56 protein-coding genes and 1 riboswitch (1 of these 57 running past the window's edge) are annotated in these 57,671 nt (G+C 36.2%); of the genes, 38 read left to right on the top strand and 18 right to left on the bottom strand.

What is annotated here, in order from left to right:
- On the bottom strand, positions 1-216 hold the 5' end (the start) of the coding sequence (locus C7D53_RS06720) for a chloride channel protein (RefSeq protein ID WP_106915638.1). It extends 1,632 nt beyond the left edge of the window; the window shows 216 of its 1,848 coding nt (coding positions 1-216); it begins with the start codon at positions 214-216; the stop codon falls past the left edge of the window.
- 266 nt (positions 217-482) lie between these two features.
- On the opposite strand from C7D53_RS06720, the gene C7D53_RS06715 reads away from it, so the two are divergent.
- The 5 genes from C7D53_RS06715 to C7D53_RS06695 all read left to right on the top strand — a co-directional run bounded on the left by C7D53_RS06715 (position 483) and on the right by C7D53_RS06695 (position 6,970).
- On the top strand, positions 483-1,157 hold the full coding sequence (locus C7D53_RS06715) for a response regulator transcription factor (RefSeq protein ID WP_106915637.1): 675 nt from the start codon (positions 483-485) through the stop codon (positions 1,155-1,157).
- An 87-nt stretch (positions 1,158-1,244) separates the two neighbouring features.
- A complete protein-coding gene (locus tag C7D53_RS06710; RefSeq protein ID WP_106915636.1) occupies positions 1,245-2,531 on the top strand; it encodes a sensor histidine kinase in 1,287 nt (428 codons plus the stop codon).
- Between the two features lie 102 nt (positions 2,532-2,633).
- On the top strand, positions 2,634-3,668 hold the full coding sequence (locus C7D53_RS06705; RefSeq protein WP_106915635.1) for a sulfite exporter TauE/SafE family protein: 1,035 nt from the start codon (positions 2,634-2,636) through the stop codon (positions 3,666-3,668).
- A 53-nt stretch (positions 3,669-3,721) separates the two neighbouring features.
- Positions 3,722-6,139, top strand: a complete 2,418-nt coding sequence (locus C7D53_RS06700; RefSeq protein WP_106915634.1) for a TonB-dependent receptor domain-containing protein — start codon at positions 3,722-3,724, stop codon at positions 6,137-6,139.
- 27 nt (positions 6,140-6,166) lie between these two features.
- Positions 6,167-6,970, top strand: coding sequence for a phosphatase PAP2 family protein (locus C7D53_RS06695; protein ID WP_106915633.1), 804 nt, complete (start codon positions 6,167-6,169; stop codon positions 6,968-6,970).
- An 81-nt stretch (positions 6,971-7,051) separates the two neighbouring features.
- Here the strand turns inward: C7D53_RS06695 and C7D53_RS06690 are convergent, their stop codons facing one another.
- Positions 7,052-7,855 carry an SDR family oxidoreductase gene (locus C7D53_RS06690; RefSeq protein ID WP_106915632.1) on the bottom strand — a complete coding sequence of 268 codons (804 nt, stop codon included), beginning with the start codon at positions 7,853-7,855 and terminating at the stop codon, positions 7,052-7,054.
- A 26-nt stretch (positions 7,856-7,881) separates the two neighbouring features.
- Positions 7,882-9,543, bottom strand: coding sequence for an FAD-binding dehydrogenase (locus tag C7D53_RS06685; protein ID WP_106915631.1), 1,662 nt, complete (start codon positions 9,541-9,543; stop codon positions 7,882-7,884).
- 158 nt (positions 9,544-9,701) lie between these two features.
- On the opposite strand from C7D53_RS06685, the gene C7D53_RS06680 reads away from it, so the two are divergent.
- The 6 genes from C7D53_RS06680 (at position 9,702) to C7D53_RS06655 (ending at position 13,380) form a co-directional block, all read left to right on the top strand.
- On the top strand, positions 9,702-9,977 hold the full coding sequence (locus tag C7D53_RS06680; RefSeq protein WP_106915630.1) for a hypothetical protein: 276 nt from the start codon (positions 9,702-9,704) through the stop codon (positions 9,975-9,977).
- Between the two features lie 84 nt (positions 9,978-10,061).
- Positions 10,062-10,490, top strand: a complete 429-nt coding sequence (locus tag C7D53_RS06675; RefSeq protein WP_106915629.1) for a rhodanese-like domain-containing protein — start codon at positions 10,062-10,064, stop codon at positions 10,488-10,490.
- 1 nt (position 10,491) lies between these two features.
- Entirely contained in the window at positions 10,492-10,998 is a 507-nt protein-coding gene (locus tag C7D53_RS06670; RefSeq protein ID WP_228422227.1) for a TlpA family protein disulfide reductase, read from the top strand.
- Positions 10,999-11,144: 146 nt separating this feature from the next.
- Positions 11,145-11,543, top strand: a complete 399-nt coding sequence (locus tag C7D53_RS06665; protein WP_106915627.1) for a DoxX family protein — start codon at positions 11,145-11,147, stop codon at positions 11,541-11,543.
- An 81-nt stretch (positions 11,544-11,624) separates the two neighbouring features.
- Positions 11,625-12,698 (top strand): sensor histidine kinase, encoded by a 1,074-nt coding sequence (locus tag C7D53_RS06660; RefSeq protein WP_106915626.1) that lies wholly within the window; start codon positions 11,625-11,627, stop codon positions 12,696-12,698.
- Positions 12,679-13,380, top strand: a complete 702-nt coding sequence (locus C7D53_RS06655; RefSeq protein ID WP_228422225.1) for a LytR/AlgR family response regulator transcription factor — start codon at positions 12,679-12,681, stop codon at positions 13,378-13,380. Before C7D53_RS06660 ends, C7D53_RS06655 begins: the two co-directional genes overlap by 20 nt.
- Before the next feature lie 255 nt (positions 13,381-13,635).
- Here the strand turns inward: C7D53_RS06655 and C7D53_RS06650 are convergent, their stop codons facing one another.
- On the bottom strand, positions 13,636-13,953 hold the full coding sequence (locus tag C7D53_RS06650) for a DMT family transporter (protein ID WP_106915624.1): 318 nt from the start codon (positions 13,951-13,953) through the stop codon (positions 13,636-13,638).
- 300 nt (positions 13,954-14,253) lie between these two features.
- On the opposite strand from C7D53_RS06650, the gene mug reads away from it, so the two are divergent.
- A complete protein-coding gene (mug, locus tag C7D53_RS06645) occupies positions 14,254-14,757 on the top strand; it encodes a G/U mismatch-specific DNA glycosylase (RefSeq protein ID WP_106915623.1) in 504 nt (167 codons plus the stop codon).
- Positions 14,758-14,760: 3 nt separating this feature from the next.
- On the opposite strand, the gene C7D53_RS06640 is transcribed toward mug, so the two are convergent.
- Positions 14,761-15,366, bottom strand: a complete 606-nt coding sequence (locus tag C7D53_RS06640) for a DNA-3-methyladenine glycosylase (protein WP_106915622.1) — start codon at positions 15,364-15,366, stop codon at positions 14,761-14,763.
- Between the two features lie 147 nt (positions 15,367-15,513).
- The gene (locus C7D53_RS06635; RefSeq protein WP_106915621.1) at positions 15,514-16,908 is read right to left on the bottom strand and encodes an aminopeptidase P family protein; all 1,395 of its coding nucleotides are present in this window, start codon (positions 16,906-16,908) and stop codon (positions 15,514-15,516) included.
- Positions 16,909-17,121: 213 nt separating this feature from the next.
- On the opposite strand from C7D53_RS06635, the gene C7D53_RS06630 reads away from it, so the two are divergent.
- The 12 genes from C7D53_RS06630 to C7D53_RS06575 all read left to right on the top strand — a co-directional run bounded on the left by C7D53_RS06630 (position 17,122) and on the right by C7D53_RS06575 (position 32,070).
- The gene (locus tag C7D53_RS06630) at positions 17,122-17,622 is read left to right on the top strand and encodes a GNAT family N-acetyltransferase (protein WP_106915620.1); all 501 of its coding nucleotides are present in this window, start codon (positions 17,122-17,124) and stop codon (positions 17,620-17,622) included.
- Between the two features lie 165 nt (positions 17,623-17,787).
- Positions 17,788-18,204, top strand: coding sequence for an RrF2 family transcriptional regulator (locus tag C7D53_RS06625; RefSeq protein ID WP_106915619.1), 417 nt, complete (start codon positions 17,788-17,790; stop codon positions 18,202-18,204).
- Between the two features lie 81 nt (positions 18,205-18,285).
- The gene (locus C7D53_RS06620; RefSeq protein ID WP_106916690.1) at positions 18,286-18,999 is read left to right on the top strand and encodes a phosphoadenylyl-sulfate reductase; all 714 of its coding nucleotides are present in this window, start codon (positions 18,286-18,288) and stop codon (positions 18,997-18,999) included.
- A gap of 11 nt (positions 19,000-19,010) precedes the next feature.
- Positions 19,011-19,919: a sulfate adenylyltransferase subunit CysD gene (gene cysD, locus C7D53_RS06615; RefSeq protein WP_106915618.1), complete on the top strand. Its 909-nt coding sequence runs from the start codon at positions 19,011-19,013 to the stop codon at positions 19,917-19,919.
- 67 nt (positions 19,920-19,986) lie between these two features.
- Positions 19,987-21,225, top strand: coding sequence for a sulfate adenylyltransferase subunit 1 (locus C7D53_RS06610; RefSeq protein ID WP_106915617.1), 1,239 nt, complete (start codon positions 19,987-19,989; stop codon positions 21,223-21,225).
- 3 nt (positions 21,226-21,228) lie between these two features.
- Positions 21,229-22,059 carry a serine O-acetyltransferase EpsC gene (epsC, locus tag C7D53_RS06605; RefSeq protein WP_106915616.1) on the top strand — a complete coding sequence of 277 codons (831 nt, stop codon included), beginning with the start codon at positions 21,229-21,231 and terminating at the stop codon, positions 22,057-22,059.
- Between the two features lie 30 nt (positions 22,060-22,089).
- Positions 22,090-23,001 (top strand): cysteine synthase A, encoded by a 912-nt coding sequence (cysK, locus tag C7D53_RS06600; RefSeq protein ID WP_106915615.1) that lies wholly within the window; start codon positions 22,090-22,092, stop codon positions 22,999-23,001.
- Positions 23,002-23,025: 24 nt separating this feature from the next.
- On the top strand, positions 23,026-23,871 hold the full coding sequence (gene cobA / locus C7D53_RS06595) for a uroporphyrinogen-III C-methyltransferase (protein WP_106915614.1): 846 nt from the start codon (positions 23,026-23,028) through the stop codon (positions 23,869-23,871).
- Positions 23,861-25,570, top strand: coding sequence for a diflavin oxidoreductase (locus C7D53_RS06590; RefSeq protein WP_106915613.1), 1,710 nt, complete (start codon positions 23,861-23,863; stop codon positions 25,568-25,570). The genes cobA and C7D53_RS06590 overlap by 11 nt, the downstream gene beginning before the upstream one ends.
- A 32-nt stretch (positions 25,571-25,602) precedes the next feature.
- Entirely contained in the window at positions 25,603-27,276 is a 1,674-nt protein-coding gene (locus C7D53_RS06585) for an NADPH-dependent assimilatory sulfite reductase hemoprotein subunit (protein WP_106915612.1), read from the top strand.
- A 397-nt stretch (positions 27,277-27,673) separates the two neighbouring features.
- Entirely contained in the window at positions 27,674-30,547 is a 2,874-nt protein-coding gene (locus C7D53_RS06580; protein ID WP_106915611.1) for a TonB-dependent receptor, read from the top strand.
- A 5-nt stretch (positions 30,548-30,552) separates the two neighbouring features.
- Positions 30,553-32,070 (top strand): TSUP family transporter, encoded by a 1,518-nt coding sequence (locus C7D53_RS06575; protein WP_106915610.1) that lies wholly within the window; start codon positions 30,553-30,555, stop codon positions 32,068-32,070.
- Between the two features lie 119 nt (positions 32,071-32,189).
- Here the strand turns inward: C7D53_RS06575 and C7D53_RS06570 are convergent, their stop codons facing one another.
- The gene (locus C7D53_RS06570; RefSeq protein WP_106915609.1) at positions 32,190-32,687 is read right to left on the bottom strand and encodes a hypothetical protein; all 498 of its coding nucleotides are present in this window, start codon (positions 32,685-32,687) and stop codon (positions 32,190-32,192) included.
- A 73-nt stretch (positions 32,688-32,760) separates the two neighbouring features.
- On the opposite strand from C7D53_RS06570, the gene C7D53_RS06565 reads away from it, so the two are divergent.
- Positions 32,761-33,348, top strand: coding sequence for a GNAT family N-acetyltransferase (locus C7D53_RS06565; protein WP_228422223.1), 588 nt, complete (start codon positions 32,761-32,763; stop codon positions 33,346-33,348).
- Between the two features lie 7 nt (positions 33,349-33,355).
- Here the strand turns inward: C7D53_RS06565 and C7D53_RS06560 are convergent, their stop codons facing one another.
- Together C7D53_RS06560 and C7D53_RS06555 are read right to left on the bottom strand one after the other, a co-directional pair.
- Positions 33,356-34,441 carry an alpha/beta fold hydrolase gene (locus C7D53_RS06560; protein ID WP_106915608.1) on the bottom strand — a complete coding sequence of 362 codons (1,086 nt, stop codon included), beginning with the start codon at positions 34,439-34,441 and terminating at the stop codon, positions 33,356-33,358.
- A 66-nt stretch (positions 34,442-34,507) separates the two neighbouring features.
- A complete protein-coding gene (locus C7D53_RS06555) occupies positions 34,508-35,452 on the bottom strand; it encodes a serine hydrolase domain-containing protein (protein ID WP_162926114.1) in 945 nt (314 codons plus the stop codon).
- 316 nt (positions 35,453-35,768) lie between these two features.
- On the opposite strand from C7D53_RS06555, the gene C7D53_RS06550 reads away from it, so the two are divergent.
- On the top strand, positions 35,769-36,251 hold the full coding sequence (locus C7D53_RS06550; protein ID WP_106915606.1) for a hypothetical protein: 483 nt from the start codon (positions 35,769-35,771) through the stop codon (positions 36,249-36,251).
- 107 nt (positions 36,252-36,358) lie between these two features.
- Here the strand turns inward: C7D53_RS06550 and C7D53_RS06545 are convergent, their stop codons facing one another.
- The gene (locus C7D53_RS06545) at positions 36,359-36,748 is read right to left on the bottom strand and encodes a Fur family transcriptional regulator (protein ID WP_106915605.1); all 390 of its coding nucleotides are present in this window, start codon (positions 36,746-36,748) and stop codon (positions 36,359-36,361) included.
- Between the two features lie 87 nt (positions 36,749-36,835).
- Here C7D53_RS06545 and C7D53_RS06540 point away from each other — a divergent pair, with 87 nt between their 5' ends.
- From C7D53_RS06540 to C7D53_RS06530, 3 genes are all read left to right on the top strand, one after another.
- Complete coding sequence (locus C7D53_RS06540) at positions 36,836-37,174, top strand: MerC domain-containing protein (RefSeq protein ID WP_106915604.1); 339 nt, start codon at positions 36,836-36,838, stop codon at positions 37,172-37,174.
- A gap of 5 nt (positions 37,175-37,179) precedes the next feature.
- Positions 37,180-38,379, top strand: coding sequence for a GTP-binding protein (locus C7D53_RS06535; RefSeq protein WP_106915603.1), 1,200 nt, complete (start codon positions 37,180-37,182; stop codon positions 38,377-38,379).
- 77 nt (positions 38,380-38,456) lie between these two features.
- A complete protein-coding gene (locus C7D53_RS06530) occupies positions 38,457-39,851 on the top strand; it encodes an alkaline phosphatase (RefSeq protein ID WP_106915602.1) in 1,395 nt (464 codons plus the stop codon).
- 114 nt (positions 39,852-39,965) lie between these two features.
- On the opposite strand, the gene C7D53_RS06525 is transcribed toward C7D53_RS06530, so the two are convergent.
- Positions 39,966-40,754: an XRE family transcriptional regulator gene (locus C7D53_RS06525; protein WP_106915601.1), complete on the bottom strand. Its 789-nt coding sequence runs from the start codon at positions 40,752-40,754 to the stop codon at positions 39,966-39,968.
- Between the two features lie 436 nt (positions 40,755-41,190).
- On the opposite strand from C7D53_RS06525, the gene C7D53_RS06520 reads away from it, so the two are divergent.
- On the top strand, positions 41,191-41,475 hold the full coding sequence (locus tag C7D53_RS06520; RefSeq protein ID WP_106915600.1) for a bacteriocin-like protein: 285 nt from the start codon (positions 41,191-41,193) through the stop codon (positions 41,473-41,475).
- Between the two features lie 66 nt (positions 41,476-41,541).
- On the opposite strand, the gene C7D53_RS06515 is transcribed toward C7D53_RS06520, so the two are convergent.
- A complete protein-coding gene (locus tag C7D53_RS06515; RefSeq protein WP_106915599.1) occupies positions 41,542-42,003 on the bottom strand; it encodes an Lrp/AsnC family transcriptional regulator in 462 nt (153 codons plus the stop codon).
- Positions 42,004-42,194: 191 nt separating this feature from the next.
- Positions 42,195-42,380: riboswitch (cobalamin riboswitch) on the top strand.
- Positions 42,381-42,552: 172 nt separating this feature from the next.
- Here C7D53_RS06515 and metE point away from each other — a divergent pair.
- A complete protein-coding gene (gene metE / locus C7D53_RS06510; RefSeq protein WP_106915598.1) occupies positions 42,553-44,856 on the top strand; it encodes a 5-methyltetrahydropteroyltriglutamate--homocysteine S-methyltransferase in 2,304 nt (767 codons plus the stop codon).
- A gap of 97 nt (positions 44,857-44,953) precedes the next feature.
- On the opposite strand, the gene C7D53_RS06505 is transcribed toward metE, so the two are convergent.
- The 3 genes from C7D53_RS06505 to C7D53_RS06495 all read right to left on the bottom strand — a co-directional run bounded on the left by C7D53_RS06505 (position 44,954) and on the right by C7D53_RS06495 (position 47,645).
- Positions 44,954-46,099, bottom strand: a complete 1,146-nt coding sequence (locus C7D53_RS06505; RefSeq protein WP_106915597.1) for a putative phage abortive infection protein — start codon at positions 46,097-46,099, stop codon at positions 44,954-44,956.
- A gap of 120 nt (positions 46,100-46,219) precedes the next feature.
- Positions 46,220-47,032 (bottom strand): anti-sigma factor, encoded by an 813-nt coding sequence (locus C7D53_RS06500; protein ID WP_106915596.1) that lies wholly within the window; start codon positions 47,030-47,032, stop codon positions 46,220-46,222.
- A 1-nt stretch (position 47,033) separates the two neighbouring features.
- On the bottom strand, positions 47,034-47,645 hold the full coding sequence (locus tag C7D53_RS06495) for an RNA polymerase sigma factor (protein WP_228422221.1): 612 nt from the start codon (positions 47,643-47,645) through the stop codon (positions 47,034-47,036).
- Between the two features lie 48 nt (positions 47,646-47,693).
- Here C7D53_RS06495 and msrB point away from each other — a divergent pair, with 48 nt between their 5' ends.
- The 6 genes from msrB (at position 47,694) to C7D53_RS06465 (ending at position 54,527) form a co-directional block, all read left to right on the top strand.
- On the top strand, positions 47,694-48,209 hold the full coding sequence (gene msrB / locus C7D53_RS06490; protein WP_106915595.1) for a peptide-methionine (R)-S-oxide reductase MsrB: 516 nt from the start codon (positions 47,694-47,696) through the stop codon (positions 48,207-48,209).
- A gap of 118 nt (positions 48,210-48,327) precedes the next feature.
- Complete coding sequence (locus C7D53_RS06485; RefSeq protein WP_106916687.1) at positions 48,328-48,897, top strand: fasciclin domain-containing protein; 570 nt, start codon at positions 48,328-48,330, stop codon at positions 48,895-48,897.
- Positions 48,898-48,979: 82 nt separating this feature from the next.
- Positions 48,980-49,690, top strand: coding sequence for a ferritin-like domain-containing protein (locus C7D53_RS06480; RefSeq protein ID WP_106916686.1), 711 nt, complete (start codon positions 48,980-48,982; stop codon positions 49,688-49,690).
- Between the two features lie 24 nt (positions 49,691-49,714).
- On the top strand, positions 49,715-50,527 hold the full coding sequence (locus tag C7D53_RS06475) for a ferritin-like domain-containing protein (RefSeq protein ID WP_106915594.1): 813 nt from the start codon (positions 49,715-49,717) through the stop codon (positions 50,525-50,527).
- Positions 50,528-50,758: 231 nt separating this feature from the next.
- Positions 50,759-53,143: a TonB-dependent receptor gene (locus tag C7D53_RS06470; protein WP_106915593.1), complete on the top strand. Its 2,385-nt coding sequence runs from the start codon at positions 50,759-50,761 to the stop codon at positions 53,141-53,143.
- A gap of 85 nt (positions 53,144-53,228) precedes the next feature.
- Complete coding sequence (locus C7D53_RS06465; protein WP_106915592.1) at positions 53,229-54,527, top strand: glycoside hydrolase family 5 protein; 1,299 nt, start codon at positions 53,229-53,231, stop codon at positions 54,525-54,527.
- Positions 54,528-54,642: 115 nt separating this feature from the next.
- On the opposite strand, the gene C7D53_RS06460 is transcribed toward C7D53_RS06465, so the two are convergent.
- Complete coding sequence (locus tag C7D53_RS06460; protein WP_162926113.1) at positions 54,643-55,236, bottom strand: hypothetical protein; 594 nt, start codon at positions 55,234-55,236, stop codon at positions 54,643-54,645.
- Between the two features lie 19 nt (positions 55,237-55,255).
- Positions 55,256-55,792 (bottom strand): hypothetical protein, encoded by a 537-nt coding sequence (locus C7D53_RS06455; protein ID WP_106915590.1) that lies wholly within the window; start codon positions 55,790-55,792, stop codon positions 55,256-55,258.
- A 153-nt stretch (positions 55,793-55,945) separates the two neighbouring features.
- Here C7D53_RS06455 and C7D53_RS06450 point away from each other — a divergent pair, with 153 nt between their 5' ends.
- Positions 55,946-56,341 (top strand): VOC family protein, encoded by a 396-nt coding sequence (locus C7D53_RS06450; protein WP_106915589.1) that lies wholly within the window; start codon positions 55,946-55,948, stop codon positions 56,339-56,341.
- 182 nt (positions 56,342-56,523) lie between these two features.
- On the opposite strand, the gene C7D53_RS06445 is transcribed toward C7D53_RS06450, so the two are convergent.
- Positions 56,524-57,309 carry a YdcF family protein gene (locus C7D53_RS06445; RefSeq protein ID WP_228422218.1) on the bottom strand — a complete coding sequence of 262 codons (786 nt, stop codon included), beginning with the start codon at positions 57,307-57,309 and terminating at the stop codon, positions 56,524-56,526.
- Positions 57,310-57,671 lie beyond the last annotated feature (362 nt).

Raw genomic sequence — 57,671 nt, 5'->3', positions numbered from 1 at the left:
AATGTTATGAACCAATGTCTTCAGGATAACTCCAGCAAGTCCTGCGGTACAACCAACCAGAATTCCGGAAAGTACAAGAAACTGATTACGGCTCAATCGGTTGTTCAGCCAATGCAGAATAATTTCATAACTGCGTGCTTTTTCCAGTCCGTATTTCTGGAAATCTCTTTTAAATTTTAGAAAGCTTAGGTACTTTTTTTTGTTGTGAATTTTCACCTGGGAAGAATTTTATACTGACCTCAATTGGATACAGTTGTGTAAATTTATGAAATATCTTTAGAAATCTTCTGTTTCTTATTTCCAAAAACCAAAGGAATTCTTTTAAAATACCTTTAAAATGATCTTGAAAAACTCTGTATCAGGCAGAAAACAAACAATTTCAGAGATTTTAAAATTGAGAAATATTTCTCGTACGATTTGGTATATTTATGACAGGATTTAAAATTCAAAATTTCTTCAAAATTTAAATATAGATTTATCGCATGAAAATTCTAATTGTAGAAGATGAGACAGAATTGTCCAAAAGCATTTCAGAATACCTTTCCGGAGAAAACTATCTCTGTGAAGTTGCTGAAACCTACACTGAAGCTATAAACAAAATAGAAATGTTTCATTATGACTGTATTCTGTTAGACATTATGCTTCCTGATGGAAATGGTCTTAAAATTTTGGAGGAACTAAAAAAACAGCAAAAACAGGATGGAGTGATTATCATTTCTGCCAAAAATGCACTGGATGATAAAATCTCCGGTCTCCAGATGGGAGCCGATGATTATCTTACCAAACCATTTCACTTATCTGAACTAATGGCAAGGGTATATTCCATTATCCGAAGAAAACAGTTCAGCAGCTCCAACATGGTGAATCAGAATGAGCTTCAGATTGATCTTCTGGCAAAAACAGTTGTTGTAAATAATGAAACCGTTTCCTTAACTAAAAAGGAGTTTGATCTTCTCATTTATTTTATCGGAAATAAAAACAAAGTGATCTCCAAAAGTACATTGGCAGAGCACCTTTCGGGTGATTTCGCAGATATGCTTGACAATCATGACTTTGTATATGCGCATGTAAAAAATCTTAAGAAAAAACTATACGATGCCGGTTGTAGTCATTATCTTAAAACGGTGTATGGAACGGGATATAAATGGGAAAGCTAGATGAATGAAATGTATAATGGTTATCATTCAAAATCCTAATTTAGATCCTGATCAATTTATCTTCATAACTTATAATTCATCATTCATTTGAAACCTCTATTAAGCAAAACAACGAAGCCTTTTCTTATCTACGTACTCATTGTACTGATGGTAAGTATTCCTGTGTACTACTTTGTGGTGGATACGATCTGGAAAAGTGAACTTGATGAGCATAATCAGATCATTGTAGAAAAGACAGCCTATGAATTCAACCAGTTAAAGCTATCTGACGAGGAATTAGAAAAAAGTCTTCAGCTATGGAATCAAATCCAGCCGGAAACCAATATTGAAAAAATTTCTGCAGATCACATCAAAGGAGATAGCATCTACACCAATGAAAAAAAACTTCCCTTTATATCTGAGCAAAAGAAAGAACGTTACAGATGTCTTAGAAAAGTAATTTATATTCAGAATAAACCCTATCTTTTTACGATTCAGACCAATATTGAGGAATCTCATGAAACCATAGCTGTTATTGCAATGATTACAGTATTTTTCTTTGTAATGATTGTTGTAGGATTATTATATCTGAACAGAAAATTGTCAACCTCAATCTGGAAACCATTTAGAAATACACTAGACAGGCTGAAAAGCTTTAATCTCAACAGCCAGAATACAATAGAATTTTCTAGTTCTGATACAACAGAATTTGAAGAACTTAATCAAGCCCTTCATAAATTAATAGAGCGTAATATTTCTATTTATAAAACCCAAAAGGAGTTTACAGAAAATGCATCCCACGAATTGCAGACTCCACTGGCTATTATTAAAAACAAACTGGATCTTTTGCTTCAGGATCAGGATCTCACAGAAAAACAGTACATCATTGCTGAAGATATGAACAAGGCGCTTGCCCGAAGCTCCCGAATCAACAAAAACCTTTTGCTATTGGCTAAAATTGACAATAATCAGTTTGATAATTCTGAAGTAATTTTATTTGATCATTTGCTTCATCAAAGTATTAATCTTCTACAGGAACATTTTGAACAGAAGAATATTTCCGTAGAAGAGAAAATTACTCCCAAAATACAGGTAAACGGGAACAGCAGTTTAACGGAAATCATGATCAACAACCTGATCATTAATGCGATCCGTCATACTTCTCCGGGGGGCTCCATTTTTATACAATTAACGGATTCTTCTTTTGAGGTTTCCAATTCAGGCACAGAAAAACTGGATACAGATTTATTGTTTAAAAGATTTTCCAAACTGTCTGCAAATAATAATGGAAGTGGTCTAGGGTTATCTATTATTCAGGAGATTTGTAAATTTCATCACTGGACTGTCACTTATAAGTTCGAAAATAGCTACCATATTTTTTCTGTCAATTTATAATTTCTTTAACATCTGAGCTTTTAAAATTCAAAATTAATTCTAAATCGGATTGCACTTTTGTATTGAAAATATATACTACTAAAGTGTACATTTTATTTAGAAATGATTTTAAAAATTGCCCTTTTATTCGCAGGAACTATACTTGCATTCTGGATCAGCGCTATTTGTGGAGGCGGTGCCAGTCTTATTTTGATTCCTATTCTGAATCTATTACTCCCAACTTCTTTGGTTCCTTTTTCTTTAACAATTGGAACCTTTACAAGCTCGGCTTCCCGTATTGCTGTATTCAAACAGCATATCAACTGGAAAATATTCTTGTGGTTTGTTCCGTTTTCCATTCCGGCTGTATTGTTGGGAGCTTATTTGATTAAATATGTGAATCCAAATTATCTGCAACTTCTTGTCGCATTCTTCCTGATTGCTAATCTTCCTCAACTTTTTGTATCAAAAAACAAGTCGGTAGAAACAGACAAAGAATATCCAAAATCAGCATTGGCACTCATTGGTTTTTCTGCAGGTTTCATTTCAGTAATTACGGGTGCCGTAGGGCTTCTTTTCAACCGTTTTTATCTAAAATTTGGTCTTAAAAAAGAGGAAATTGTAGCAACCCGCGCTGCCAATGAAGTGTTTCTTCATCTTATTAAGCTAATTATTTATATCTCATTGGGATTATATTCCAAAACAGCATTGTGGCTTGGGATTGCCATTGCAGTAGCAGCCATTGTCTCTTCTTATACTGTAAAATACATTCTTCCTCATCTTAGTGAAAATCTGTTCAAAAAAATTGGATATGCAGCCATGGTAATATCGGGAATTACTTTATTGACAAGTACTTCAGGGAAAATTATTCAACAAGACCAAATTGTGATTGATGCCTCATCCACAGCAAAGAAAAATGTTTATACAATGACCTGGAAAGATACCCGTCTTGTTCTGGAATATAAAGTTAATGGAGGGGTAGAAATTGAGAAAAGTGTAAAACCAGAGGAATTATCCGGACAGCTCAAAGAGAAATATCACGCTCTGATAGAACATTATGACGAGGTTCATATTGAAAAAGTATATGCATTAGGGAAAAATACAGCACATGAATTTTATTGCTATAAAAATAATGTGCTTACAAAATTTAAAGCCTAAAAAGCATTCATAAATAAAACTGATCGCTGAAAAAAAATAAAGACTACAATATAATGAACAGAAAGAAACTCTTACTTTTTCCGACCGTTGCCATTTCTTCCCTAGTTACAGCACAGATTAATTCTGTAACGGTATCCGGAAGAGTAACTTCTAAGGATAAAGCCCAGCTACCTTACGCTAATATTATTTTAAAAAAGGAAAAAGACACTGCATTTATAGCCGGAACTTTTACCAATGAAGAAGGCCGGTTTTCTCTGACAGGGATAAAACCGGATCATTACCTTTTGGAAACCTCCATGGCAGGTTATGATCTGCAGAAACAGCCTGTTTTTATAGGAAGCCTTTCTGAGTTTTTGGAAATTCCACCTATTGAACTGAGTTCCAAAAAAGAAAATGAAACAAAAATTGAAGAAGTTGTTTTATCTGCTTCCAAAAAGAACGAAATAGGAAATCAGCTTGATAAAAAAACATATTCTGTAGCAGACAATATCAGCCAAAGTGGAGGATCTGTATTGCAAAGTATGCAAAATTTACCCGGAATAACAGTACAGGACGGTAAGGTACAACTTAGAGGAAATGATAAAGTAACTGTTTTGATAGATGGCAGGCAAACTGCACTTACCGGATTTGGAAGCCAGACAGGACTTGATAATATTCCGTCTTCTTCCATTGATAAAATTGAGATCATCAATAATCCTTCAGCAAAATATGATGCAAACGGGAATGCAGGAATCATCAATATTATCATGAAAAAAAATAAGCAAAATGGCTGGAATGGCAAGATAGGCTTTACCACTGGTTTGGGCTCACTCTGGGTAAGAAAAGAGAATCTCCCAACCATAAGATCTCAATATACTTTAACTCCCAAAATCAACCCTTCACTTTCTCTTAATTACAGAAAAAATAAAATTAATGTATTTCTACAGGCTGATAATCTGTACACAGAAACTCTCAATAAAAACGAATTTGTAACCCGTACTTATGATGATGGAACAATCATCAATTCACAGTTGAAAAGAAACAGAAATACGAATTTCTTTACCACAAAAGCAGGAATAGACTGGAATATTGATGCACAAAATACCTTAACAATCTCAGGAATGTATGGGAGTGAAAAAATCATTGATCGTGGAGATCAGCCATTCTTTAATGGAGATCAGTCTCAACGCCTTCGTCTTTGGCAGTTTTTGGAAGATGAATTGAAAACCACGGTGATGGGTACGGCTTCTTATCAACATAAATTCAAGGAGGCCGGTCATTTATTAAATATTGGCTTCAACTATACCTTTCACAGAGAGGATGAAAAGTATTTCTATGATAATTATTTACCTGCTTCTACGGGAACCGATGCCTTCAAGCTATTGTCAGATGAACAAGTTTATGACTTTAATATTGATTATATAAAGCCTTTAAAATATGGTAGAATTGAAACCGGGATTAAATTGAGAAGCAGAAGTATCCCAACCAACATGAATTTTATCCCCGGAGCAAATTCTGTACTGGATGTTGCTGCTGGCGGAAAGGCAGATTATAAAGAGTTTATTCCTGCCGTCTATGGAAACTATATTTTTGAAAATGAAAAATGGGAAGCAGAGCTTGGACTACGGCTGGAGTACGTAAGAATTGAATATGATGTGAATCCTAACCATCCCACTTATAAAAGTGACGGATACAATTATACGCAGCCATTTCCCAATTTCAGACTCGCTTATAAGCTCAACGATCATAATAAGTTATCTATTTTTTATAACAGGAGGGTAGACCGTTCTAATGAGGTGGATATCCGAATTTTCCCAAAATATGATGATGCAGAAATTATTAAGGTAGGAAATCCCGCTCTGAGACCTCAGTTTACCAACTCTATTGAATTGGGATATAAGTATAACTGGGATAACGGATATTTATATTCTGCCTTATATCATCGTTTTGCCAATGGAACCATCACCAGAATTTCAAGTACAGTTCCGGGCAGCAATCTAATCTATGCTATATTTCAAAATGCAGGAAGAAGCTATAATACCGGATTGGAAGCTATATGGAATCAAAAGGTATCGGATGTGTATTCATTCAATATCAACGGAAATGTGTACCGTAACCAGATTAATGCATTTTCTGTACAAAATTTATATCCAAAGGCTAATATTTTCTCCGCGGATAAACAATCTGCCGTTTCCGGAAATGTGAAGCTGAATAACATTTTTCATTTTTCAAAAGGACTAGATGCTCAGATTACCGCTGTTTACCTTGCTCCTGATATTATTCCTCAGGGAAAAATAAAAGCGCGGTTTTCAATGGATATAGGGTTAAAAAAAGCAATCCAGAAAGGAAAAGGAGAGTTGTTTCTAAATGCTTCCGATTTACTGAATACCATGGTTATTAAGAAAAACATTCAGGGAATGGGATTCGCTTATACCAGTAATGATTATTATGAAACCCAGGTAGTAAGGCTGGGGTACAGCTATAAATTTTAATAAAAACAGGAAAAATCTAGTAAAAAAATGAAAATCTGCCATTCAAAAACATTGATTTATCTATTCGTCTTGATTTCTGTTTTCAATAGAGTCAAGGCTCAGGGTAATAATGACACAATTTCTGTTCAGGAGGCTAAACAGGACAGTATTTCAAGCATTAAGGCAAGTAAATTGAATTATAAAAGCCTTATTGTTCCCACTGTTTTAATCTCTTACGGAATAGCAGGCCTAACAATGAACAATGTGAAGCAACTGAATGTTTCTACCCGAACAGAGATCGGCGAACATCAGCCTACACGCATGAAACTAGATAATTATACTCAGTATGCACCTGCTGTAATGGTATATGGGCTTAACGCCATTGGTATAAAAGGAAAACATAATCTACGGGATCGCACCATTATTTACGCTTCTTCACAATTAATTGCAGCCGCGTTTACAATGCCTTTGAAATACCTGGTAAAAGAGGAAAGACCTGATGGGTCAAATACATTGTCTTTTCCATCAGGACATGCAGCTACTGCTTTTTCTTCTGCTCAATTCATGTTCAGAGAATATAAGGATACCAATTTTTGGCTGAGTCTTTCAGGATATCCGTTTGCCATCTTTACCGGAGTATACCGGATGGTAAATGATAAACACTGGCTGGGAGATGTTGTTGCGGGTGCCGGATTTGGAATTCTCTCTACAGAATTGGCATATTGGCTGTTTCCAAGGATTGATCATTTACTACGAGGTAAAGGAAAGAGTAAGAATACATTGTCTTCTTCTATGATAATGCCATTCTACCAGAATAAAACGGTAGGAATAGGATTTGTAAAGAATTTTTAATTCTAAACAATAATTCGGATAAAAAATTATCACTCAACTATTTGAATGGTGATTTTCTTTTGTATTTCAGTTAAAAATAATCTAAACAACCTTTGCTTTACGGATAATTATAGCCAATAGCGCAGGAAAAAATCTCTTTAGATAAACCGCCATCACTTCCTTGCCACCAATGGATTTTTGGTTTTTCTTTTTAGCAATAGAAGATGTCATTTTTTTCGCAAAAACTTCTACAGGCATCCCTTTCATGGTCGCATCATCCATAGTTCCCTGTGCAGAACCATCACCGGTAACCGCATGTAGGGAGATATTAGTTTGTATAAAGCCCGGACAAATGATTGTAACTACAATATTTTTATCATATAATTCTGCTCGCAGGGCATCAAAAAAACCATGTAGCGCATGTTTAGCCGCAGCATATCCACTACGCATAGGAGCACCGAATATTCCCATGAGACTGGAGACTACCGCAATCTGCCCGCTACCATTTTTTATCATATAGGGAAGAATAGCCTTGGTTAAAGCTACTGTTCCAATAAAGTCAACATCCATTAAGTGTTTATCCACTTCAATATCTGTTTCCATAGCAAGAGAGCGCTGGGATAATCCTGCATTATTAATGAGAATATCTATTTTACCAAAGTGCGCAACAGCCTTGGATGCAATATCAGGCATATCCTTATAATTCTTTAAATCTAAAGGAACTACCGCATATTGGTTTACAGTAAGGCCTGCATTTTCTGCAATCTCATACAGCTGTTCTTCATTTCTGGATGAAAGAATGATTTTAGCATTACTGGTTTGGGTAAGTTGCTTTACCAAGGCTTCCCCAATTCCTGAAGATGCTCCTGTAATCCACACTACCTTATTGTTATAATAATTGCTCATGCTTTCATGTTATCATTGAACCTATATTATTTTAATCCGGCAATATATTTTCCGGCCTTCATTCCTGAAAAAATACATCCTCCAAGAAATGTTCCCTCCAAAGCGCGGTACCCATGCATTCCGCCACCGCCAAAACCTGCGGCTTCTCCTGCAGCATAAAGCCCTTCGATAATGCTTTCATCTTCTTTTAATACCTGCCCGTTCAGGTTGGTTTTTATTCCACCTAAGGTTTTTCGGGTTAAAATATTAAGGCGTACTGCAATTAAAGGCCCGTTTTCAGAAGAGAGAATTTTATGCAGGGATGCAACACGTCCGAGTTTATCTCCTAAATAATTTCGGGTATTTCGTATATAATTAACCTGTGTATCCTTGGAAAATTTGTTATCCAATTCTCTATCTCTTGCTTCAATCTGTGATTTTATTTTTTCATACTTCAGGAGATGATCTCCGGAAAGTTCATTCATTTTCTCCACGAGACTTTCAAGATTATCTGATACAATAAAATCTTTCCCGTGTTCCTTAAAGGCTTCTACAGGCCCGGGTGCTTTTTTTCCAAAAATCCTTTTCAAAAAGAGACCATAGTCTTTGTTGGTAATGTCAGGATTTTGCTCTGAACCAGACAGGGCGAATTCTTTTTTAATGATTTTTTGTGTCAGAATAAACCATGAATAAGAATACCCTGTATCTTGTATATATTTCAAGGTTCCTAATGTATCAAATCCCGGTAGGAAAGGGGCAGGAAGACGATTCCCTTTTGCATCAAACCATAAGGAAGACGGTCCCGGAAGTATTCGGATTCCGTGGTTGGGCCAGATTGGATCCCAGTTTTGTAACCCTTCTGTATAGTGCCACATCCTATCACGGTTAATGATGTCTGCCCCCGCATTTTCGGCAATACCAATCATTTTACCATCTACATAGGCAGGAACTCCGCAAACCATATTTTCGGGAGGCTTACCGAGTCTTTCAGGCCAATTCTGTCGTACCAGCTCATGATTGGCACCTATTCCTCCTGAGGCAATGATGATATGGGATGCTGTATATTCAAACTGTGAAATTATGTTTCTATTGGTTTCAACGCCTCTTTCCTTATCGTCATTTTCCAGAATATCTCCTTTAAGGCCTTTTATTTTTCCATTTTCTGTAATCAATTCAGTAACCCTATGCCGGAACTTCATCTGTAACAGTCCTTTTTTTCTGGCTTCATATGCTTTTTCCACAAAGGGTTTTATGACACCTGTACCGGTTCCCCAACTCACATGAAAACGAGGTACAGAATTTCCATGTCCGGTAGCTGATCCGTCACCCCGCTCTGCCCATCCCACCATGAACATCAGCTTGATTCCCAGCTTGGAAATGTATTCATATTTTTCACCTGCGGCAAACTTAAGATAGGCTTCAGCCCAATTGCGAGGCCAATAATCTTCATCACGGTCAAAGCCTGCAGTACCTTTCCAATCCTGTAAGGCAAGTTCATAGGAATCCTTGATTCCCATTCTTCTTTGTTGTGGAGAATTAACCAGAAAAAGACCTCCAAATGACCAAAATGCCTGTCCTCCAATATTCTGTTCAGTTTCCTGATCTAGCAACAGTACTTTTTTTCCTGCATTGGTTATTTCCATAGCAGCGGTGAGTCCTGCTAAGCCGGTTCCTATAATTATAGCATCTGGCTGAAATGTCTCTTCCATTTCAAGGGTATTTTTTAATTAATAATACTTTATATAAATGTATAAAATATTTATACTTAAATGGATAAACCACAAAACTGTTTTAACTAAAAATCAAAATACCAAGAACAGATTCATCTTAAATTTTATCTTTGTTAAAATCATTATCTGAGAAAAAAATGAAAGAACTTAAACAATATGCTGCATTTGCAGTCTCAAAAGATGGAACGCGCCATAGTATTGATGCTTCGTCCATCATCATCCAGCTTGAAGAAGAGGAAATTGAAATATCTTTAATACCTCCACATCCTGTTTTTCAGGGGAAATTGACACTCACGACGGGGTCTGCCATTGAAGGTAGGGAACAGGAAAGGGGATTGGGAACACAGCTCATCATAGAACCCGGGGCTTCCAATGTAGTTCATATCACACCGAAAAAGAATAAAGATATTTAAAATACCCAGTAATAATCAGTAAAATACATAATATGACTATTTAACATCCAACAAATCATTTATATCTTTGTGAAAAATAGAAGTATGAAGTATTTGCTTATTATGGTGTGCTTTGTCTGCTCAATTTTTGGACAGGCACAACAAACACAGAATCCATGGAAAGAGAACCAGTTGATGGATCCTGCATTATTGGCTTCCAGAATTGTAAAGCACAAAACCAAGGATCTGTTAATCATTTCAGTGGGGCCTGAGGCCATCATTAAAGGTTCTGTGGATATCGGACCTACTCATGAGCCTGAAAACCTGGAAAAATTAAGAACTTATCTTAAGGATATTCCTAAAAATAAAGAAGTTGTGATCTACTGTGGATGTTGCCCTTTTGTAAAGTGCCCCAATATTCGACCGGCTTTTAATCTTTTAATAGAAATGGGCTTTAAAAATGCAAAACTCCTGAATCTTCCCAAAAACATCAAAACGGATTGGCTAGATAAGGATTACCCAACAAATGATTAATATGAGAACTCACCTTACAATATTATTTTTCATCGTTTTTTCAGGATATGCACTGGCTCAAAACAGCAAAATAGAAATTGGGAAGAAAGCACCTGAAATTACAATGCTCAAGGCTGATGGAAATTCTTTTTCTCTTTCAACATTAAAGGGAAAATTGGTCCTCATCGATTTTTGGGCAACCTGGTGTGGCCCTTGTGTAGAAGAGCAGCCTGAACTGAAAACGTTGTATAATACCTACGCTGAACAGGTAAAAAGCAATAAGTTTGAAATCCTTGGAGTTTCTTTGGACAAAAATAAAGACAGCTGGAAAAAAGCAATAGACCGATTCAATATCAATTGGTTACAGATAAGTGATCTGAAGTTTTGGAAAAGTCCGGTTGCCAAATCCTATGAAGTTGATGAACTTCCCTTTAATGTCATTATTGACGGTGAGGGAAATATCATTGCTAAAAATCTTCATGGTAAGGAGCTGGAGGACTTTTTAAAGAAAAGCCTGACTCAGAATTAAAGAAAAATATATTATTCAATATTTTTAAGAGCAGTAATGAATTTTACTGCTCTTTTTTAATAGCAAAATAAAACCTTCATATACAATTGCAAGTCGTTGATATATAATGTCTAAAAACTCATTTTCGCGCTATGTACTTTTGTTTTATGAAAAAAAACTATTATCTCAGGCTAGCACTCTCAGTCATTTTACTGATGCATAGTATAATTTCTATTTTTAGCGGAGATGTTAATACCTTTGGTCTTCAATATCTGAATACCATTGGATTCAGTCCGGCAGGGCTTTATCTTGCATGGATTATCAAATTGATACATCTTGTCTCTGTTCCATTGCTTTGGTTTGATCGATATCTTAAACCTGTAGCCATTGGTAATTTGGTGATCTTTATCCTGGGAATTTATTTTGTTCACTGGCAAAATGGATGGTTTGTTGTAGGTGGAGGAAGCAATGGTATTGAATTTAACGTTCTGCTGATATTCTGTTTTTTCAATCTTATATTTCCCGAGGTACCTTTCCCAGGCAGAAAAAATAGTGGTAGTTTGTAGATGAAAGGCTAGATTTGGTAGCTTTTATATTTTTATATTTGACTGAACAATATTACTTTACAATCTAAAACCATCATAAGCTTGAAATCAGACCCAAAATCTAAACTGCAGATTCATTTGCTCTTTTGGATATTGTATTATATACTGGAGGTTTATCTTGACTTTTACTGGTCCAGATATCAGTTTCCAAATTTCCAATGGCAGATAAGGCTTCAGAATACCCTCATTCTGGAATTAGGATATTTCTTGGTTAAAGTTCCTCTTGCTTATTCATTATTATACGTGTATGAGAAAGTAAATGCTCAAATTTTCTTCAAGTCTTTTCTTTCTATTTTTATTGTTGTAATAGCTGTTCTGGGACATCGTTTTCTTACCCATTATGTTATTTATCCTTACATCTATAGTGTTACAGAGATGCTGGATGGCAGGCAGCCATCAGGGTATATGAATGGGTTGGTGGCATTCAATTCATTCATGGATCTTATTTTTATGGTGGGATTGGTATTTGGAATTGAAATTACAAGGCAGAAAAACCTTTTAAAGGACCAGATTTCCCAATTGAAATCTGAAAAACTGGATCAGGAATTGACGATGCTCAAGGCCCAGATCAATCCTCATTTTCTGTTTAATACCTTGAACAATATCTACGGAATGGCCCTTAAAAAGGCAGATGAAACCCCTGATGTCATACTTCAGTTGTCAAAGGTCATGCGATATAATATCTATGAGGCTTCAGAAAAAAACATTTCGATTGAAAAAGATATTGAAAACATGAAAGACTTTATACAGATCCAGAAAATACGACACCATCATCTGAGTATCAATTTACATGAAGATATTGATAACCCTTTTCAGAAAATTTCTCCGCTTATATTAATCCAATTTATAGAAAATGCTTTTAAACATGGTATTTCTGAGAGTCTGGGCAATACATTTATCCATATTGACATTCAGTTGAAAAATGGGATTCTGACTTATTTCATAGAAAATTCAAAGGAAGAAAGACCTCATGAGCATTCCACTAAAATAGGTCTGAAAAATATACGCAGACAGCTTGAATTGCTTTATCCAACGCATATTCTTACTGTAGAAAATAAAAGTGACAGATATAGTGTACAACTAATTATAGATTTCAATGATGAATTCAGCTCCTAAAAAATACAATTGCATTATTGTAGAAGACGAACCCATTGCTGCAGAAATTCTGGAAACCTTTATTTCTCGTGATTCCGAACTGAACCTTATTGGTAAATGTGCTGATGCAGTTTATGCAAATAATCTGCTGAACATTCATGAAGTAGATCTGATGTTTTTGGATCTCCATCTTCCGGTGGTAAAGGGTTTTGATTTTTTACGAAAGCTTAAAAACCCTCCATTTGTGATTGTAATAACCGCCTATCATCAATATGCGGTGGAAGGATATGAACTGGATATTGCAGATTACCTCCTGAAGCCTATTCCGTATGACAGATTTGTTACCGCGATTGGAAAGTTTAAATACTTAATGGAAGCAGAGGATGCTTTATTGGAAATGGCTGAGCGTGATCATATATTCATCAGCAGCGGCAAAAAGAAGGTTAAGATCATTCTGCAGGATATTTTTTATATCGAAAGCTTAAGAGAATACATTAATATTCATACAAAGACAGACACTTTTACTTTCAAAATGCCCATCAGTAAAATAGAGGAGAGCCTGAACCCGAACATGTTTACCCGTATTCACAAATCCTATATTATCTCCAAACCCAAAGTGGAAGAAAAATCGGCAAGCATTGTTCAGATTAAAGGAAAAAAACTACCTATTGGCAGGACTTATAAACCGTTTATTGATCTTTAATATTTCTTTTTTTGCCGATGATAGACAATAGTTTTCCATTGATAGATCGTTTTTTGACATCTCTATCAATTTACCCAAATTTGAAGTATCATCTTAAACACTTTAGTAATAAAATATTCTACAATAGAATTTTCTTGTAATGAGACTCAACAATATAAATATAATGAGGTTGGTTTTATTATTCCAATGTTGAATAATGTTTTGGCTTAAATCAATACTGATTTAAGCCAATTTTTTGAGCAAGTATATTTTAAATTAAAAAAGCTTGAGTCCAACGATTCCAACTACAATCAGTAATGCAGATAAGAGTCTTAAAACACTTACAGAGTCCTGAAAAAACAGAATACCCACCGCTAAAGTTCCTACGGCTCCTATTCCTGTCCAGACTGCATAGGCTGTTCCAATAGGAATACTTTTCTGTGCATACCAAAGAAAACCACCGCTCACCATCATACACGATATCGAAAATATGATCCAGCTCCATTTACTATTTTCCGGTTGCTGAGAGAGTTTAAGACCCAGTGGCCATCCGATTTCAAAAATTCCTGCAATGATTAATGCAATCCAGTTCATATTATTTATTTTAATGACATTCTGAATAAAAATCTAGTGTATTAATGAACATTATTAAGTTTAAAATAGTGATCTACAATAGAATAATTCAACTCCGTTATTATTGCAAAATTATCTTTATCCGCTTATATTCAGTGTGATAAAGTATGTGACACCGCAAAAAGCACTGGTGAAACGTAGTATACATCTCATGAAACGATAGGCTTTTTGAAATCAAATCCAAGTTTGAATATCCATGAATATGAATACCTTTAAGCAGTAAAAAAGTATAGATCTATTTTTTTCTAATTCGTTTAAGCTATGTTAACAGATATCATTACCACTCATCTCACGGTTATTTTTTGTGGAATTAATCCTGGTTTAAAATCATCCAATAATGGTCATCATTTTTCAGGGAAGAGCAATCGTTTTTGGAAAGTCTTTCATCAGTCAGGTTTTACTCCATACGAAATTGAGCCCGTGAATGATGCTTCAATTCTGGATTTTGGGTACGGATTAACAACTGCTGTAGCAAGAGCAACTTCCCGTGCCGACGAACTTTCAAAGGAGGAATTTGATGATGCATTTGAAAGTTTTACCAACAAAATAATGGAGTTTCAACCTCAATATGTAGCTTTTCTTGGTAAAGCTGCCTACAAGGCTTTTTCTAAGAAGAAAGACATCCAATGGGGACAGCAGACGGAAGATTTTTGTGGGGCTAAAGTATGGGTTCTCCCCAATACCAGCGGGTTAAACCGTGGATTTTCTCTTGATGATCTTATTACTTATTACAAAGAGTTCTACCAAACAATTCATGAATCTTGATATTCATATTTTATTGGGTTTACTCACATATTTATTTCCCTTCACGAAAAAGCGCCAAGGTAGCAGAGCATCTTCCTGTGCATAAGCCACCCCTATACGAGGTCCTGCAATGATCTCGTCCGGATGATAAAAAATACCCTGATCTTCAATCCAAATTTCAGTTCCTGTCAGATCTTTTTTGTTAAAAGAACGATCAATTCCCAGGGCTTTAGCCGCAGATCCGGGACCTGATGAAATGACAGCCTTGGATGCCGGCATATTTCTCCTTAGCTCCATGATTTCTTTACCCATAAAGGGTTCAATAGCCCTCACCAATACAGCATGTGGATCATTCTCAACAGAGGTTACAATATTGAACAGGTGATGAATCCCATAGCATAAATACACATAAGAAACTCCACCATGGTGATATAACGTCTCTGTTCGGTCTGTTCGCCTGCCCCCATAGGCATGAGATGCTTTATCCTTTACTCCAAAATAAGCTTCGGTTTCTACAATAACACCTGCGGTGATATGGTTGTCAACTTCTGTAAACAATACTTTGCCCAGCAGATCCTGAGCCAGAAAAAGTACATCCTGATTGGAATAGTAGGAAAGGGATAGTTTCACATGAATGATTTTAGGGATGCTGAATCAAAATTAAGGATAATAATTGTTTTTTTGAATAGGAAATGTACTTGATAATACCATAAAACAAAGCCTCATAATAAAATATGAGGCTTTGTTTTATCTTTCTTCCAAAGGAAAATATTGTATTTAAGCTAAATGTTCTGCTCTGTAATTTTCAATTTCATCAACCGTTTTGATTAATCCATTCCCCAAAAGCCTGTAGCCATCATTGGTAATCAGGAAATCATCTTCTATACGTATTCCTCCAAAATCACGGTATTCATTCACTTTGTCATAATTAATGAAGCCTGCATTCTTATTTTCTGACTGCCAAATATCAATCAGTTCAGGGATCATATAAATACCTGGCTCCACTGTTACTACAAATCCTGAATCCAAAGCTTTTCCTAAACGTAAAGATTTAAGCCCAAACGTTTTGGTATCTTTTGGGTTTTCTTCTGTATAACCCACATATTGTTCACCAAGATCTTCCATATCATGTACATCAAGTCCCATTTGGTGGCCTAATCCACATTGGAAGAATAGGGTATGAGCATGGTTTTTCACCGCTTCCTCAGGATTTCCTTTCATCAACCCTAAATCAATAAGCCCTTCTACCAGATGCTGAGATGCTTTCAGGTGAATATCTTTAAATTGCATTCCGGGTTTTAGAAGCTGTTGTGCCTTATTAAAAGCATTCAGAACCACTTCATACATTTCTTTTTGTTTAGTACTAAAAGAGGTACTTACAGGAAATGTTCGGGTTAGATCTCCTGCGTATCCCATTGCTGTTTCAGCTCCGGAATCATTAAGAAAAAGATCTCCTTCTTTCAAAGTATTGAGACGGTAGTGGTTGTGAAGAATACCTCCGTTTATGGTAACAATCGGAGGATAAGACATCTGGCACTCTTTATTAGCAGCAAGGTATTGAATAGCGTTTGCTATTTCATATTCTTTAATACCTGATTTTGCTACACGCATGGCCAAAAGATGCATTTCATTGGATACATTCACCGCCTGTTCTATCTGTACTATTTCCTGAGTTTCTTTTATAGATCTTTGCTTTACAATGGCCTTAATCATTTCTACAGAAGGCTGAAGCTCTGCTATTTTAATGCCCAAAAGATCCGCCAATATAATTTTATTTGAAGACTGATAGGGTGGAAGATAATGGATCTTTCTTCCCGAAGTCAGTGCTTTTAAAATATATTGAGAAAGTTCTGCATACGGTAAAGTTTCCTGTACTCCGGACTTCAGACATTTTTCTGCCAGAGTTTCCTGTCTGCCCATCCATACAATGTCATCTATACTCAATTCATCTCCGAAAACAATGTGCTTATTTTCATCAATATCAATAATAGCAGCAATTCTTGGCTCCTGAACTCCCCAATAATATAAGTAGGTGCTGTCTTGGCGGAAATAATAAGGATTATGCTCAAAATTTACAGGATTTTCTATATTTCCTAAAAACAATAAAATTCCATTAGCCACATTGCTTTGTAATACGGCTCTTCTGTCTTGATAGGTTTGCGCTGAAAACATATATTGTAAATACTTTTTATTTTAAAAGCTTAAAGTTACAATTTTGTATTGTTTATACACTTCATTATTTCCTATCTTCAAGATAATGATTTTTATATGGATGAAATTAATGATATTTTGTCAATGGTAGAACGTATTATCACGGGGTTTACAGTCAATTTTTAATTTATTTGTGTACCTTTATTCTATCATTATAAAATCACATTCATTTCCATGCATTATAAAGACGACACCATCATCATCCGCGAATTTACCCCTCAAGAGTTTTCCTTGTTTCTTGCTCTTTTTGATAATGTCAATGTTACCCGATACCTGCCTTATAAAACATCCGAAGAATATAGGGAGATGTTTGAAAAAGCATTAGCAGATTATAAAGAAGGGGAATTAAGCAGATGGGGAATATTTGATGCTCAGAATAATGATTTTGTTGGAATGTGTCTGGCCAGAGTTTTTCTTGATAACCCTGATCAAACAGAAATAGGATATACCTTAGATGAAAATTACTGGGGCAAAGGAATTGGAACTAAGGTTTGCAAAGCACTCACCCAACATTCCCTTTCTTTAAATGAAAAGAAAGACGTTGTTGCTGTAACAGATCTTGATAATATTGGTTCCCAAAAAGTTCTGATGAAGAGCGGATTTAACAGAATTGAAAACCTGGTAAGGGAAAACTCAGAATTAGCATATTTTTTATTTTCAAAAAATGAAATTTAAAACAATAAATAAAGGGTGCTGAAAAAGCAAGAATAACAATTCGGCTTTCTCAGTACTCTTTCTATAGTTACTTCCTAATCTATGGAAAAATATTATTCGTAATTCTTCTGGGTAGAATCTAAAACATTTCATTAATAAGATAATTTGTTATAACTTGCGTACATTATGATGTCCAAACGTTGCAAATATGCGCTAAAAGCAATGGTCAGGTTAGCAAGAAATTACAATCAAGGCTTTCTGCCCACTTCTATTATTGCACAGGATGAAAACATCCCCAAAAAATTTTTAGAGCAAATTCTTCTGGAACTTAAAAGAGCCAAACTGGTAAACAGCAAGCAAGGTAAGGTAGGAGGATATTATCTGCTAAAATCTCCGGATGACGTTTCATTAGCGGATATTTACCGCATTTTCGACGGACCTATCGCCTTAACTCCCTGCGTATCCTTAAACTTCTATGAAGCGTGTGATGATTGTGTAGATGAAGCAACATGTTATCTTAGAAATGAACTTATTATTGTCCGTGAAAAAACCAGACAAAGCATGATGGAGGCCACTCTGACTACGTTTATAAACAAAAAATAATTTTTTTTCATTTAAATTCTACTAATTTGATAGGAGTTATAGAATTTTATATATATTTGCAAGAACAAATTTCAAATGGACATGGAAAATAGTCTGAAAAATGAATTCGAAAAACTTCAGGAAGAACTTACAGAGGGATCTTTTCAAAGCAACTTTTTACAAGTACTGGCAGAAAAATTTCCGAATGAATTAGTTTTTTCTACCAGCTTCAGCTATGAAGACCAAGTGGTTACTCATCTGATAAAAAATCTGAACATAGATATTTTCACATTGGATACCGGAAGACTTTTTGAACAAACCTATGAAACATGGGCCTCTACAAAAGCATTCTTTAAAAAGGATATTAAAGCTTATTATCCGGACACTGAAGAACTGAAAAAGTTTGTGTCAGAAAATGGCCCCAATTCCTTTTATCAATCCGTAGAACAGAGGAAAGCATGCTGCACTATTCGCAAGGTACATCCCTTGAAATCTGCGTTAAAAGGATATAAGGTATGGATAACGGGATTAAGATCAGAGCATTCTTCAAACCGGCAGAATATGCCCTCATTAGAATGGGATGAAGATAACCGGATCATTAAGTATCATCCAATTCTTCACTGGAGTACAGAGCAGGTAACGGACTATGTTAAAGACAATCATCTGCCTTACAATTATCTGCACAAAAAAGGATTTGTAAGCATTGGATGTGAACCTTGTACAAGAGCCATTAAAGAAGGAGAAGATTTCAGAGCTGGCCGATGGTGGTGGGAAGATGCCAATAAAAAAGAATGCGGTCTGCATATTCATCAATAAAAAAATAAAATATGTCAACATATCATTTAAACTATCTGGATCAGTTGGAAGCTGAATCTATTTACATTTTAAGGGAAGTTGCAGGACAGTTTGAACGTCCGGCACTTTTATTCAGTGGAGGAAAAGACAGTATTGTGCTTGCTCATCTAGCTTCGAAGGCATTTCGATACGGGAAAATACCGTTCACCTTTGTTCATGTAGATACAGGGCATAATTTCCCCGAAGTATTAAATTTCCGGGATCAGCTTGTCAATCAGTTAGATGTTAATCTTGTTGTTCGTAAAGTTGAAGATACAATAGAAAAGAAAGGCTTAACAGAGCCTAAGGGTAAATTCCCAAGCAGAAACTGGCTACAGACCTATACATTATTAGATACCATAGAAGAATTTGAGTTTGATGCCTGCATTGGGGGAGCTCGTAGAGATGAAGAAAAAGCCCGTGCCAAGGAAAGAATTTTCTCAGTAAGAGATGAATTTGGACAATGGGATCCCAAACTTCAACGTCCTGAATTGTGGAGTATTTTCAATGGAAAAATCCAGAAAGGCGAAAATGTACGGGTCTTCCCAATCAGTAACTGGACAGAGCTAGACATCTGGAACTACATTCGAAGAGAAAAAATTGATCTGCCTTCTATTTATTTTTCGCACGACAGAGAAGTGGTAGACCTTAACGGACAATGGATCGCCAATTCTCATCATGCTTCCCTGGAAACTGATGATGTAATAGCAGTAAAAAAGATAAGATACCGTACCGTGGGAGACATGACGTGTACTGCGGCAGTAGAATCCAGAGCAACAACAATAGATGCCGTTATCGAAGAAATTGTGGCAACCCGAATTTCTGAACGTGGAGAAACCCGAATTGATGACCGCGTCACAGAAGCAGCCATGGAAGATCGCAAAAAAGGAGGTTACTTCTAAACAAGAAATCAGTATAACCTTTGTTCACTAAACTCACTTATTACTCATTACCCATAAATTAAAACGGATGGATATTTTAAGATTTATAACAGCAGGCAGCGTAGATGATGGTAAAAGTACCCTTATCGGAAGACTGCTCTACGATAGCAAAAGTATTTTACAGGATCAGTTGGAAGTCCTTGAAAAGCACTCTAAAAACAAAAATGATGACGGGGTAGATCTTGCTCTTTTAACGGACGGACTTCGTGCTGAAAGGGAACAGGGGATCACTATAGATGTTGCGTACAGATATTTTTCAACTTCAAAAAGAAAATTTATTATTGCTGATGCTCCCGGTCATGTACAATATACCCGTAATATGATTACTGGTGCCTCAAACTCCGACCTAATGGTTATCCTGATTGACGCCAGAAAGGGAGTTATTGAACAGACAAGAAGACACTCCATAATAGCATCATTACTGAAGCTGAAGAAAGTAGCCGTAGCCATTAATAAAATGGACATGGTAGATTATTCCCAGGAAGTATTTGAAACCATAAAAGAAGAATATTCAAAAATTGCGGAAAACCTTGGTTTGCATGACGTGAGCTATTTTCCGATTTCTGCCCTTAAAGGTGATAATATTGTTTCCATATCCTCTAAAACAGACTGGTATCAGGGAAATTCTCTTTTGGAATATCTGGAAGAAGTGACATTGAATGAAGAATTAAATAATGGCAGCCGCTTTCAGGTTCAGTATGTAATTCGTCCCCAAACTGAAGAACTGCATGACTACAGAGGGTATGCAGGTCAAATACTGAGTGGAAGATTCCAAAAAGGAGATAAAATTCATATTCTTCCGGCAGGGATTACAAGCGAAATAGCCAGGATTGAGATCAATGGAACCGAAACAGAAGAAGCATTTGAGGGACAACCTGTTGTTATTCATATAACCAATGATCTGGACATCAGCAGAGGTGATATTTTTGCCACCGAAGAACAGCTTCCTGTTGTAGAAAAAGATCTGGAAGTTCTGCTATGCTGGCTTGACCAAAAATCATTGCAGCCAGGAAACAAGTATTTGCTCCAGCAAAACAGCAGACTGGTAAAGGCTGTGGTAAAGGAAGTAGATTACAAGATTGATGTCAACACCCTTACACAGGAAAAAGCCAATGGGGATATCCGACTCAATGAAGTGGTGAAAGTAACCATAAGAACCGCACAACCACTGGTGTACGATAGTTTTATCAATAACAAAAGAACAGGTTCTGCAATTTTAGTAGATGAAACCTCTCATTCCACTGTTGCAGCCTGTATAATACAGTAAAAAATGTCAGTTTCAAATTATTTAATTGAAAGAATTCATCAAAGCAAACAGGATAAGACTCATGGATTCTTTGACAGAGCAAGGGTAAAGGTTTTTGTAACAGATTTGTATAAAGTATTGTTTCTTCCTCAGCAAGACAATACAAAGGATCAATTGAAGCAGGATTTTGCAGAACTACAGGATCATCTCTTCAACCTGATCTATACAATAACAAATGATAAAGACCTTACCGAAGTACAGGTAACAGCTTTTTTTGAAGCCCTGCCCCAAATATATGATCATCTTAATCAGGATGCACAAGCCATATTGGAATTTGATCCGGCAGCAGGCTCTTTAGAAGAAATCCACCTTGCTTATCCCGGGTATTTTGCGACCTACGTATATCGTATTTCGCATCAGATTTGGAATCAGGAGGTTCCGGTTTTACCCCGCGTAATTTCAGAATATGCACACAGCAAAACAGGAATAGATATACATCCGGGAGCAGTAATTGGAGAATATTTTTTCATCGATCACGGAACCGGAATTGTCATTGGAGAAACAACAGTCATTGGCAATCATGTCAAAATATATCAGGGAGTCACTTTAGGAGCCTTGAATGTTTCTAAAGAAAAAGCCAATCAAAAAAGGCACCCCAATATTGAAGACCATGTCATTATTTATTCCGGAGCTACCATTTTGGGCGGGGATACAACAATAGGCACCGAAAGCATTATCGGAGGAAATGTATGGATAACACAGGATGTTCCTCCTCATTCTCTGGTCTATCATAAAAGCGAAATAAAAATAAAGGATAACAGTTCATTGCCAGAATCTTTAACCTTTGTCATATAAAAACAAAAAAAAACAAAAAATTGTATTGGTATGAAATTTCAGAATACACTAGAAACGATTGGAAATACACCAGTCGTAAAGATCAATAAAATATTCAATTCAGATCATGAAATCTGGATTAAACTGGAAAAAAGCAATCCGGGCGGAAGCATTAAAGACAGAATTGCCCTGGCAATGATTGAAAATGCAGAAGCTAAAGGATTGCTTAATAAAGATAGCATCATTATAGAACCTACCAGTGGAAACACAGGGATAGGACTGGCATTGGTAGCTGCTGTAAAAGGATATAAGCTGATTCTCGTAATGCCGGACAGCATGAGTATAGAACGACGCAAAATCATGGAAGCCTATGGTGCTGAATTTGTGCTTACTCCAAGAGAAAAAGGAATGAAGGGAGCTATTGAAAAAGCCAATGAACTAGCACAGGAAACACCCAACTCATGGATCCCGAGACAGTTTGACAATCCCGCCAATGTTCAGGTACATGCCCAAACCACAGCACAGGAAATTCTACAGGACTTTCCGGACGGTCTGGATTACATCATTACAGGTGTAGGAACAGGCGGTCATATCACCGGGATTGCACAGGTAGTAAAGGAAAAATATCCCAACACTAAAGTAATTGCTGTAGAACCGGAACTATCTCCCGTATTAAGTGGCGGAAGTCCTGCACCACATCCATTACAAGGTCTTGGAGCCGGATTTGTGCCCTCAATTTTAGATATTACTCTTCTGGATGGTGTCATCACAATAGGAAAAGAGGAGGCTTATGAATTTGCCCTGAACGCAGCAAAAAAAGAAGGTCTTTTTGTAGGGATTTCTACAGGAGCGGCTCTGGCTGCCATCGCAAAACATTTGCCGGAAATAGAATCCGGAGCTAAAATTCTCACCATCAATTACGATACCGGAGAAAGGTATCTTTCCATTGAGGGACTATTCTAAATCCTTTAATTAACACCGACTTCAATGAATACAAATATAAAATCACCTAAGGTTTACCTTATCGGTGCAGGGCCCGGCAACCCTGATTTGATCACAGTAAAAGCCGTAAAAGCCATCGCCAAGGCAGATGTTGTTTTATCTGACCGTTTGGTAAGTCCTGAAATCTTAGAGACCTATGTCAATAAACATACAGAAATCATCTACGTAGGTAAAGAATGCAGCAAAAATGCATCAACTCCTCAATCCCTTATCAATACTTTAATGGTGGATTATGCCCTTCAGAATAAAACAGTGGTAAGGCTTAAGGGCGGAGATGTTTCTATATTTTCCAATGTCTTGGATGAATTACAGGCGCTGAAGCAAAACCATATTCCATACGAGATTATTCCCGGAATTACAGCTGCATTGGGTGCCGCTGCCTATGCCGGAATGCCTTTAACAGCCAGAGGATATGCTACCTCAGTACGCTTTCTCACTTACTATAAATCTGAGATCCTTACCGATGAATATTGGAAAGAACTGGCTATAACCAATGATACCCTTGTATTTTATATGTCTAAAGGAAACCTTACGGAACTCGTAGAGAAATTTACCTCTTTAAATGTATCAAAAGAGAAAAAAATTGCTGTTATCGAACAAGCTACAACCCCTTTTCAAAAGGTTTATACAGCTTCTTTTGATGATTTCAATAAAACTCTGGGTGATAAAAACTTTGCCTCACCCTCGCTGGTCATCATTGGTAAAGTAGTGAACCTGCACGAAGAGTTCTCCTGGCTGGAAAATGCAGAACAGGAAGGCCTTTATTTTAAATCGGTGGAAAACGGAAGTCTCATCCCAAAAACTCAAAATTTCTTCGAATATGCTGTCTGAAACGAAACTAAACATACTGAAACAAATATCCGGTGATTTTTCCAGAGACGAATCGATCTGGGCTAGCGGATATCTGGCAGGTCTTGCCGGAGCGCCACTTACTGCCGTACAGCCACCATTGCAGGCAGCTTTCACAGAACAAAATACGGTTAGGAAAATTACACTTGCCTACGGAACAGAAACAGGAAACAGCAAAAAACTGGCAACAGCACTGGCAGGAATCATTAAGAAAAAAGGAATTCAGGTTAAATTATTAGATCTTTCCCAATACAAACCCAAGGATCTTACAAAGGAAGAATTTTTCTTTGTCGTGATCAGTACACAGGGCGAAGGAGATCCGCCAATTCTTGCCAAAAAATTCTATGATTATATCTATGAAAACGAGATCAATCTCAGCCTCCTTAAGTTCGGAATTTTGGCCTTGGGAGACAGCAGCTATCCTCAGTTTTGTAAAACAGGAGAAGAGGTAGATTCCCGTTTTGAAATTCTTGGTGCACAGCGTATTGTCCCATTAAAAAGATGTGATATTGATTATGAAGAAGATGCAAAAAACTGGATAGAGCATGTCTTTGAAGCTGTTAACCAAACATCAGCAGGCAGTATCAAAAATACACCGGTTCAAAAAGTTTCAGCCGGAAGAAAAAAGTATCAGGGAAAAATAGCAACCATTATTAACCTCAATGATATTACCTCTGAAAAAGAAACATACCATATAGAAATAGAGACAGAAGAGAGCTTAGCTTACCAGCCCGGTGCAGCTCTGGGAATTATCCCATTCAATTCTAAAACAGTAGTGGATAAAATTATTGCATTAACGGGAATTGATTCCAATAAGAAAATTGAAACTCCAAAAGTAACAGATACCGTAGAAGAGCTTTTGCATAAACACCTTAATATTAGTTATTTATTAAAAACTGTGGTAATTCAATATGCGAAAATTACAGGGCATTCCATTCCGGAGGTCCGTTTAAGTCTTCTTGATCTGCTTAGAATTTATCCTGTGAAGAATGCAGAAGAATTTGAAGAAGTTATTCAGATCCTTACAGCTCAGGCGCCTCGTTTGTATTCTATATCATCTTCTCTGGAGGCACATGGTGAAAATGAAATACATATTACAGTAGCAAAATCAGAATTCTACATAGACCATCAGAAGCATAATGGCCTATGTAGTGGATTTCTCAGCGAATTTCGTGAGGGAGAAGATATTGAGTTCTACATTCAGGATGCGGGGCATTTCAGATTGCCGGAACCGGATAAGGATATCATCATGATTGGGCCGGGAACAGGAATTGCACCTTTCAGATCTTTTCTTTGGGAGCGGGATGCCATTGGAGCAGAGGGGAAAAACTGGCTCTTTTTTGGGGACAGAAATTTTGTATCAGACTTCATTTATCAGTCTGAGCTTCAGGATTTTCTTAAAACCGGAAGTCTAACTCATTTAGATCTGGCTTTTTCAAGAGATACCGCCGAAAAAGTATATGTTCAGCACAAATTGGAACAAAAAGCACAAGAAGTCTTTTATTGGCTTGAGGGCGGGGCATCCGTGTATGTATGCGGTGCCAGAGAACCTATGAGTAAGGATGTTGAAGACACTCTTTTAAATATTATTCAACACCAAGGAAAACGAAGTAAGGAAGAGGCCCTTCATTACTTAGAAGAAATGGAGCTTAGCGGCCGATACGCCAAAGATGTTTATTAAAAAAAGCCGGTAATACCATTAAAAAAACAATTATGAGCAATAAAGATAATCTTTCTCCTGTAGAAAGGATTAAAACCCAAAGTAACGGGCTCAGGGGAACATTAAAAGAAAGTCTATCGGACGACTTCACAGGAGCCATACGAGAAGATGATCAAACCGTGATTAAGTTCCACGGAATGTACCAACAGGATGACAGAGATAGAAGAGAAGAACGTGTTGCCAAAAAACTGGAATGGTTGTATTCTTATATGATCAGGCTAAGGCTTCCCGGAGGTTTTTTAACCTCAGATCAATGGATTGGAGTGAATGAAATTGCCCAAGACCATTCCACAGGAACTATAAAAATAACAACAAGACAAACTCTTCAGCTGCATGGTATTTTAAAGTCTCATTTAAAGCCAACCATTCAGAACTTTAATCTCAATCATCTGGACTCTATTGCAGCCTGTGGTGATGTGAACAGAAATGTTACCTGTACAGCAAATCCATCAGAATCTCCACTGCATCAGCAAACCTACGAACTGGCAGGCAAAATAAGTGAAATGTGTCTGCCTAAAACACAATCTTATTATGATATTTGGATTGATGATGAATTGATTGTTGACAGAAAAGCAGAAGAAGACCCTTTATACCAGGACAGATATCTTCCAAGAAAACTGAAAATAGGTATTGCGGTTCCTCCTAATAATGATGTAGATGTATTCATCAATGATATTGCGCTGATTGCCATCATCGAAAACAATCAGATTGCAGGATACAATATTGCTGCCGGAGGAGGGCTGGGAGCTACCCACGGAAATGAAGTCACCTATGCACGTCTTGCCTCTGTGCTTGGATTTGTAGATTCTGAAGAAAAGGCCTTACAGGCAGTGTATGAGATCATAACGGTACAACGCGACTTCGGAAACAGAAGTGATAGAAAGCTTTCAAGATTAAAATATACCATTGATAAGCTTGGAATAGATCAGTACAGAAATGAAGTAGAGAAAAGAACAGGATTCAGCTTTGAGCCTGCAAGAGAATTTAAGTTTGAACAAAGAAAAGACCGCTATGGCTGGACTCAAAATCATGAAGGAAAATGGTTTTATACATTGTTTGTAGAGCATGGGAGGGTTCTTGATATTGAAGAATATCCTTTAAAATCAGGATTATTAAAGATAGCCCAAACCGTTGAACTCAACTTTAGATTTACCTGTAACCAAAATCTGATTCTTGCAGATATCAATGAAGAAGATAAAGCAAAAGTTGAAAACCTATTGCAGGAATATGGCATTTCAGAATATACTGACAAAGCAAGTGCCCTTCGTAAAAATTCTGTTGCCTGTGTTGCGTTAAATACGTGTTCTTTGGCTTTAGCAGAAGCACAGCGCTATTTACCTTCGTTGGTAACCAAAATAGAACCCATTCTTGAAAAACATGGCCTTTTACAAGATGATATTACCATTAGAATGACCGGATGCCCCAATGGATGCGGCCGATCTCCCAATGCTGAAATTGGATTTGTAGGAACAGCCTATGGTAAATACAACCTCCATATCGGGGGAGACAGACTGGGAATGCGATTGAATACAAAATTCAGGGAAAATATCGGTGAAGAGGAAATTCTGACTACTCTTGACGAACTTTTCGGGATTTATATACAGAAAAGACTTACAGAAGAAACATTTGGTGATTTTTCAAACCGCTACTTAAAAACTTTAAACTGAATATATGACAAGCCTTTTTTATGATCTGAAAAAACTAAAAAAACATCAACCTCTTCTTTTAAGTGAACGAATGTGTATGTGTTGTTGATTCTCAAATAACAATACAATCAAAGCTGTTTCAACTTTTCAATCAAACCACAAAAGTCACAAAAGTTTCAAACACATAATTTTTTAAGAACTAAACTTTGTACATCATAAGTACACCCATGTTTTGTAAAAATCTTTGATTTTGAGCTAATGTGAGCTTTTCTGCGGCATCAAAACGTACTTAAGCGAACTAAAGTGTTTTAAAATGAAAACTTTTGTGCCTTTTATGGTTAAAAATAAACGATGTCATCATTCTTCAAAGACATCAATGTTCAAACAGTTTCATTCTTAACTTAAAAAATGAAGAAAAATGAAAAACAAAAAACAGGGATATCTTCTGCCCAAAACAGGGCTTATATTAATTACATTTTTATTTTGCAATCTGGCAGAGGCACAGCAGCTTATAGAAGTAAGCGGAATTATTAAAAATACAGAAACCCAGAAAGGCATAGATGCAGTAAAGGTACAGATTGAAAATACACAGGACACCGTTTCCACAGATCAACTTGGAAACTTTAAGATAAGAACAAGGGTTACCATTCCGTTCCGATTGGTTATCAATAAAGATGGGTTTTCCCATCAGACAGTGGAAATCCTTTCCCTTTCCAACAAACTAACCATTGGACTTAATCCTCAAAACACTATTATTGATGATGTGGTTATCTCTGCATCACGTGTTCCTGAAAAAGTCTTAAGATCTCCGATTGCTATTGAAAAAATTGATATCAAAACAATCAGAGAAAGCCCGGCAGCTACTTTTTATGAAACCTTGGAAAATGTAAAAGGATTACAGCTACTCACCTCAAGCCTTACCCTGAAAATCCCTAACTCCAGAGGATTTAACTCACCCAATAACTTTCGGTTTATGCAGCTGGTGGATGGGGTAGATGTACAATCTGCAACGCTAGGAGTTCCGTTGGGTAATGCAATTGGTCCTACAGAGTTGGATATTCAGTCTATGGAGGTTACTCCCGGTGCGGCTTCCGCATTGTATGGGATGAATGCCATCAATGGGCTGGCAAGTCTCCAGACGAAAGATCCTTTTACCTCTCAGGGATTAAGCGTCTATTTTCGGGGCGGGGTTAATCATGTGGACAATTTCAACCATAAAATAAGTTCTCTGGGAGAAAGCGCCATCCGATTTGCAAAAGCTTTTAATAAAAATTTCGCCATCAAGGTAAACGCATCTTACTTTGCCGGAACAGATTGGATATCAAACAATCAGACAGATCAGAACCCTAATTCGTTCATCACCGCCAATCCCAATTTTTCATTAGCCAATAATCCAGCCGAGGATCTTTGGAACAAATACGGTGACGAAAGAAATAACCGCGTTGCCGTAAAAGTAGATTATAACGGAAAACCTACAACATTCAATGTGTCAAGGACCGGATATTTTGAAAAAGACCTTGTAAGCCCGGAAGTAAAGAATATAAAATTTGATGCCGGATTATACTATCGTTTTGGCGACCAGTGGAAGGCTTCCTATGTATACCGATATGGTTTGCTGGACGGAACTTTTCAAAGAGGTAATAAGATTCGTTTACAAAACGCTACCGTTCAGAACCATAAGGTAGAACTTACCGGTAAAGAGCTTACTTTCAGGGCCTATGTTTCCATAGAAAATACAGGAGATTCTTATAATCTGAAACCCCTGGCCGATAATCTTGATCTTACTAACCTGTCTAACAACAGCTGGAAAAATATTTTCCAGACAACATTACAAAATAACATCAATGCCGGAAGAGGCCTTAACGAAGCTTTTATTCTGGCCCGACAGGAAGCTGACAAAAATAGAGCTGTACCTGGAACTACCGCTTTTGAACAATTAAAAAATACCATTATTGGAATTAATAACTGGGACTCTGCCAATGCAGGAATTGCAGGAGCTCCAGCAACAGGAGGTGCCAAGCTTGAACAGAAATCCCGTTTTTATCAGGGAGAACTTACCTATGATCTCAGCAGATTTGTCAAAATATTCAATCTACTTGCCGGTATAGACTATCGTTTATATAGCATAACACCTGACGGAAATAATTTTGTAGATTTCAACAGGCCTGTTACTGAAAGAAATATCCCTTTATCTGACGGAACATTCGGGAAAGATGTTATCTATCAAAAATATGGAGCCTTTGCTCAGATTACTAAGCTTTTTTTTGATGATAAATTAAAGCTTAATGCAGCCTTACGTATCGATAGAAATCCGGAATTTGAAGCTAAGCTTAATCCAAGGATCAGTATTGTATATTCTCCTGTTAATCAGCACAATTTTAGGGCATCTTTTCAAAACGGATACCGCTTTCCATCATTATTTGAAGCCCTTTCCTTTGTCAATAACGGAAATGTAAGAAGAGTAGGAGGACTTTCTAAAGTGAATGATGGGCTAGGTTATCTGGAAAATTCCTACACGCTGGCCTCTATAGATCGGTTTACTTCCGCAGTAAATGCCGATGTAGATGGAGGTAAAAACCAAAGTCAGGCCGCTCAGGACAATAAACAACTTTTAACTGTTGCCAATCTCCAAAAATTGAAACCTGAAAAAATAAATTCCTTTGAAATAGGCTATAAATCTGTTTTCTTTAATAATAAACTGGTATTGGATTGGGATTTTTACTACAATATCTATGAAGGATTTCTGGGACAGGTAGAAGTAGCAGTTCCCAAAAACAGTCAGGTGGGAAGCAACGCCGCCATTCTTGCCATGCTTGACCGAAGCAAGCAGGACCGATACAGGGTATATACCAATAGTAACAATACCTACAAAAGCTACGGGACTTCACTCGGCATTCGGTATAATGTAGTTCGAAATTATAACGTTAATGCTAATGTATCTTATAATGATCTGGCCTCCAACAACACTTCAGATCTGTTTATTACAGCATTCAATACCCCGAAATGGATGGTGAATATAAGTGTAGGCAACAGGGAAATCATTAGAAATATAGGGTTTACAATTGTAGCAAGATGGCAGAATAGTTTTGCGTGGGAGAGTCCTTTAGCTTCAGGAGATATTCCCGCATACTATACCATTGATGCACAGGCAACCTGGAAGCTTCCTGAAATACACGCCAATATAAAAATTGGGGCAACCAATTTACTGAACAGACGTTACTTTCAATATGCAGCAGGACCTGAAATCGGAGGTTTATATTATCTCGCTTTTACCTATGATTTAAAACTGTAATCAAGATGAGTAATTCTTTATATCCCGTATTTTTAAAGCTTGAAAAATTATCATTACTGATTATTGGAGGTGGCAATATAGCCCTCGAAAAGCTAGAATCAGTACTTGGAAATTCTCCTGAAACATCCATCAGGCTGGTAGCCCGTGAAATTATCCCTGAGGTAAAATCCCTACAGCAGCGGTTTACCAATATAACATTCCATGAAAGAGCATATAATGATGATGACTTTAATGATACAGATCTGGCGATTATAGCTGTAAATGACATTGTACTGGCTGAACAGATCCGCAATGATGCCCATCAAAAAAATGTTTTGGTTAATATTGCCGATAAACCTGATCTCTGCGATTTTTATCTGGGTTCAATTGTTAAAAAAGGAAGCCTTAAAATTGCCATTTCAACCAATGGAAAATCTCCAACCATAGCAAAAAGATTAAGGGAAATATTCACAGAAACAATTCCTGATGAAATGGATCTGGTACTGGACAATATGCAGAGTATACGCAATCAGTTAAAGGGTGATTTCAACCATAAAGTAACGGAACTCAACAAAATAACAACCCAATATTTATCTGACGGAGCAGTTTCTTCCCCAAAATCAAATCTGGAAATTGAAAAACTGATCAATATTACCAAAATAGCTCAGAGAAAAGCCAATATCTATCTGGCCATTATAGGAGTTATGCTTCTTTTCGGAATACTTGGTCTTGTGGTATATCAGTTTAATCTTTCCGGGGATATTCAGGATTTCCTTAATCAGGATAACCATATCTTTTATTGGATGCTTTTTGCCGGTTTTATGGCAGAAATTGTTGCCGGATCAATGGGAATGGGGTATGGCGTAATATGTACAACCATACTGCTTTTATTGAATGTTCCGCCACCTGTAGTAAGTGCCAGCATTCATTCTGCAGAGTCTTTTACAACAGCCGCAGGTGGGTTTAGCCATTATAAATTGGGAAATGTCAATAAGAAAATGGTTTGGGTATTATTTCCTTTGGCCATCGTGGGATCTGTCATTGGTGCATTAACTTTATCTCACTATGGAGAACATTATGCCCATATTGTAAAACCCATTATTGCATGTTACACCCTATATTTGGGTGCCAATATCCTGAAAAATGCTTTTAAGGATAATAAGAAAAACCGTATCCAACCAAAGCGAAGAACCAATCTCAGAATGCTGGGACTTGTTGGTGGCTTTATAGATTCTTTTGCCGGAGGTGGCTGGGGACCATTAGTAACAGGAACATTGATTAAGGAAGGAAGAATTCCCCACTATGTGGTAGGAAGCTCAACTGTCGCTAAGTTCTTGCTGACCATTACCAGTGCCATTACTTTTATTTTTACCATTGGTATCCATCATTGGAATATTGTTTTGGGACTTCTTTTGGGTGGAGTTTTTACAGCTCCGTTTTCTGCCATGCTTACTTCAAAACTTCCCACAAAGAAAATGTTTGTTGTAGTAGGAGTAGTAGTTATTATCATGAGCCTGGTAACTATAGTAAAATCATTATTCTAACAGACAATACATTTACAATATATCTGCCAGATTATCAACACATTAAACACGTTCAAGCACTTAAAAAGCCCCTTATCAGATTTTGATAAGGGGCTTTTCTATTACTGAATTGTCAAAAATTATGACTTATTTTTTATTCCAATTAATCTTAAAGCGTTGGAGGTTAAAAAGATATCATCAAAAACAGTCAATGATTCCACATCATTAAAACCTGTTGGTAATAGATCATTTTTATTGAAAGAAAGTTCTATGGATTCATCATAGGAGGCAATAATTCTAACCTTTGAATATCCGTTATAGCCCACCTTAAAGCCTTCAAACATACATTTTTTTTCTGCTTTCAGATACTCGCCGTATTCTTCAAAACCAACAATATCTGTTCTTTCTTCCTCATTATGCTCAAGTGATTTCCATGAAGTATAGTTTTTAGGTTCTTTTAGGACATTACCTTGTGGATCTACAGGAACAAACATTCCCAAGGTGAGGGATTGTTTCAGGAAATTGGCATAATTATTCATCAAATTTAAAATTTGAAGATCAGCATATCCTTCGTTCGCATAATACTCAAGCACGAAGGTTGTCATCGGAATCAGCTTGTGGGAAGCATCAGTCGGCATAATTGTTTTTTCTTTATCGGGCGATAAAAATAGTATTTTTATTTACTCTACCCAACGAAACAATGAGAACTACATGGAATTTATACCCATTCTGAATAACGATATCAGGAAGAATATCCACTCTTTTTCAGTATTTTTGGGAACAAGAACGGTAATAATGACAATGAATACTTCTCCACAGGATATTGATGAGATCCTTGACTTATATAAAATGGCTTCTGACTTTAAGAAAAAAGTATCCGGTGTACAATGGCCGGAGTTTGAACGAAGCATGATAGAAACAGAAATTCAGGAAAATCGCCTTTTTAAAATCACTGTAGATCAGAAAGTTGCCTGTGTATGGAGCATTACTTTTGATGATCATCAGGTTTGGGAAGAAAAAAATACAGATCCAGCTATATATATTCACAGAATTGCCACTAACCCTAACTTTAGGGGACAAAAATTTGTAGAGCAAATCGTGGAATGGTCCAAGCAATTTGCCAAAGAACACCAAAAATTATATGTAAGAATGGATACTACGGCAGGAAATCAAAGACTTACAGATTATTACGTGAAATGCGGGTTTTCTTATTTGGGCGACAAAAAGATTGCTGATACTGAGGGACGCCCTGCGCATTACCATAATGCCATCATGGGACTTTTCCAACTGGAAGCTTAGCATTTTATTATTTACAGACAGGCTGAACATCATTTAATATTGTTACCAGCATTTTACCAGGCTCTTCAATAGGAATTAAGTGTGCTGAATTTTCAAACCATATTCCTTTTTTAAACGGAGCCTTTACATTCTGAAGCCATTGAGCAGTGGGCTCTGATGGTGTGGTATAGTCATGTCTGCCCATAAACATAAAAACCGGTATCGGAAATGTTTTAACGCTCTTAAAATCCGTATTAAGAAACTCCGAAAGAACCTTTGAAAGAGTAAATAAACTTCCTTTACCAATGGCTTCCGCGTCCTGATAGGAATATTCCGGAGACAATAACGGAGCCTGAAAGAAATATCTGGAATTGTTTCTGTAGGCCGTTAAACCACCATAATATTGAGGCCATTTCCTTGCAATAATGATTCTTTGTCTTGTAATGGGTGTATTTCCCGGATAAGGAGCAATGGATGCCAATTCCTTTAATGCAACATCATTTTTGAGCCTTGTAGCCTCTTTTACAGCAAAATCAACACTTAGACGTTCATTATCTTTGGTATTGATAATTTGCCCGATTCCTACATAGGCATAAAACAAATCTGGCCTTTTCAGAGCGGCTTTCATGGAAATTATAGTTCCCCAGCTGTGCCCTATGAGAATCACTTTTTTCTTTTTATACTTTTCCTTTACCAGCTCTGCCATTTGTATAGCATCATCCACGTATTGATTGATATTGATCGTATTCTTTAGCCTTAATGTATCATTTGCATTATACGTTTTTCCGGATGCCCTCTGATCATAATTAACCACTGTAAAATATTCCTCAATCGGTCTTTGAAACATCCACATCACCGGAGCAATAGGAGAGGCAGGACCTCCATGTACAAATAATATTACCGGATTTTCCTTGTTCTGTCCCCGTACATATACCCATTGCTGAACTCCTCCCACAGTTGCCTTGTATCTTTCCTGAATTCCATTGGGGCTGACAATAGAATCTAAATCCTTTATAATTTCTCTGGCTGGTCCATATTCATCACAGGGCTTACCTTGCCCGGATACTACAAGTGAGAATAATAGAACAATGATGAGCAGTATGTTATTTTTCATTATTTTTTGTATAAAATCTGATTCATAGAATCAAGTTAAACAGATATTTTGAATAAAAGAACTCCTTTATTTATTATTTTTCAGGGCCTTTTTTTCGGCATCCAGAAATTCATATACCGGAAAAGCATCTCCCTGATTGGTTAAAGCAATAATGCAGGTATTGCTCCTCAAATCCCTCCAGATCAAACTTCTGAAACCATCCACACCGCCTGTATGCATTGCAGCATGATCAGAAACAAACCAGCCAAAACCGTATTCACTGCGTTTTTTATCTTTTAAAACGGGTAATTCATACATTAGTTTAGAATTTTCTTCATTCAGTAACTGATGTTTTCTTAAAGCCTGATCAAATTTGTACAAATCCCATGCAGTAGAATAGATGCTGCCATCTCCGGTAGTAAGCAATGAATAATCGTCCGGTTTCTTATGAAGATCATAAGCTTTAATCATGTCAGGGGTTGAAATGGTCTCAACATCATAAACAAATGAATGAGTCATCTTCAAAGGAGTAAACACTCTGCTATTCATAAATTCTCTGTATGTTTGACCTGATAAAGCCTCTATAATCTGACCCAAAACAATATAACCGCTATTACTATATTCAAACCGGCTTCCAGACGGAAACCTAAGTCCCGTTTGATTTTTCAGAAAATTCATAACATCCCTATTGGTAATCTTTTCCTGATCTGAAACCAAAACGTTTTCATAATCTGCCAGTCCTGAAGTATGAGTAAGCAATTGCCGTATACTCACATTTTGAGCATATACAGGAAGATTCGGAACATAACGGCTTGCCTTATCATCATATGACAACAGATGCTCCTGCTGTAATAACATAATTCCCACAGCAGTAAAGGGTTTCGTGAGAGAAGCAATACAAAATGGAGTATCCCTCGTTAAAAGACTGTTTTCTTCAAGATTTTTATAACCCAAAGCGGTATCACAAATCACTTTTCCCTCTTTAATAATGAGAACAGTGCCGTTAAAATTCCCTTTTTCATGCAACTCCATAAGAACCTCTTTTTCTGATTTTCCTTTGCAGGAAAAAAAGGTTAACAGAATAATGCTTAAAATAAAAGATATTCGAATCATAGCCTGAAATATAATATTCAATATGTCAATCACATCCATCAAAAAGTTACAAAACAGTTGAATGATATCAAAGTAACTTCAAAGAAAGACTTTGTGGCAATTTTGTAGAGAAAATATTAAAAATATACTGCCTTATTTTTATCACCGAACATAGTAAACAATTGATTTTCAATTCAAAATATCGATTAATTTTAAAAAAGCTATCTTTACAAGAACCAAACAAAATATTCACAATATGTCAGTTACACCAGAAGGAGCCAGGAAGGCTCAGTTATCCTTATCTGAAAGGGCACCGGTTGCCCATGCCGTTCTTTCGGGAGCAGAAAATATTTCAAAGTACAGCAGTGGTGTTTGCCATGATGTTGTTGCTTATGCTCTTTACATGAGAGGAGCCAGTATTAATCCTGATGAACTATCTGGATCATCAGGTCAAAAATGGTTAAGCAAATTCAACTATCCTGCAGGAGAAAAATGGGACGGATATTCTCCAATTCCTAAAGGAAAAGCCATTGGTTTCTATAGATTAATAGATAAAACATGGTTTCACTCTGCCATTACAACAGGAAACGGAAATGAAATCAGATCTGTGAACGGATTTTCCTTGGGATCAGCATGGTCTGTTCCTGTAGATATGAAATGGGTTTTAGGAAAAATGAATTCTGACGGAACCTTTAATTATGACGGAACCAAAATAGAAGTGTATATCTCTTCTTTATAACAAGATTTTCAAAACCATCATAAAAAACCTCTCTAAGCATAAGTTTAGAGAGGTTTTTTTTATATCACCATTTACCTTTTCAATTATTAAATTAAACAGTAAAAGAGTTATGTATTTGTACATTTAGGGCAAATTCCGCTAATCACAAAGTTGTATTCCTCAGCCACAAAATGATCCGGAAGACTAATTTCAGGAATAGCATTCTCAATGCAGGTCACAGAATGACATTTTTTACAGTTAAAGTGAACATGATTATGAAAATGCTGTTCATGCGTGCATTTGCCACTGCATTTTGCAAAATTCACAACACCGTCAACGTTAACAATCTTATGAATAGATCCCTCATTTTCAAGCCTTTCCAACACCCTGTATATCGTAACTCTGTTGCAAAGATCTCCAAGCTTTTTCTGAATATCAGAATGAGTTAAAGCTATGTCAGAATGATTTATAAGGTTTAAAATTTCAGTTTTTGCGTGTGTATTTCTTACCTGTTTCATATTTTAATGCAACAAAGTTGCGTTATTTGGGTTTTTATATTTACATTTGCAACAAAGTTACGATAAGAAATTTAAATCCTATGTTTTATGAAATCAAAAATTCTTGATGCTGTTGGAATTTCAGCTGCCGTTTTATGTCTTATTCATTGTATTGTTTTCCCATTATTGCTAATCATTCCTTTGGGAATATCACATAACCCCTATATTGATTTGGCTTTCCTTGTGATTGGGGCATTGGTTGTTTTTAGAATAACAAGGCACATGACCAATTTCTGGTTGAAATTTTTGTTTTGGGCATCTATTCTTCTCATCTCAGTTTCGGTTTTAACAGATTTATTGTTTGAAATCCATCTTCCATTGATTTATGCTGGAGCTATTGGTTTAATAACAGGGCATATCATCAATTTTAAAAATCATAAACATTAGAATACATGACGAAAAAACTCCCTGTAACGGTACTCAGCGGCTTTCTTGGAGCCGGAAAGACAACTTTACTGAACCACGTTCTGCATAACAAGCAAGGATTAAAAGTCGCAGTGATTGTTAACGACATGAGTGAAGTTAATATTGATGCACGATTGGTTGAAAATCAAAATACCCTTTCCAGAACAGAAGAGAAGCTGGTAGAAATGAGTAACGGATGCATCTGCTGTACGCTCAGAGAAGATCTGATGGTAGAAGTAGAACGCTTAGCCCATGAAAATCGTTTTGATTATCTTCTGATTGAAAGTACCGGAATTAGTGAACCCATTCCCGTAGCCCAGACTTTTACCTATATTGATGAAGAAAGTGGTATTGATCTTTCGCGTTTCAGCTATATTGATACTATGGTGACTGTTGTAGATGCATTCAATTTCATGAAAGACTTTGCGTCCAATGAACGGCTGCTGGATCGTGATCTTACGGATATGGAGGGTGACTATCGTACTATTGTAAATCTTCTTACTGATCAGATTGAATTTGCCAATATCATCATTTTAAATAAAACAGATCTTGTGGATCCGGAAACACTTGGATTTCTAAAATCAGCCATAAAAAAACTGAATCCGGAAGCTACAATTCTTCAGTCAGAATTTAGTAAAGTAGATCCGCAATACATTTTAAATACACAACTTTTCAATTTTGATAAAGCACAGGCTTCTGCAGGATGGCAAAAAGAACTTCAATCCGATCACCACACTCCGGAAACTGAAGAATATGGAATCAGTTCTTTCGTATTCAGAGATAAAAGACCGTTTCATCCTATGAGACTTTGGGAGTATCTCAACAATTATCCTGAGGGAATACTAAGGGCAAAAGGTTTATTCTGGATGGCTTCCAGACCTGATGATGCCCTCAATTTTTCTCAGGCGGGAGGTTCATTTCGGTTGGAAAAAGCAGGAGTATGGTGGGGAAGTATGCCCATGAATCAAAGAATACGATATGCCGCATTTATAGAGAATCAGGAGTTTATAGAAAGCAGATGGGATAAGAACTGGGGTGACAGAATCAATGAACTTGTTTTTATCGGACAAAATATCAATCAAGATCAAATGTCACAGGACCTTAAGAATTGTCTCATCAATGATCAGGATAAAAAACGAATGGATCAAAAGCAGGATTTTGAAGACCCTTTTCCGCAAAACATTTAGAATTAACCATTTATTAACGCAACTAAGTTACGATAGATTAATATATGCAATACCTTAGAGCATTATTTTTTTAAGCTATGGACAGAAGAAAATTTTTAAAAGGTTCAGTATTACTTTCAGGATTGTTATCACTCTCACCTTTGGAACTTTGGGGCTCCGGGAGAAATACAGACCTACCTAAAATTGGGAAAGCAAAAAACATCATATTTATGGTCAGTGACGGAATGAGTCTTGGAACTCTATCAATGGCTGATCTTTATTCAAGAAATATTCTGGGAAAAGGGAGCAATTGGCTCAACCTGTATCATGAGAAAAAAGTTTCACGGGCTTTAATGGACACTGCTTCGGCCAGCTCAATTGTAACGGATTCTGCAGCTGCAAGTTCTGCATTCGGAGGAGGAATAAGAGTAAAGAATGGAGTTTTGAATATGGGGGCAAATGGTGAAAAGCATATTCCTATATGGCAAAAATTTAAAAAGGCAGGTAAGAAAGCAGGCTGTGTAACTACAGTTACTGCTACCCATGCCACTCCTGCAGGTTTTTGTGTAAACTCTGCGAAAAGAAATGCAGAACCTCAGATCGCTGAGATGTATGTAGATCTGGGAATAGATGTTTTAATGGGAGGTGGAGATGAATTTTTCAACCCCGATAAAAGGGAGGATAAAAAAGACCTTTATTCCGTATACAAGGAAAAGAAATATCAAATTTTCAAGAATCGTAATGACCTTAAATCCATTAAGAAGGGAGAAAAAGTTTTAGGAATTTTCAGTACGGGAGCATTGCCTTATACCATCGATAAAAACAACCTCGCTGAGTTTAAAAATACACCAACCTTGGCAGAAATGGCGAGCGTTGCCATTGATCAGATGAAGGAACATCCGGAAGGCTTTGTTCTCCAGATAGAGGGAGGAAAAGTAGACTGGGCAGCTCATGCTAACGATGTAGCCGCGCTCATTCATGATCAGCTTGCTTTTGATGAAGCCGTGAAGACAGTAATGGATTTTGCCGAAAAAGATGGAAATACATTGGTCATCATCACTACAGATCACGGAAATGCCAATCCTGGTACTATTTACGGTTCAGACGCGACCACTAATTTCAACAGTATCTCAGCGTATCAGTACACCAATGAATATATTCTGAATAAAATCCACAAGGACTTTTCCATTAAGGATATTAAAGACTGGATATATGAGGGCAACAAGATTATTTTGAATGATGATGAAGCCAAACATTTATTGAGCTTTTACAATGGACTTGAAAAGGAAGAAGGACTTTATAATTACAAGAAATTACCGTTTAAACTTTATTCTGAAATTCAGAAAAGCAGAAATTCGGTAGGGTGGATCAGTATGGACCATTCAGGGGATTATGTAGAAGTAGCGGCCTATGGTCCCGGAAGTGAACTTTTGCAGCCCTTCATTAAAAATACAGATCTGCATTATTTAATGTTGAAAGCTTCTTCCCTATAAAAAGAAAACATTTTTAAACACATATTTTACATTTTTAACAGGTTTTTAAAAACAGGCTATCCAAAATATTGAATAGCCTGTTTATTTTTCAGATTAAATATTGTTTTTTATAATCTATGAAGACTTTTTACGACGTCCGGAAACCTTTTTATCAAGATCTTTAATGTCTTGTCTCAATTCACGGAACATCTCCTTAAAGTTATAGCTCTCATAATCTCCGGGTTCAAAATCTTCAGGGAAAATACCCGAAGCATACTGCCAGATTTCTACAACATCTTCAAACGGAATATCATATGGCTCATAAAAAGAATTATCAGCACTTACGCTTATAGAATTTCCTTTCTTCTCCTTAAAGCGTTTATAAGTAATCCCATCATTCAGGGTAATGAAAACATAAGTTTTTCCTGGCTTTAGCTCATCAATTCCTTCTACATATTTCCCTACAATAAAAGAACCGCTTCTAAATGGAGGCATAGAATCTCCATCTGCAGGGAAAGCCCTGTACTTCCCATTGGTTAAAAAGGGTAGTGCAATTCTTTGAAGGCTCTCTATATATTCCACGTCACTATATCCCTCCAGATATCCCATAGATGCTTTCTGTGGAATAATTTCTATCGTATCATTTCCAAGATCGTCAACAGCCACCGGAAGAACAATTCTGTTATCAGGAAGCTTCAGCATTTCATCCATTGGATATTTCTGAATATCTACAGACAACATAAGATCAATACTGACATGAAAATATTTTGATATTTTGATCAGAAGCTCAATTGGAGGTTCTGAAATTCCGTTTTCATATTTGGAATATCTCACTCTGGAGATCAGAAGCTCGTCGGCAACATTTTGTTGAGAGAGCTTTCTCTTGGCTCTTAAAAAGCGTATATTATTTGAAAAAATTGACATTGATACAAGTATGTAGGCAAAAATACAAATTTTGACTCCGTTATCAATGGCCAGAATCGGTTTTACCCTAAAAAGTAAAGAATTTCAACTTCTGTCCGATTAATATTGCTAAAAATAGACTGCAAAAATCTTCTTTTAGTCTTCTAAATCACTGACTTCCGGATCAAAACATGTCTTTTGGGACACTAAGGTTATTAATCCTAATAAAACATCAATTGTGTTAAAAAAATTAACTCTAAAATTACCAAGTTGAAATATGTTTTTTAACATTTAGAAAATCAAACAGATATATTAAAAAACGGAATATTCATAAAATAACAATTATATTAACGAAATATTAAATTATAAAATTATTTAATTATTTTATTCAAAAAAATATCTACATATGCTTATTTGTCATATATTTGTGATGTATTAATCATATAAAATTTTAATCATGAAAAATTTCAAAAAACTAGACAGAAACGAACTAAAAACTATTTCAGGAAACGGATTACTTGATCCAATCGGAGGACTAATTGGTGGTATTGGAGGTGTAATTGGTGGCGTTGTCGGCGGCCTAGGTGGTGTAGTAGGAGGAGTTGTAGGTGGCGTAGGCGGTGTAGTTGGTGGCGTTGTTGGTGGTGTAGGTACCGTTGTAGGTAATGCATTATGTCAAACTCAATGCGTTGTTAACGGTGTAATTCACATCAAGTTACTTGAATGTGGATCTACTTGCTAAGAAAAACGAAACAAGCACTTAAAAAGTATACCGCTCTTTCCAGAGCGGTTTTTTTATGGAAAATATTTATATTGTCAGACCATGGTTATTTTTAACTTCAGCCATTACAAATGTACTATGGGTACTTCCAATAGAATCTACAGAGCCAAGTTTGTTGAATACAAAATCCTGATAATGTTTCATATCCCGAACCTGCACTTTCAAAAGAAAATCGAAATCTCCGGAGATATTGTAGCATTCTGCCACTTCTTCAATTTCCAGAATTTCCTTTACAAAATCATATCCTACAGACCGGTCATGAATCTTTAATTTGATCTGGCAAAAAACCGTAAATCCACGATTGAGTTTTTCGGCATCCAAAACAGCAGCATATCTTTTAATATAGCCTTCCTGTTCAAGTCTTTTCACCCTTTCAAAGACAGGTGATGGAGAAAGGTTTATTTCCTTAGCCAGCTCTTTAACGGTCAATTTTGAATTGTTCTGAAGCAGTCTCAGTAAATTCAGGTCCTTATCATCAAGTTGTTCCACAGAATATTATTCTTTTAATTTAAAAATCAACCAAAATTACAGAATTATATTCTTTTAAATGTAATTTATAAAGTTTTATTTGCTTAATAAATACTAAACAATTGTAAATATATTCTGTATCACTAATTTTACACAAAATTAAAATCTTTTACCATTACTCATTTGAGGCTGGTAAAAACAGTTCTTTATATACTTCATCAAACAGGAAAGGTTTTACTTAAGGTAGATTAATAGGGAATCGTGTGAGAATCACGAGCTGTCGCGCAACTGTAAGTAACACCCCAAAAGTTTCTGTCCTTGGATATCCACTGCCAAAAGCGGGAAGGATGACGGAAACTGTTACAAGTCAGGAGACCTGCCTTTACTGAATGACAATGCTTTCGCGGGCTGAAGCTTTTGAGTCATACAGATGATGTAGAATAGTGCATTTTTCCAAGGATTAATGGCACATGCTACCTATATCATAGTATATCAAAACTTTCTTATCCGTAAAACATTACGAAGCATTTCAAAGGACTTTTAACAAAAAGTTTAATTAAAAGTTTAAAAATGCAAACACACATTCTAGGCTATCCGCGTATTGGTAGCAAAAGAGAACTCAAAAAAGCCTGCGAGCAATATTGGTCGGGCAAAATCGTTTTAGAAGAACTTCTTACTGTGGGAAGAAATATCTGCAACCAGAACTGGAATATTCAGAAAGAAGCAGGGGTAGACTTAATTCCCTGTAATGATTTTTCCTACTATGATCAGGTATTGGATATGAGCCTTATTGTAGGAGCGATTCCTACGCGCTATCATGAAGTTGCACTGAAAAGGAACAACTCGGAGTTGGATCTTTACTTCGCAATGGCAAGAGGATATCAAAAAGACGGACTGGATATTACCGCCATGGAAATGACCAAGTGGTTTGATACCAATTACCATTATATTGTGCCTGAATTCTATAAAAATCAACAATTTAAGCTTACCTCAAGTAAAATATTCAATGAATTTGCAGGAGCTAAACAGGCTGGAATTAATGCAAAACCAGTGATTATCGGGTTGGTTTCTTATTTACTTTTAGGAAAAGAAAAAGAAGAGGGATTTGACAAACTGGATCTTGCCCCCAATATTCTTCCTGTTTACACTGAGATTTTATCAAAACTTCAGGAACAAGGCGCAGAGTGGATTCAATTTGATGAACCATTTCTTTCCCTGGATATTACAGAAAAAGCAAAGGAAACTTATATTGCTGTTTACTCCGAACTTAGAAAGCAGTTTCCAAAATTGAAATTCATAGTGACCACTTATTTTGACGGATTAAAGGACAATCTTTCTCTCGCTGTTTCACTTCCAGTAAATGTTCTACATATTGATTTGGTAAGAAATCCTGAGCAATTAGAAGAGGCCATCAATTCTATTCCTGAAGACCTAATCTTATCGCTGGGACTTGTAGATGGAAGAAACATCTGGAAAAATGACTATGAAAATTCCTTGGCCTTTATCAATAAAACCATTGAAAAATTAGGTTCAGAAAGAGTATTTGTTGCTCCATCATGCTCATTGCTTCATTCTCCATGCGATTTAGACTTTGAAACCAATCTCAACTCTGAAATTAAAAACTGGCTGGCCTTTGCCAAACAGAAGGTAAAAGAAGTTGTTACCCTTAAGGAATTGGCCTCAGGAACAGAAAATCAGGATATTATTAATGATTTTGAGGAAAATAAAAAAGCGGTTTCCAGCAGGAAAACGTCTTCTCTTATCCATAATGAGATTGTAAAACAAAGATCTAAAGCAGTTACTGAAAAGGAAGCACAGAGAAAAAATCCATTCCAAGCCCGTAGAGAAGAGCAGCAGCAGGCATTACAATTGCCATTATTTCCTACCACAACCATTGGATCATTTCCTCAAACTACCGAAGTAAGAAGCTGGAGGGCCAAGTTCAAAAAAGGAGAATTAACTGCAGAGCAGTATGATACCTTGTTGAAGGAAGAAACCCAGAGAACCATCCGCTGGCAGGAAGAAATTGGAATTGACGTTCTGGTTCACGGAGAATTTGAACGTAATGATATGGTAGAATACTTCGGTGAGCAACTTGAGGGATTTGTATTTACCAAAAACGGTTGGGTACAAAGCTATGGAAGCCGATGTGTAAAACCTCCAATCATTTTCGGGGATGTTTCCCGCCCTGCACCTATGACGGTTTACTGGTCTCAATATGCGCAGTCACAAACCAATCAGTGGGTAAAAGGGATGTTAACAGGTCCTGTTACCATTCTACAGTGGTCTTTTGTACGTGATGACCAACCCCGCTTCGAAACCTGTAAGCAGATTGCCTTGGCCATTCGGGATGAAGTGGTAGATCTTGAAAAAGCAGGAATCAGAATTATTCAAATTGATGAACCTGCTATACGAGAGGGTCTTCCTTTAAGAAAAACGGAATGGCAGAATTATCTGAAATGGGCTGTAGAAGCCTTTAGAATATCGGCAAGTGGAGTGGAAGACGCTACTCAGATTCATACTCATATGTGCTATTCGGAGTTCAATGATATTATTAAAAATATCGCTGATATGGATGCAGACGTTATTACCATAGAATGTTCCCGTTCCCAAATGGAACTTTTAAATGCTTTTGCAGATTTTAAATACCCTAATGAAATAGGTCCTGGAGTCTATGATATTCACTCACCAAGAGTTCCGTCAAAAACAGAAATGATAGAACTTCTGAAAAAAGCTCAGGATGTAATTCCTGCTCATCAGCTTTGGGTAAACCCTGACTGTGGATTAAAAACCAGACATTGGGAAGAAACTGAAAAAGCTTTAATTGCAATGGTTGCCGCTGCCAAGGAGGCTGCTGTTGAATATTCAATTTAAAACTTAACTTTCCAATTGTATATCAATAAAAAAAGCATCCTGATGGATGCTTTTTTATTATAATTTAAAATCAAAAAAATCATAATCCTGTAGAGGATCAATCTTTATCACCCCATTCAAACATTGGATCTGATTTAGATATTTTATTTATTTCGATAATTTTTTGTTTGAAATGCTTTCTAGGAGCTTCCACATGCTTTACTCTATCAATTGGCAAATTATGTAACATACGATATTTAGATAGAAAAAAATTTGCTTTACCTTCCCAGTCTACGCCCACTCCAGAAATATAATTATGATAAAGCAAGATTTGTTCATCATTAGACATTTGAGCACGTAAAATTTTCAAATAATCTCTTGCTTGTTTATAAGTAAAAAGATTTTCTTTTTCTTTTTGAACAACAAACTTAACTGTACTAAATAAGTGTCTATAATAATGCGCTAAACGGGATTCATGACCAGTAAAAGGCGCATACTTAATATGTAAGTCAACCTTATTATTATTAATTTCAAAATCTTTCTTTCCTCCAAAAGTTTCTTTATGTATAGTACGTACTTCCTTTAGTTTTTCCCTACAAGCTACAATAAAATCATCATATTCTTTATAATCAATCAAAGAGGAAAACGAACCAAAAAAGAAAATTCTATAAGCAATAATAAGAATTTTATCTTTTGGTACTCCTAACCGATTTCCAATATCTTCACAGAAAGAAAAACAAGCATTTAATTCTTTTACCATAGATACAAACGTTTTTCTTCCATCAATAGTCCTTTCAATTTGGGTCTTTGTTATCGTCTTATTTTCTTCGGGGTTCTTTGTTTCATAAGATGTAGACATTAAATAACTATATCCAGTTATTTTCATTTCATTTATATTTTCCTTATGAAGGCGAATCATCTCAAAATACTGTGACTCAAACTGTTGTATTTTAAATTGGTTTTGAACCTCAATATTAGCTTTAAATTGAACCCAAAAAGCAATAAAGGTTAGAAAACCAGCAAAAAGAGCGATAAATGGTGCAGTAGTCCCCCCAATAGTATCTCCAATTTGACCGGTAGTAGAAACATCAAATACTCTAGGTTGGCTAATAAATTGATAATATTGAGAAATTGCCCATGATGAAAGTTTTATAATAAAAATAGCAGCAATACCAAATAATAAAATAAAAGCCCCCAAAAGAGACCAACCCGAAGTAATTAATCTTTTAAATTTCACAATTATTAAGTTTTTTTTGTCTCTCACAGTAGAAATTTTGCCAAATATAAATTATTCTCAAAAAATTGTAAACTTCTATAAAATAATAATATTATTCAGCAAGACTGTGTGTTCTTATGCTATACTAAATTTAATACACCATAATTTTTATACTCCTCCCATCACGTACATATTTTCCATAGTAGGAACGGGGCTTCCCCCTTCTTTTTCAAGAGTAATGGCAAAAGCCTGCGCATTTAAAATATTAGCCAACGCAATCAAACTGTCTTTATCTTGGGTATACATTCCTGCACTTACAGGTTTCCCGTCTGCAATTGCCCAAAGTTGATACTGCATTCCTTCCGGTGCCTTGGGAAGATTTTCAGCATTCAGATAAACTTCTTTTGTTTTTTTATCCCAAAAAACCATTGCTTTAGCATCCTGATGTTTCTCTACTCCTTTTAGCATCACCATTTGCATATCAGGATTGGAAAACATCGCCAATTTTTGATTCATTTTCTGCATGGTAACCTCCTGAGACTGTTTGTCAGTCTTCATTTTTGCAATTTCTTTCTGACTTTCAGATTGTTTGTTAACCCAAAAAAGATTGCCAGCAATACTTCCTAAAAATAAAACAGAAGCAGCAATACCTAAGGTTTTCCAATTGTTATTGCTTTGAACTCTGATATTTTCTTCCAAAGGCTTACCAACAGGAGAAGGAATAGGAAGGGATGGTTTTTCCTCTTCAACAATCTGTTCCTGTTGAATTTTATTCCAAATTTTAGATTTCAAATCACTTGGAGGTGTTACAGCCTGAGCCGTAGCAAGATTTTCCAAAGTTTTTTGCGCTTCTTCAAAAGCAGCTTTTACTTCAGCATTATTCTTCATCACACACTCCAAAATACCTGCTTCCTCGGGAGAAGCATGGCCTAGAATATAAGATTCTATAATTCCGGATGATATGTATTCTTTAGTGTTCAATTTATTGATAGTCTTTTAACAAATCTTTTAATTTCATCAGTGCATTCCGCATTTTCGTTTTCACGGTTCCCAGCGGTATCTTCAGTTTTTCGGATATTTCATGTTGGGTATATCCCTGATAATAAGCCATATTGATAAGTTCCTGCTTATCAACCTCCAGGCCTTCAAGCACGTTATTAAACCCGATATAATCGGATGAATCATTGACTGTTGAAAGCTCTGCAGTATTATATACGAAATCCGGAAGTGATTGGTTTTTAAGTTCATTCTGAAATCCTTTCGACTTTAAATAATCTATAGCCGTATTTCGGGCAATGTTGATCATCCAAGTGTAAAACCGTCCTTTAGAAGCATCGTATTGATGGATAGAATTCCATATTTTAACAAAAACATCCTGAATTATTTCTTCTGTATATTCTTTAGACTGAACAATTCGAAGAATTATCCCGTACAACGCACCAGAATAGTGGTCATACAGATAATGAAAACCGTTTTCGTTTTTTTCTTTTAATAAAACGATAAGTTCTTCTTCAGAATAGGTTGTTTTAATAGCTTTTATTTTTCCATCCAAATGTAACAAAATAAAACATATTGACAATAAAATCCAGATCATCTTTTATTTCGTACATGATTATTAGGAAATAGTTAAAAAATATAAAATATGAAAAATATAATTTCAAAAGCAATATTTATCTTCTGTATTGCTTTATCTACCGGAATATATAAGGCACAAAGCTCTCTTTTTAAAATTACAAATCCCTATTATTCACATACAGCACAAAACTTATTGAAAGTAAGCAATTCTGAATGGAAGAAAGTTTTAAAGCCTGAACTCTATCAGGTTGCCAGAGAAGGAGCCACAGAAACGGCTTTTACCGGAAAATATAATGAATTCGATGAAAAAGGAATGTACTATTGTGCTGTTTGCGGCAATGCTCTTTTCCTTTCTACGTCCAAATTTGCAACAACCTGCGGCTGGCCTTCTTTTTATCAGCCTATCCGAAAAAACAATGTCAGATACAGAAAAGATACTTCTCATCATATGGAACGTACAGAAGTTCTATGTGGAAGATGTGACTCTCATCTTGGACATATGTTTGATGATGGTCCCAAACCAACGGGAAAACGATTCTGCATGAACTCTATCTGCCTTGAATTCGTACCTGATAAAAAATAAAAACACACGTAATCAATTAGTTATATAAAATTTCATTTTTTTTCAATCTAAAATAGAATCCACCTCGTAAATGACATTAAAAGCACAATTAAGTATAATAAATAAAAAAATCAACACAATGAACACACAATCAAAACTCACAGTTTTAGCAATGGTAGTTTTATCATTTGCTTTTAGCGGGAAGGTAACAGCACAAACGATGAAAGAAACAACAGTAATGGTAGGGGGGGCTCCTATGTATCCGTCCAAAAACATTATTGAAAACGCTGTAAATTCTAAAGATCACAAAACTCTTGTAGCAGCAGTAAAAGCTGCCGGTCTTGTAGAAACATTACAGGGTGCAGGACCTTTTACTGTACTGGCTCCTACAGATGCAGCGTTTGCAAAACTTCCGAAAGGAACGGTAGAAAACCTTGTAAAGCCTGAAAATAAGGCAACATTAACCACCATACTAACGTATCATGTTCTGCCAGGAAGATACAGTGCTAAAGAAATATGGGCTGCCGTAAAAGCAGGAAACGGAAAAAGTATGATGAAAACAGTACAAGGTGAAGAACTTACGTTTTGGACAAAGGGTAAAGACCTATATGTGAAAGACGCTAAAGGAAACAGTGCAAAAGTAACCATCGCAGATGTGAACCAGTCTAATGGAGTGATTCATGTAATAGATACAGTTTTGATGCCTTAATATCCCTGAGATTTAAAAAACAGCATATCACAATATGCTGTTTTCTCTTCTTAACATTAACCTAACACTAAAAATTAATATTATGAAAAAAACGATTCATGTTTCTAATCAAGGAGTAACTCTTGATACAAGCAGAAGAAACTTTTTAAAATTAAGTGGAGTAGGATTGGCTATTGCAGGCCTTACCTTGGTAGGATGTGATAACAACGATGATTTTCAGATTATAAATGATGAAATCTATGATTTGGGAACCGGCGACGTAGGCATACTAAACTATGCATACGCTCTTGAACAGCTAGAAGCAGATTTTTATACCAAAGTGGTCAATAATTTCTATACCGGCATTTCCAGTATAGAAAAAGAAGTATTTACAGATCTTTACCATCATGAAGTCATCCACCGTGACTTTTTCAAGGCGGCTATTACCGGTGCCACAAACCATGTGCTGCCTAAGCTTGAATTTCAGTATCCTAATGTAAATTTTAATGACAGAAACTCTGTACTGGCTACAGCCAAAGCGTTGGAAGATACAGGGGTAGCGGCATACAATGGTGCCGGAAAATACATTTCAAACCCAGCTTACCTTGTTATCGCCGGTAAAATAGTTTCAGTAGAGGCCAGACATGCTTCAGCCATTAGAAATTTAATCAATCCCGGATCTGCTGATTTTTCAGGAGATGATGTTATAGATGCTAACGGGCTGGATCTTGCTAAAGAACCAAAAGATATCGTTATGGCAGCCGGCGGGTTTATAAAAACACGCTTTACCTGGAAAGAAAGAGGCATAAACTAATCATTCACCCTTAAAAATTACATTATGAACATTCTTAGATTACTAGATAAGCTTTCTCACGATAAATTCTTTACCACAGAAGCTTCAAGACTGGAAACGATTACGGATATATCATTATTCGGAAAAAAAGCAGCAATAGCAGCTGTACCGCTTGGATTAGGAAGTCTAATGGCTACTACAAAAGCCGAAACAACAAAGACAAATGTAACAGGATTTGCTTTAAAAAGTACCTTAACTGATGCCTTGCAACTAGCTCTGGTACTGGAATATCTTGAAAATGAATATTACAGCATAGGATTATCTACAGCAGGACTGATCCCTAATGCGGACAGAGCAGTATTTATGCAGATTTCAAAACATGAATCAGCCCATGTCGGTTTTCTAAAAAGTACCCTTACTTCTTTGGGAACAACACCTGGAGCCAAGCCTACTTTCGATTTTACCGCCGGTGGGAATTTTTCTCCTTTTACAGATTACAGTCAGTTTCTTGTATTGGCTCAGGCTTTTGAAGATACAGGTGTAAGGGCCTATAAAGGACAAGCAGGAAATGTAATGTCAAACAAAGTTGTTCTTCAGGCAGCTTTACAAATTCACTCTGTAGAAGCAAGACACGCTTCACAGGTGAGAAGAATGAGGGCCAATAAAGGTTGGATTGAGCTTGCCAACGGAGGAAATATGCCATCAGCAACCAATCCTGTCTATGCCGGAGAAGATAATATTAACCAGGCAGGTTACAATACAAGTACCTTATTTGGAGCAGCGGCAGGTTCTGCTGCATATGACGAAATATTAAGTGGCAGCGATGCGCAGACGATAGCCTCTCTGTTTATTGTATAGTTCATTATGTTTAATGGAGATTTTACGCAAAGTCTCATGATCAAGTTTTCCACCGCTCTGAAAAGAGCGGTTTTTTTATTTTCAAAAAGACACTTATACAGTGTTAAAAATCAATTAATTATACAAGAATACAGTTCTACAAATGAATTAATATTAAAAACCAATAAAGCAACAAGGTTGCATTAAAGAATTTAATTATATAGCTTTGCCGGATTATTAAAGTATATGCACATGAAAAAAACCATGTTTTTTTTGATGGGGAGCTCTCTTATTTATTGCCCTTCCATTTTAAAAGCCCAAAAAAATGATCCGGAAAAAAAAGTAATAAAAGACATTGAGTCTGTTCAGGTACAGGGAAAATTGAATCGAAATTCGGTAAATATTTCCAGAAAGACACTGGATTTTATTCAGTCAAATACCCTTGGAGAAACATTAAGCAAAATCCCGGGTATTCAAAATTCAGGGTATGGGCCCAATTCAGGAGCTCCCATCATTCGAAGTCTAAGTGGAAACAGGGTGAGAATACTGGAAAATGGAACTGCAGTCAATGACCTTTCAGGAATAAGCCCCGACTTCAATACAGATGTAGCAATGAGTAATGTACAGAGTATCAACATTTATAAAAACTCTGCCTCCGTATTATATGGTGGAAAAGCGATTGGAGGAGCTATTGATATTGAAACGGATTATGTAGCCCGACAATTACCTTCAAAAAAACTAAACTTCCGCGCGCTTCTTGAAGGAGGAAGCAATAGCGGGCAGAAACAGGCATTTTCAGCTAGAGGAACAATTGCTAAAAACTGGGTATGGACGGTAGGAGCTGCCAATCAGAAGCAGGAAATCGTCAGGATTCCAGGAAAATCAAAAGACAGCAGATGCTACGATCCGGGTCTTATGGGCTTCAACAGTATTTTGCAGTCGTTGTGCCAGGTAGATGTTGATTCAAGAAGGGTCTTGAACAAAAGTCTTTTCCCTTACATCAGTCAGTTTGCCAAAGACCATATGATAGAATATGAATTGTCTGAAGATGATCTTTATACCTTCAGCCCAACTTATTACAATCCCTCAGATGGAAAAAATTATCCTAATCCCAAAAATGATCAATACGTTTCCGGACAAGACCCTGTAAAAGACCGTTACAGAAGCGAGGTCAATGGTATCAGAGATTATGTACAGACAAAAGACGGCGTCATTCCCAACAGCCATTCAGAGAGCAATTCATTTTATGTAGGTACAAGTTATATAGGTAAATCATTTTATGCAGGAGGAGCTTATCAAAATTCATACTCATACTTCGGCGTCCCTGGCTATGCAATTGCTAAAATGCCGGAACATTCTCATGGCAAGCCTCAGCAAAAAATAGAGTATCTACCGATTAATGTAAGAAGTTTATCTCATAAAGCTATGCTGGAATCTGTATATAGATTCAACCATTTTCCAATTTCCAGTATCAAACTTAACTATATGGGGGTCTTTTCAAAAAATGCAGAGCTTCTGGACCGTTACCGTGCCAATCAATTTACTGTAAGCCAACATAATGGCCGACTGGAACTTGCACAAAAGAAATTAAAGTTTTTAACCGGAACCACAGGACTTGAAGTACAATACAGAGACATGGAAGGCACTGGAACCCAGAGATACTTACCTAATAATATCAGCCGTGAAATTGGAATTTTTACCCTGCAGCATCTTGATTTTAATAGTATTGAATTTGATCTGGGCTATAGAAATGATCATGTACAAAGAAGGGCCGATGCAGATCAAAAATACGTTCGAAGTCGAGGGCTTTCCGGTGGTAAACTTTCTGACCGAAACTTTACCCTTCATCAGTTCCATATTGGATCTCAGTGGAATATCTTTAAAAAGGCTTACTTAAAGGTACAATATAATCACTCGGAAAGGGCTCCGGAAATAAATGAGCTCTATGCAGGAAACAATCATTTTGCAATTCTGACGGAAGAAAACGGTGATGACAGCCTGGATAAAGAAACGGCAAAAACATTTGAAATAGGAGGTGGGCTTAATTTAAAAAATATCCGATTATCTGCCAATTGGTATCATACCACATATAAAAACTATATCTACCTTGCGCATACCGGCATTTCCAGAGAAGTTTTCTTGGTAAAAGAATGGCGTTCTGACGATACTGAAGTGAACGGAATTGAAGCCGAAGCAGCCTACAAAGCAGATCTTCAAAAATTTGGAAAGTGGGAGATAGGAGGGTATTATGATCTGGTAAGAAACATCAGCACTGCAGACAGCTCAATAAGAAAATGGAGTGACGGAGATTATATGCCCAATATGCCAACCAGCCGTTTTGGCTTCAGTCTTACCGGAACTTTACAGAAACTAAATATTAATGTTTCATTAGATCATTATTTAAAGCAAAAATATCTGGGAAAAAATATCAATCCGGAACTTCCAATGCCTGCATTTTCACTTTTAAATGCTCGTATTGCCTATAAAGACAACAGTTTGAATATAGGTGAAATAGAGTATTATATTATAGGAAATAATCTGCTAAACTCAGAAGCAAGGCTTCAGAATTCACAATTAAAATTTATTAGTCCGCTTCCTGGAATTAATATTTCGGTTGGTGTGAAAGTTACTATATAAATAATCCGCTGATATAGAAATTATATCAGCGGATTATGATTTATTATCTTTGTCTATATATTTTAAACAAAAACGACCTTAGGATATGCTTAAAGTAGTAATTTTCTTCCTCTTAATATTTTCATATAAACTATCTGCACAACCCGTACAGTATAATAAGCCAATAGACTTTTGGGAAAGTCAAAAGAAAGGGACTAATTTTTTTAATGAAGTAGAAAAGCAGGAGCGTTTTAAGTCAGCTAAAGAAATCAACATCTCTTTTGTAAGAATGGCTCCTAATAAATGGCAAATAGGAGTCCCAAAAAATAAGAAAGGTAATTTTTTGATCGGAACCCAAGACAATCCTTCTAAAACTGCCATTGAGGCTGATACTAAATATTTAAAAAGTATATTAGATATTGCCTATAAAGAAGACGTACCTGTAATACTTACTATGCTTAGTCTGCCACATTCAAGATGGTCACAACATGCTAAAGGAGAAAAAGAAGAAAGAAAAATTTGGGAAGATTTTAAAGCACAGGATGATGCCATTGCTTTTTGGAAAGAATTAGCACAAGAATTAAAAGGTCATAAAGGAATAGTTGCTATAAATATTAGAAACGAGCCTTCACCAGAAAGGGCAAAAGGAATTCCGTTTAACGATTGGTTTACTGAAAATTATGAACAATGGAATGAAAAAATCAAGGGAACGCCTCAAGATTTAAATCTTTTCTACAAGAAAGTAGTTTCTGCAATAAGAGAAGTAGATAAGGATATTCCTATCGTTTTAGATTCAGGATTCTTTGCTACACCTTGGGCATTTAAAATTTTAGAGGCTATAAAAGATGAAAATGGTAATAATGACCCAAATATCCTTTACTCATTTCATTCATATGAACCTTATAATTATGCCAGTCGTCCTAATTGCAATAAAATTGATGGTACCAAAACAGGAGAAACGTCTAAGGCCGGTATTGCAGAAAAATGTAAATATAATTATCCCGGAATGATCCCTACAGGAGAGCTACAAGATGCTAAGAGCATTGAGTGGAATAAAGAAACTATGATAAAGTTTTTAAGTCCTGTTAATGATTTCCAAAAAAGAAATAATATACCATCCAACCGTATTTTAGTGGGTGAATTTGGAGTGTACAGAACTAACCCAGATGCTGAAAAATATCTAAAAGATATGATAGAAATTTTTGATGAAAATAAATGGCATTGGGCTTTTTATAGCTTCAGGGAGGACAATTGGGATAAAATGGATTATGAATTAGGGGATAAAAATGTGCATTGGACTTATTGGGACATAGTTAAGGAGGGTAAATTTCCTGTCAAGCTTTACGAAGAGAATAAAAATAATCGTCTTTGGAAAGTAATTACTAATAGCTTAAAAAATAAATAATAGATTCAACTTTAAGTTTCTCATTTTGAATGAGAAATATATTCTATTTAACATAATATAAATTATAGGATTAATATAATATGTCGAAAAAGGGGTATAATCCTACCCAAAATCCTTATTTGCTTTGTTTTCCTCCCAGATATTCCTTTACAACGTCTAGAAACTCTTCCTTGGTCATAAATCTATCCAGAAATTCCTGCAGGCTGCCCTCATTTTCAATTTCATCAAAATATACTTCATGGTCTGTGCTGTAAACTGTCGGATTAGATTGCTCAGGATCTTCTGTACAAATAAAAAAATGATCCGGATATCCATATGAGTAAAATATGCAGATAAAATCCGGCTTAGAAATTTTTACATTTTCTTGTATAATATCTTCATCAATAAGTCCGTCAAATTCTTCCTGATCGTTCGTACCTTCCTTAAAAGGCGTAAAAAACCAATCTCTGAAAAAATATTGCCCGTATGGCAGCTCATGATCTGAAAAATAATCCTTCAGTAGATTTTCATAAAACTTTTCAGGTTGACTTGTATACAGATCCTTATGTTCATTGTAAAAATCATCAATTCCGTAAACGTCCCAGTCTTTATCATAAAGATGATGAGGAAATCTGATATTCTGCCAATTTTCAGCAAAATTTTTGTCTGTGTTTACTGCACCTGTATTTCCACCTAAATTATTGATTTTATGTATAATATTCCCGTTCATTGTCTTGTTTTTTCTATAATTATTCTTTCCCAACCATGCCGCCATTCCAAAGATGATCCGTTATTTCCTCCTTGCTGTACTCAGAATAATTCCCATTTTTATCTTTATGAGACTGAAATAACCTGACATTATATCCTTTACAGTTTAGCTTCAAAAACGCTGAATAATAACCATTTCCAAAGCATATATAGCTGTAAAACTGTGCCTTAAATGACTTATCGTCCGGATCAGGAATTTCAAAAGAATGTATTCTTCTTACAATTTCGGCCAATTCATCCTTAGTGATCTCATTCACGATCTTAGGATCAGGTAAACTGATATCAAAAGCCAGATTTTCAGCCCCATCACCTTCCCACCATTCCCATAGATTATACAGAGACATCTCTTTCCCTGTCATAGCATGAAGCCTGTCTTCCAATCGTTTATATTTACTATTGTCCTCATCACCCTCTTCATCACATTGGTCAGTATATTCTAAGATAAGCCTCAAAACTTCTGGATATCGCTTTTCTGCGGTTTCCATATCCGGCTCTATTTCATCTCTTAACGTCTTCATTAAATGTACAATTTTCTCGATATATTATGTTAAATTCAATTTACAGTAACGACACTCCTGCTTTCTGCTCATTAAAAATACAAAATCTTGTCACATGGCAATTTCTATTGTCGAGAAAGACTGTAATTTTATCCTAACCAAAAAAATAATTATATGAAACCAAAAATGATTTGGGCAAATTTTGCAGTATCCAATTTAGAGCGTACGCAGAAGTTCTATACAGAACTGGGATTTAAGCCCAATAATCCGAACAGTTCTAATGAATTGGTAAGCTTTTTCGTAGGTGAAAAAGATTTTGTTATTCATTTCTTTCTAAAAAATATTATAGAAACCAATGTAAAGAATGTAAACTTTGGTGATTCTCAAAGCTCCAATGAAATTATATTCACCCTTTCAGCAGAAAGCAAGGAACAAACCGATCTATGGGCCGAGGAAGTTGAAAAAGCAGGCGGAAAAATCATCTCCCCTCCCGAAAGCTTTGGAAACAACTATTACGGCTTTGTCTTTGCTGATCCGGACGGACATAAATTCAATGTATTTCATATGTAAAGATCTCAAATATTGATTTTTGCTCTAAAATTCAAAAAAAAATCAATTTACAGCGTTAATTATCAATCAGATAGCATAGGTACTGAATGAAAATAGACAGCTTATTTGAGCCTCTAATAACTTTTCTATAAAAATGTCTTATTATTGACTTTTTTACCACTTTTTAGGCTCAGCCGGACCTACTATTTATTAAGTCCAAGGCTGTTATATAGCTGTACCTGCCATATTCCCAATACCTCTTTAAGCATAACAAAAGTAAATGCCGCATTATAGCTGTTAGGAAATATCGTTATCTCAGTATCTATAAAGTCTGATGCCTGCGGAACGGGATTTAATCCAAATGTCTGAAACAGAGAAACAGATCTTTTCATATGAAAACCGGAAGTAACCAGATATACACTGGAGGGAGATATTTGTTTTAGTATTTTGTCGGAAAATTTTGCATTTTGGTAGGTATTCATACTTTTATCTTCCTTTATAATATCAGAATCCGGTACCCCCATGCTTTTAAAGTTTTCACGGAATAATTCAGCTTCACTGATACGTCCTCTTCCTTTTCCTGAAATTAATATTTTGCAAGGTTCATTATTCTTACGAAATTCATGATACAACTGATAGGCTGTAACAATTCTGGAATAAGACATTGTATGTAGTTTTTCTGTATTGTCAATATCTACAACTCCGCCACCCAGAACTACAATAACAGGATTTTGAGAAGTGGAATGCTTAATCTCTGCATTTTTGAGATAACTTTTCTGCAAATATTCTGACGTAAGTTTGCCCAAAAAACCATTTCCTATCATGATGACAACAACAACTACTGATATACAGATTCCTGTTCTCAGATTTTTAAGCCTATTTTTTCTTTTCAACAAAACAATGATAACAATTGCAAGAAATAATAAGAAATAAGGTTCTGTAAAAAGCTGAAAAATGCGGAATAAAAAGTCTAGTAAAAATTTCATCATTCGGATACTATTGATTAATGTATAGAAAACATTGAATTTCCAAAGATATGACAATTTACTGAGTCCCTTTCCTCAATCTACTCCCATGATCTGTCAGAAATATATTCTTACTAATTAAACAGATACTTATGCATCCTAAAATCTGCGTGATCTCCGAAATCTGCGTGAAAACATTTAATGTACTAAGAAATCGCTCGCTGATTAAGCTGATATAGCAGATTCATGTTATGCTTTCTAAAATCTGCGTAATCCCCGGAATCTGCGTGAAAATATTTAATGTACTAAGAAATCGCTCGCTGATTAAGCTGATATAGCAGATTCCTGTTATGCTTTCTAAAATCTGCGTGATCTCCGAAATCTGC

The sequence above is a fragment of the Chryseobacterium aurantiacum genome (assembly GCF_003020585.1).
Taxonomy (GTDB): Bacteria; Bacteroidota; Bacteroidia; order Flavobacteriales; family Weeksellaceae; genus Chryseobacterium; species Chryseobacterium aurantiacum.
This window is presented reverse-complemented; position numbering and strand designations above follow the sequence as displayed.

Excerpts from the sequence above, each read along its gene's own strand:
- cysD (WP_106915618.1), top strand. The coding sequence starts at position 19,011 with ATGTCAACATATCATTTAAACTATCTGGATCAGTTGGAAGCTGAATCT.
- C7D53_RS06590 (WP_106915613.1), top strand. The coding sequence starts at position 23,861 with ATGCTGTCTGAAACGAAACTAAACATACTGAAACAAATATCCGGTGAT.
- C7D53_RS06575 (WP_106915610.1), top strand. The coding sequence starts at position 30,553 with ATGAGTAATTCTTTATATCCCGTATTTTTAAAGCTTGAAAAATTATCA.
- C7D53_RS06475 (WP_106915594.1), top strand. The coding sequence starts at position 49,715 with ATGAACATTCTTAGATTACTAGATAAGCTTTCTCACGATAAATTCTTT.
- C7D53_RS06625 (WP_106915619.1), top strand. The coding sequence starts at position 17,788 with ATGATGTCCAAACGTTGCAAATATGCGCTAAAAGCAATGGTCAGGTTA.
- C7D53_RS06460 (WP_162926113.1), bottom strand. The coding sequence starts at position 55,236 with ATGAACGGGAATATTATACATAAAATCAATAATTTAGGTGGAAATACA.
- C7D53_RS06675 (WP_106915629.1), top strand. The coding sequence starts at position 10,062 with ATGAAGTATTTGCTTATTATGGTGTGCTTTGTCTGCTCAATTTTTGGA.
- C7D53_RS06525 (WP_106915601.1), bottom strand. The coding sequence starts at position 40,754 with ATGTCAATTTTTTCAAATAATATACGCTTTTTAAGAGCCAAGAGAAAG.
- C7D53_RS06685 (WP_106915631.1), bottom strand. The coding sequence starts at position 9,543 with ATGGAAGAGACATTTCAGCCAGATGCTATAATTATAGGAACCGGCTTA.
- cobA (WP_106915614.1), top strand. The coding sequence starts at position 23,026 with ATGAATACAAATATAAAATCACCTAAGGTTTACCTTATCGGTGCAGGG.
- C7D53_RS06695 (WP_106915633.1), top strand. The coding sequence starts at position 6,167 with ATGAAAATCTGCCATTCAAAAACATTGATTTATCTATTCGTCTTGATT.
- C7D53_RS06470 (WP_106915593.1), top strand. The coding sequence starts at position 50,759 with ATGAAAAAAACCATGTTTTTTTTGATGGGGAGCTCTCTTATTTATTGC.
- C7D53_RS06545 (WP_106915605.1), bottom strand. The coding sequence starts at position 36,748 with ATGAAACAGGTAAGAAATACACACGCAAAAACTGAAATTTTAAACCTT.
- C7D53_RS06620 (WP_106916690.1), top strand. The coding sequence starts at position 18,286 with ATGGAAAATAGTCTGAAAAATGAATTCGAAAAACTTCAGGAAGAACTT.
- C7D53_RS06455 (WP_106915590.1), bottom strand. The coding sequence starts at position 55,792 with ATGAAGACGTTAAGAGATGAAATAGAGCCGGATATGGAAACCGCAGAA.
- msrB (WP_106915595.1), top strand. The coding sequence starts at position 47,694 with ATGAAAAATATAATTTCAAAAGCAATATTTATCTTCTGTATTGCTTTA.
- mug (WP_106915623.1), top strand. The coding sequence starts at position 14,254 with ATGTTAACAGATATCATTACCACTCATCTCACGGTTATTTTTTGTGGA.
- C7D53_RS06585 (WP_106915612.1), top strand. The coding sequence starts at position 25,603 with ATGAGCAATAAAGATAATCTTTCTCCTGTAGAAAGGATTAAAACCCAA.
- cysK (WP_106915615.1), top strand. The coding sequence starts at position 22,090 with ATGAAATTTCAGAATACACTAGAAACGATTGGAAATACACCAGTCGTA.
- C7D53_RS06700 (WP_106915634.1), top strand. The coding sequence starts at position 3,722 with ATGAACAGAAAGAAACTCTTACTTTTTCCGACCGTTGCCATTTCTTCC.
- C7D53_RS06670 (WP_228422227.1), top strand. The coding sequence starts at position 10,492 with ATGAGAACTCACCTTACAATATTATTTTTCATCGTTTTTTCAGGATAT.
- C7D53_RS06570 (WP_106915609.1), bottom strand. The coding sequence starts at position 32,687 with ATGCCGACTGATGCTTCCCACAAGCTGATTCCGATGACAACCTTCGTG.
- C7D53_RS06650 (WP_106915624.1), bottom strand. The coding sequence starts at position 13,953 with ATGAACTGGATTGCATTAATCATTGCAGGAATTTTTGAAATCGGATGG.
- C7D53_RS06635 (WP_106915621.1), bottom strand. The coding sequence starts at position 16,908 with ATGTTTTCAGCGCAAACCTATCAAGACAGAAGAGCCGTATTACAAAGC.
- C7D53_RS06655 (WP_228422225.1), top strand. The coding sequence starts at position 12,679 with ATGATGAATTCAGCTCCTAAAAAATACAATTGCATTATTGTAGAAGAC.
- C7D53_RS06665 (WP_106915627.1), top strand. The coding sequence starts at position 11,145 with ATGAAAAAAAACTATTATCTCAGGCTAGCACTCTCAGTCATTTTACTG.
- C7D53_RS06680 (WP_106915630.1), top strand. The coding sequence starts at position 9,702 with ATGAAAGAACTTAAACAATATGCTGCATTTGCAGTCTCAAAAGATGGA.
- C7D53_RS06480 (WP_106916686.1), top strand. The coding sequence starts at position 48,980 with ATGAAAAAAACGATTCATGTTTCTAATCAAGGAGTAACTCTTGATACA.
- C7D53_RS06450 (WP_106915589.1), top strand. The coding sequence starts at position 55,946 with ATGAAACCAAAAATGATTTGGGCAAATTTTGCAGTATCCAATTTAGAG.
- C7D53_RS06580 (WP_106915611.1), top strand. The coding sequence starts at position 27,674 with ATGAAAAACAAAAAACAGGGATATCTTCTGCCCAAAACAGGGCTTATA.
- C7D53_RS06530 (WP_106915602.1), top strand. The coding sequence starts at position 38,457 with ATGGACAGAAGAAAATTTTTAAAAGGTTCAGTATTACTTTCAGGATTG.
- C7D53_RS06630 (WP_106915620.1), top strand. The coding sequence starts at position 17,122 with ATGCATTATAAAGACGACACCATCATCATCCGCGAATTTACCCCTCAA.
- epsC (WP_106915616.1), top strand. The coding sequence starts at position 21,229 with ATGTCAGTTTCAAATTATTTAATTGAAAGAATTCATCAAAGCAAACAG.
- C7D53_RS06445 (WP_228422218.1), bottom strand. The coding sequence starts at position 57,309 with ATGATGAAATTTTTACTAGACTTTTTATTCCGCATTTTTCAGCTTTTT.
- C7D53_RS06485 (WP_106916687.1), top strand. The coding sequence starts at position 48,328 with ATGAACACACAATCAAAACTCACAGTTTTAGCAATGGTAGTTTTATCA.
- C7D53_RS06550 (WP_106915606.1), top strand. The coding sequence starts at position 35,769 with ATGTCAGTTACACCAGAAGGAGCCAGGAAGGCTCAGTTATCCTTATCT.
- C7D53_RS06715 (WP_106915637.1), top strand. The coding sequence starts at position 483 with ATGAAAATTCTAATTGTAGAAGATGAGACAGAATTGTCCAAAAGCATT.
- C7D53_RS06495 (WP_228422221.1), bottom strand. The coding sequence starts at position 47,645 with ATGATCTGGATTTTATTGTCAATATGTTTTATTTTGTTACATTTGGAT.
- C7D53_RS06465 (WP_106915592.1), top strand. The coding sequence starts at position 53,229 with ATGCTTAAAGTAGTAATTTTCTTCCTCTTAATATTTTCATATAAACTA.
- C7D53_RS06535 (WP_106915603.1), top strand. The coding sequence starts at position 37,180 with ATGACGAAAAAACTCCCTGTAACGGTACTCAGCGGCTTTCTTGGAGCC.
- metE (WP_106915598.1), top strand. The coding sequence starts at position 42,553 with ATGCAAACACACATTCTAGGCTATCCGCGTATTGGTAGCAAAAGAGAA.
- C7D53_RS06560 (WP_106915608.1), bottom strand. The coding sequence starts at position 34,441 with ATGAAAAATAACATACTGCTCATCATTGTTCTATTATTCTCACTTGTA.
- C7D53_RS06565 (WP_228422223.1), top strand. The coding sequence starts at position 32,761 with ATGGAATTTATACCCATTCTGAATAACGATATCAGGAAGAATATCCAC.
- C7D53_RS06555 (WP_162926114.1), bottom strand. The coding sequence starts at position 35,452 with ATGGAGTTGCATGAAAAAGGGAATTTTAACGGCACTGTTCTCATTATT.
- C7D53_RS06705 (WP_106915635.1), top strand. The coding sequence starts at position 2,634 with ATGATTTTAAAAATTGCCCTTTTATTCGCAGGAACTATACTTGCATTC.
- C7D53_RS06540 (WP_106915604.1), top strand. The coding sequence starts at position 36,836 with ATGAAATCAAAAATTCTTGATGCTGTTGGAATTTCAGCTGCCGTTTTA.
- C7D53_RS06690 (WP_106915632.1), bottom strand. The coding sequence starts at position 7,855 with ATGAGCAATTATTATAACAATAAGGTAGTGTGGATTACAGGAGCATCT.
- C7D53_RS06520 (WP_106915600.1), top strand. The coding sequence starts at position 41,191 with ATGAAAAATTTCAAAAAACTAGACAGAAACGAACTAAAAACTATTTCA.
- C7D53_RS06610 (WP_106915617.1), top strand. The coding sequence starts at position 19,987 with ATGGATATTTTAAGATTTATAACAGCAGGCAGCGTAGATGATGGTAAA.